This is a genomic window from Staphylococcus rostri, assembly GCF_002902145.1.
GTDB classification, from domain to species: domain Bacteria; phylum Bacillota; class Bacilli; order Staphylococcales; family Staphylococcaceae; genus Staphylococcus; species Staphylococcus rostri.
The window spans coordinates 1-57,671 of record NZ_PPRF01000036.1 but is presented as its reverse complement, the minus strand read 5'-3'; the positions used below and the strand labels follow the sequence as shown (position 1 = coordinate 57,671).

Annotated in this window: 65 protein-coding genes and 1 riboswitch (1 of these 66 running past the window's edge); of the genes, 45 read left to right on the top strand and 20 right to left on the bottom strand. The window is 38.2% G+C overall.

All coding sequences use genetic code 11. The features are described 5' to 3' along the window. The 7 genes in view from CD122_RS06320 to CD122_RS06290 are tightly spaced (each overlapping or abutting the next) and all read left to right on the top strand, a layout consistent with a single transcriptional unit that may run on beyond the window. Positions 1-657 carry the final stretch of a DUF4040 family protein gene (locus tag CD122_RS06320; RefSeq protein ID WP_103358150.1) on the top strand. Its footprint begins 1,725 nt before the window's first position, so only the last 657 of its 2,382 coding nucleotides appear in the window; its start codon lies off the left edge, out of view; it ends in the stop codon at positions 655-657. Continuing rightward, positions 644-1,069 (top strand): Na+/H+ antiporter Mnh2 subunit B, encoded by a 426-nt coding sequence (mnhB2, locus tag CD122_RS06315; protein WP_103358149.1) that lies wholly within the window; start codon positions 644-646, stop codon positions 1,067-1,069. The genes CD122_RS06320 and mnhB2 overlap by 14 nt, the downstream gene beginning before the upstream one ends. Further along, the gene (gene mnhC2 / locus CD122_RS06310) at positions 1,066-1,410 is read left to right on the top strand and encodes a Na+/H+ antiporter Mnh2 subunit C (RefSeq protein WP_103358148.1); all 345 of its coding nucleotides are present in this window, start codon (positions 1,066-1,068) and stop codon (positions 1,408-1,410) included. The genes mnhB2 and mnhC2 overlap by 4 nt, the downstream gene beginning before the upstream one ends. After that, positions 1,403-2,902, top strand: a complete 1,500-nt coding sequence (locus tag CD122_RS06305) for a Na+/H+ antiporter subunit D (RefSeq protein ID WP_103358147.1) — start codon at positions 1,403-1,405, stop codon at positions 2,900-2,902. The genes mnhC2 and CD122_RS06305 overlap by 8 nt, the downstream gene beginning before the upstream one ends. Next, positions 2,903-3,385 (top strand): Na+/H+ antiporter subunit E, encoded by a 483-nt coding sequence (locus tag CD122_RS06300; RefSeq protein ID WP_103358146.1) that lies wholly within the window; start codon positions 2,903-2,905, stop codon positions 3,383-3,385. After that, entirely contained in the window at positions 3,382-3,684 is a 303-nt protein-coding gene (locus CD122_RS06295) for a monovalent cation/H+ antiporter complex subunit F (protein ID WP_103358145.1), read from the top strand. Before CD122_RS06300 ends, CD122_RS06295 begins: the two co-directional genes overlap by 4 nt. After that, on the top strand, positions 3,659-4,093 hold the full coding sequence (locus tag CD122_RS06290) for a Na+/H+ antiporter subunit G (protein ID WP_103358144.1): 435 nt from the start codon (positions 3,659-3,661) through the stop codon (positions 4,091-4,093). Before CD122_RS06295 ends, CD122_RS06290 begins: the two co-directional genes overlap by 26 nt. A 116-nt stretch (positions 4,094-4,209) precedes the next feature. Here the strand turns inward: CD122_RS06290 and CD122_RS06285 are convergent, their stop codons facing one another. The 5 genes from CD122_RS06285 to CD122_RS06265 form a co-directional block, all read right to left on the bottom strand. Further along, complete coding sequence (locus CD122_RS06285; RefSeq protein ID WP_103358143.1) at positions 4,210-6,828, bottom strand: AAA family ATPase; 2,619 nt, start codon at positions 6,826-6,828, stop codon at positions 4,210-4,212. A gap of 12 nt (positions 6,829-6,840) precedes the next feature. Next, on the bottom strand, positions 6,841-7,506 hold the full coding sequence (locus CD122_RS06280) for a zinc ribbon domain-containing protein (protein WP_103358142.1): 666 nt from the start codon (positions 7,504-7,506) through the stop codon (positions 6,841-6,843). A gap of 284 nt (positions 7,507-7,790) precedes the next feature. Further along, on the bottom strand, positions 7,791-8,720 hold the full coding sequence (mntC, locus tag CD122_RS06275; protein WP_103358141.1) for a manganese ABC transporter substrate-binding lipoprotein MntC: 930 nt from the start codon (positions 8,718-8,720) through the stop codon (positions 7,791-7,793). Beyond that, positions 8,717-9,556: a metal ABC transporter permease gene (locus CD122_RS06270; protein WP_103358140.1), complete on the bottom strand. Its 840-nt coding sequence runs from the start codon at positions 9,554-9,556 to the stop codon at positions 8,717-8,719. The genes mntC and CD122_RS06270 overlap by 4 nt, the downstream gene beginning before the upstream one ends. Further along, complete coding sequence (locus CD122_RS06265; protein WP_103358139.1) at positions 9,531-10,310, bottom strand: metal ABC transporter ATP-binding protein; 780 nt, start codon at positions 10,308-10,310, stop codon at positions 9,531-9,533. Before CD122_RS06265 ends, CD122_RS06270 begins: the two co-directional genes overlap by 26 nt. Before the next feature lie 120 nt (positions 10,311-10,430). Between CD122_RS06265 and CD122_RS06260 the strand changes: the two genes are divergently transcribed. After that, on the top strand, positions 10,431-11,084 hold the full coding sequence (locus tag CD122_RS06260) for a metal-dependent transcriptional regulator (protein ID WP_103358138.1): 654 nt from the start codon (positions 10,431-10,433) through the stop codon (positions 11,082-11,084). A 54-nt stretch (positions 11,085-11,138) separates the two neighbouring features. Here CD122_RS06260 and CD122_RS06255 read toward each other — a convergent pair whose 3' ends face one another. Then, on the bottom strand, positions 11,139-11,933 hold the full coding sequence (locus CD122_RS06255; RefSeq protein ID WP_103358137.1) for a M50 family metallopeptidase: 795 nt from the start codon (positions 11,931-11,933) through the stop codon (positions 11,139-11,141). A 76-nt stretch (positions 11,934-12,009) separates the two neighbouring features. After that, positions 12,010-12,555 carry a sugar O-acetyltransferase gene (locus CD122_RS06250; protein WP_103358136.1) on the bottom strand — a complete coding sequence of 182 codons (546 nt, stop codon included), beginning with the start codon at positions 12,553-12,555 and terminating at the stop codon, positions 12,010-12,012. Between the two features lie 162 nt (positions 12,556-12,717). On the opposite strand from CD122_RS06250, the gene tarA reads away from it, so the two are divergent. Continuing rightward, complete coding sequence (tarA, locus tag CD122_RS06245) at positions 12,718-13,500, top strand: N-acetylglucosaminyldiphosphoundecaprenol N-acetyl-beta-D-mannosaminyltransferase TarA (RefSeq protein ID WP_169926473.1); 783 nt, start codon at positions 12,718-12,720, stop codon at positions 13,498-13,500. A gap of 186 nt (positions 13,501-13,686) precedes the next feature. Here the strand turns inward: tarA and CD122_RS06240 are convergent, their stop codons facing one another. Further along, positions 13,687-14,103 carry a VOC family protein gene (locus CD122_RS06240; RefSeq protein ID WP_103358134.1) on the bottom strand — a complete coding sequence of 139 codons (417 nt, stop codon included), beginning with the start codon at positions 14,101-14,103 and terminating at the stop codon, positions 13,687-13,689. A 64-nt stretch (positions 14,104-14,167) separates the two neighbouring features. Beyond that, a complete protein-coding gene (gene tagH / locus CD122_RS06235; RefSeq protein ID WP_103358133.1) occupies positions 14,168-14,962 on the bottom strand; it encodes a teichoic acids export ABC transporter ATP-binding subunit TagH in 795 nt (264 codons plus the stop codon). A gap of 264 nt (positions 14,963-15,226) precedes the next feature. Here tagH and CD122_RS06230 point away from each other — a divergent pair, with 264 nt between their 5' ends. The 3 genes from CD122_RS06230 to tagD all read left to right on the top strand — a co-directional run bounded on the left by CD122_RS06230 (position 15,227) and on the right by tagD (position 17,693). Then, entirely contained in the window at positions 15,227-16,030 is an 804-nt protein-coding gene (locus tag CD122_RS06230) for an ABC transporter permease (protein WP_103358132.1), read from the top strand. 83 nt (positions 16,031-16,113) lie between these two features. Further along, on the top strand, positions 16,114-17,211 hold the full coding sequence (tarB, locus tag CD122_RS06225; RefSeq protein ID WP_103358131.1) for a teichoic acid glycerol-phosphate primase TarB: 1,098 nt from the start codon (positions 16,114-16,116) through the stop codon (positions 17,209-17,211). A gap of 83 nt (positions 17,212-17,294) precedes the next feature. After that, positions 17,295-17,693, top strand: coding sequence for a glycerol-3-phosphate cytidylyltransferase (gene tagD / locus CD122_RS06220; RefSeq protein ID WP_103358130.1), 399 nt, complete (start codon positions 17,295-17,297; stop codon positions 17,691-17,693). A gap of 48 nt (positions 17,694-17,741) precedes the next feature. Here tagD and pbp4 read toward each other — a convergent pair whose 3' ends face one another. Next, complete coding sequence (gene pbp4 / locus CD122_RS06215; RefSeq protein ID WP_103358129.1) at positions 17,742-19,016, bottom strand: penicillin-binding protein PBP4; 1,275 nt, start codon at positions 19,014-19,016, stop codon at positions 17,742-17,744. Positions 19,017-19,222: 206 nt separating this feature from the next. On the opposite strand from pbp4, the gene CD122_RS06210 reads away from it, so the two are divergent. After that, complete coding sequence (locus CD122_RS06210) at positions 19,223-20,953, top strand: ABC transporter ATP-binding protein (RefSeq protein WP_103358128.1); 1,731 nt, start codon at positions 19,223-19,225, stop codon at positions 20,951-20,953. A gap of 56 nt (positions 20,954-21,009) precedes the next feature. Here CD122_RS06210 and CD122_RS06205 read toward each other — a convergent pair whose 3' ends face one another. From CD122_RS06205 to CD122_RS06195, 3 genes are read right to left on the bottom strand one after another with little or no spacing between them, the layout of a single operon-like run. Then, positions 21,010-21,168, bottom strand: a complete 159-nt coding sequence (locus tag CD122_RS06205; protein WP_103358127.1) for a FeoB-associated Cys-rich membrane protein — start codon at positions 21,166-21,168, stop codon at positions 21,010-21,012. A gap of 12 nt (positions 21,169-21,180) precedes the next feature. Beyond that, a complete protein-coding gene (gene feoB, locus CD122_RS06200; RefSeq protein WP_103358126.1) occupies positions 21,181-23,175 on the bottom strand; it encodes a ferrous iron transport protein B in 1,995 nt (664 codons plus the stop codon). After that, positions 23,168-23,404, bottom strand: a complete 237-nt coding sequence (locus CD122_RS06195) for a FeoA family protein (RefSeq protein ID WP_103358125.1) — start codon at positions 23,402-23,404, stop codon at positions 23,168-23,170. The genes feoB and CD122_RS06195 overlap by 8 nt, the downstream gene beginning before the upstream one ends. Before the next feature lie 365 nt (positions 23,405-23,769). Between CD122_RS06195 and CD122_RS06190 the strand changes: the two genes are divergently transcribed. From CD122_RS06190 to CD122_RS06105, 18 genes are all read left to right on the top strand, one after another. Next, the gene (locus CD122_RS06190) at positions 23,770-24,996 is read left to right on the top strand and encodes a NupC/NupG family nucleoside CNT transporter (protein ID WP_103358124.1); all 1,227 of its coding nucleotides are present in this window, start codon (positions 23,770-23,772) and stop codon (positions 24,994-24,996) included. 284 nt (positions 24,997-25,280) lie between these two features. Further along, entirely contained in the window at positions 25,281-25,913 is a 633-nt protein-coding gene (locus CD122_RS06185; protein ID WP_103358123.1) for a Panacea domain-containing protein, read from the top strand. A gap of 51 nt (positions 25,914-25,964) precedes the next feature. Next, a complete protein-coding gene (locus tag CD122_RS06180) occupies positions 25,965-26,324 on the top strand; it encodes a hypothetical protein (RefSeq protein WP_240624132.1) in 360 nt (119 codons plus the stop codon). Positions 26,325-26,715: 391 nt separating this feature from the next. After that, entirely contained in the window at positions 26,716-27,549 is an 834-nt protein-coding gene (locus tag CD122_RS06175; protein WP_103358122.1) for a YitT family protein, read from the top strand. Positions 27,550-27,751: 202 nt separating this feature from the next. Beyond that, complete coding sequence (locus tag CD122_RS06170) at positions 27,752-28,555, top strand: ABC transporter ATP-binding protein (protein WP_103358121.1); 804 nt, start codon at positions 27,752-27,754, stop codon at positions 28,553-28,555. Between the two features lie 18 nt (positions 28,556-28,573). Further along, positions 28,574-29,575: a FecCD family ABC transporter permease gene (locus CD122_RS06165; protein WP_103358120.1), complete on the top strand. Its 1,002-nt coding sequence runs from the start codon at positions 28,574-28,576 to the stop codon at positions 29,573-29,575. Next, the gene (locus CD122_RS06160; RefSeq protein WP_103358119.1) at positions 29,572-30,588 is read left to right on the top strand and encodes a FecCD family ABC transporter permease; all 1,017 of its coding nucleotides are present in this window, start codon (positions 29,572-29,574) and stop codon (positions 30,586-30,588) included. Before CD122_RS06165 ends, CD122_RS06160 begins: the two co-directional genes overlap by 4 nt. Positions 30,589-30,705: 117 nt before the next feature. Beyond that, positions 30,706-31,206 carry a hypothetical protein gene (locus tag CD122_RS06155; protein ID WP_103358118.1) on the top strand — a complete coding sequence of 167 codons (501 nt, stop codon included), beginning with the start codon at positions 30,706-30,708 and terminating at the stop codon, positions 31,204-31,206. Positions 31,207-31,576: 370 nt separating this feature from the next. Beyond that, positions 31,577-33,010, top strand: coding sequence for an MDR family MFS transporter (locus CD122_RS06150; protein WP_103358117.1), 1,434 nt, complete (start codon positions 31,577-31,579; stop codon positions 33,008-33,010). A gap of 384 nt (positions 33,011-33,394) precedes the next feature. Further along, positions 33,395-34,462 (top strand): YkvI family membrane protein, encoded by a 1,068-nt coding sequence (locus tag CD122_RS06145; RefSeq protein ID WP_103358116.1) that lies wholly within the window; start codon positions 33,395-33,397, stop codon positions 34,460-34,462. Positions 34,463-34,504: 42 nt separating this feature from the next. Continuing rightward, a complete protein-coding gene (locus tag CD122_RS06140; protein ID WP_103358115.1) occupies positions 34,505-35,533 on the top strand; it encodes an alpha/beta hydrolase in 1,029 nt (342 codons plus the stop codon). A 155-nt stretch (positions 35,534-35,688) separates the two neighbouring features. Beyond that, on the top strand, positions 35,689-36,369 hold the full coding sequence (locus CD122_RS06135; RefSeq protein ID WP_103358114.1) for a response regulator transcription factor: 681 nt from the start codon (positions 35,689-35,691) through the stop codon (positions 36,367-36,369). Further along, positions 36,356-37,378 (top strand): sensor histidine kinase, encoded by a 1,023-nt coding sequence (locus tag CD122_RS06130; protein ID WP_103358113.1) that lies wholly within the window; start codon positions 36,356-36,358, stop codon positions 37,376-37,378. Before CD122_RS06135 ends, CD122_RS06130 begins: the two co-directional genes overlap by 14 nt. Before the next feature lie 104 nt (positions 37,379-37,482). Then, a complete protein-coding gene (locus CD122_RS06125) occupies positions 37,483-38,244 on the top strand; it encodes an ABC transporter ATP-binding protein (RefSeq protein ID WP_103358112.1) in 762 nt (253 codons plus the stop codon). Continuing rightward, positions 38,234-40,141: an FtsX-like permease family protein gene (locus CD122_RS06120; protein ID WP_103358111.1), complete on the top strand. Its 1,908-nt coding sequence runs from the start codon at positions 38,234-38,236 to the stop codon at positions 40,139-40,141. Before CD122_RS06125 ends, CD122_RS06120 begins: the two co-directional genes overlap by 11 nt. 321 nt (positions 40,142-40,462) lie before the next feature. Continuing rightward, the gene (locus CD122_RS06115) at positions 40,463-41,080 is read left to right on the top strand and encodes a DUF47 domain-containing protein (RefSeq protein WP_103358110.1); all 618 of its coding nucleotides are present in this window, start codon (positions 40,463-40,465) and stop codon (positions 41,078-41,080) included. Between the two features lie 13 nt (positions 41,081-41,093). Next, positions 41,094-42,092 carry an inorganic phosphate transporter gene (locus CD122_RS06110; protein ID WP_103358109.1) on the top strand — a complete coding sequence of 333 codons (999 nt, stop codon included), beginning with the start codon at positions 41,094-41,096 and terminating at the stop codon, positions 42,090-42,092. A gap of 203 nt (positions 42,093-42,295) precedes the next feature. Next, positions 42,296-42,511, top strand: a complete 216-nt coding sequence (locus CD122_RS06105; protein WP_240624131.1) for a hypothetical protein — start codon at positions 42,296-42,298, stop codon at positions 42,509-42,511. Between the two features lie 70 nt (positions 42,512-42,581). On the opposite strand, the gene CD122_RS06100 is transcribed toward CD122_RS06105, so the two are convergent. Both CD122_RS06100 and CD122_RS06095 read right to left on the bottom strand, forming a co-directional pair. Next, a complete protein-coding gene (locus tag CD122_RS06100) occupies positions 42,582-42,812 on the bottom strand; it encodes an AbrB/MazE/SpoVT family DNA-binding domain-containing protein (protein ID WP_103358108.1) in 231 nt (76 codons plus the stop codon). An 83-nt stretch (positions 42,813-42,895) separates the two neighbouring features. After that, positions 42,896-43,741 (bottom strand): LysM peptidoglycan-binding domain-containing protein, encoded by an 846-nt coding sequence (locus CD122_RS06095; RefSeq protein WP_103358107.1) that lies wholly within the window; start codon positions 43,739-43,741, stop codon positions 42,896-42,898. A gap of 288 nt (positions 43,742-44,029) precedes the next feature. On the opposite strand from CD122_RS06095, the gene CD122_RS06090 reads away from it, so the two are divergent. From CD122_RS06090 to CD122_RS06040, 11 genes are all read left to right on the top strand, one after another. After that, a complete protein-coding gene (locus tag CD122_RS06090; protein WP_103358106.1) occupies positions 44,030-44,674 on the top strand; it encodes a Bax inhibitor-1/YccA family protein in 645 nt (214 codons plus the stop codon). Between the two features lie 80 nt (positions 44,675-44,754). Next, positions 44,755-44,865, top strand: a riboswitch (TPP riboswitch). 80 nt (positions 44,866-44,945) lie between these two features. After that, the gene (locus CD122_RS06085) at positions 44,946-45,539 is read left to right on the top strand and encodes a thiamine phosphate synthase (protein ID WP_103358105.1); all 594 of its coding nucleotides are present in this window, start codon (positions 44,946-44,948) and stop codon (positions 45,537-45,539) included. A gap of 4 nt (positions 45,540-45,543) precedes the next feature. After that, the gene (thiS, locus tag CD122_RS06080) at positions 45,544-45,744 is read left to right on the top strand and encodes a sulfur carrier protein ThiS (RefSeq protein ID WP_103358174.1); all 201 of its coding nucleotides are present in this window, start codon (positions 45,544-45,546) and stop codon (positions 45,742-45,744) included. Position 45,745: 1 nt separating this feature from the next. Continuing rightward, positions 45,746-46,513, top strand: coding sequence for a thiazole synthase (locus CD122_RS06075; RefSeq protein ID WP_103358104.1), 768 nt, complete (start codon positions 45,746-45,748; stop codon positions 46,511-46,513). Continuing rightward, entirely contained in the window at positions 46,513-47,514 is a 1,002-nt protein-coding gene (locus CD122_RS06070) for a ThiF family adenylyltransferase (RefSeq protein ID WP_103358103.1), read from the top strand. Before CD122_RS06075 ends, CD122_RS06070 begins: the two co-directional genes overlap by 1 nt. A 76-nt stretch (positions 47,515-47,590) precedes the next feature. After that, positions 47,591-48,304 carry a YebC/PmpR family DNA-binding transcriptional regulator gene (locus CD122_RS06065; RefSeq protein WP_103358102.1) on the top strand — a complete coding sequence of 238 codons (714 nt, stop codon included), beginning with the start codon at positions 47,591-47,593 and terminating at the stop codon, positions 48,302-48,304. A gap of 17 nt (positions 48,305-48,321) precedes the next feature. Continuing rightward, positions 48,322-48,804 (top strand): cupin domain-containing protein, encoded by a 483-nt coding sequence (locus CD122_RS06060; protein ID WP_103358101.1) that lies wholly within the window; start codon positions 48,322-48,324, stop codon positions 48,802-48,804. A gap of 144 nt (positions 48,805-48,948) precedes the next feature. Next, positions 48,949-49,515, top strand: coding sequence for a ribonuclease FAU-1 family protein (locus CD122_RS06055; RefSeq protein WP_103358100.1), 567 nt, complete (start codon positions 48,949-48,951; stop codon positions 49,513-49,515). 251 nt (positions 49,516-49,766) lie between these two features. After that, positions 49,767-50,681 carry a LysR family transcriptional regulator gene (locus tag CD122_RS06050; RefSeq protein ID WP_103358099.1) on the top strand — a complete coding sequence of 305 codons (915 nt, stop codon included), beginning with the start codon at positions 49,767-49,769 and terminating at the stop codon, positions 50,679-50,681. 190 nt (positions 50,682-50,871) lie between these two features. Continuing rightward, positions 50,872-52,056 (top strand): sugar efflux transporter, encoded by a 1,185-nt coding sequence (locus CD122_RS06045; RefSeq protein ID WP_103358098.1) that lies wholly within the window; start codon positions 50,872-50,874, stop codon positions 52,054-52,056. A 47-nt stretch (positions 52,057-52,103) separates the two neighbouring features. Then, entirely contained in the window at positions 52,104-52,598 is a 495-nt protein-coding gene (locus tag CD122_RS06040) for a DUF456 domain-containing protein (RefSeq protein ID WP_103358097.1), read from the top strand. Positions 52,599-52,660: 62 nt separating this feature from the next. Here the strand turns inward: CD122_RS06040 and CD122_RS06035 are convergent, their stop codons facing one another. After that, on the bottom strand, positions 52,661-53,344 hold the full coding sequence (locus CD122_RS06035; RefSeq protein WP_103358096.1) for a DUF1129 family protein: 684 nt from the start codon (positions 53,342-53,344) through the stop codon (positions 52,661-52,663). Between the two features lie 190 nt (positions 53,345-53,534). Here CD122_RS06035 and CD122_RS06030 point away from each other — a divergent pair, with 190 nt between their 5' ends. The 3 genes from CD122_RS06030 (at position 53,535) to CD122_RS06020 (ending at position 54,890) form a co-directional block, all read left to right on the top strand. Continuing rightward, positions 53,535-53,840: an SA0632 family lipoprotein gene (locus CD122_RS06030; protein WP_103358095.1), complete on the top strand. Its 306-nt coding sequence runs from the start codon at positions 53,535-53,537 to the stop codon at positions 53,838-53,840. A gap of 99 nt (positions 53,841-53,939) precedes the next feature. Beyond that, positions 53,940-54,239 carry a hypothetical protein gene (locus tag CD122_RS06025; protein WP_103358094.1) on the top strand — a complete coding sequence of 100 codons (300 nt, stop codon included), beginning with the start codon at positions 53,940-53,942 and terminating at the stop codon, positions 54,237-54,239. An 87-nt stretch (positions 54,240-54,326) separates the two neighbouring features. Further along, positions 54,327-54,890, top strand: coding sequence for a GNAT family N-acetyltransferase (locus CD122_RS06020; RefSeq protein WP_103358093.1), 564 nt, complete (start codon positions 54,327-54,329; stop codon positions 54,888-54,890). 48 nt (positions 54,891-54,938) lie between these two features. Here CD122_RS06020 and CD122_RS06015 read toward each other — a convergent pair whose 3' ends face one another. The 4 genes from CD122_RS06015 to CD122_RS06000 form a co-directional block, all read right to left on the bottom strand. Then, positions 54,939-55,505, bottom strand: coding sequence for an LOG family protein (locus tag CD122_RS06015; protein WP_103358173.1), 567 nt, complete (start codon positions 55,503-55,505; stop codon positions 54,939-54,941). A gap of 454 nt (positions 55,506-55,959) precedes the next feature. Further along, complete coding sequence (locus tag CD122_RS06010) at positions 55,960-56,442, bottom strand: YaiI/YqxD family protein (RefSeq protein ID WP_103358092.1); 483 nt, start codon at positions 56,440-56,442, stop codon at positions 55,960-55,962. 5 nt (positions 56,443-56,447) lie between these two features. Next, the gene (locus tag CD122_RS06005; protein WP_103358091.1) at positions 56,448-57,143 is read right to left on the bottom strand and encodes a hypothetical protein; all 696 of its coding nucleotides are present in this window, start codon (positions 57,141-57,143) and stop codon (positions 56,448-56,450) included. Positions 57,144-57,345: 202 nt separating this feature from the next. Continuing rightward, the coding region (locus CD122_RS06000; RefSeq protein ID WP_142381184.1) for a transposase at positions 57,346-57,671 on the bottom strand (326 nt) is incomplete at its 5' end.

The window sequence follows — 57,671 nt, the reverse complement described above, 5'->3', positions numbered from 1 at the left end:
TTACGTGCGTTAATGAATAATCGACTGAATTATTATATTATCGTGACGTTTTCAATTTACTTCCTGATTAATCTGTACGGGCTGTATCGTGTAGGTGTGCCTGAGCTTTACCGCATTGAAGTCACGGATTATCACATTTTCCACGTGTTATTACTTGTGACGATTGTTTTGATAGGGTTCGCCTTAATCTTTATTCGTCAACGCCTGACGATGGTTATTTTAACAGGTGGCATTGGCTATGCGGTGGCGTTGTTTTTCATTCTAATGCGTGCACCTGACTTAGCATTAACTCAGTTGGTGACGGAGACGATTACAACGGTACTCTTTATCGTAAGTTTCTCACGCTTACCAAACATTCCACGTGGACAATTTAACTTGAAGCGGGAGTCAGTGAAAATCATCGTATCACTCATGACGGCGGTTACGGTTGTCGGCTTAGTATTTATGATTCAACAAGCAGATGCTTTAGAAACGATTTCCGTGTATTATCATGATGCTTATGAAAAATCAGGCGGTAAAAATATCGTCAACGCCATTCTGGGTGACTTCCGTGCACTAGATACAATGGCAGAAGGACTTGTATTAATGATTGCCGGTTTCGGTATTTACACATTATTAAACTTTAAAGATAGGAGGGGTCAAGATGAAAGAGAATGATTTAGTATTAAAGACGGTCACACGTCTCGTTATGTTCATCATTTTAACGTTTGGCCTCTACCTATTCTTTGCCGGTCATAACAATCCCGGTGGTGGCTTTATTGCCGGACTAGTCATTAGCTCTGCATTTATATTAATGTTTTTAGCGTATGACGTTGGAAAAGTGTTAGAAGCCTTGCCGATTGATTTTCGTCAGTTGATGATTATCGGCGCACTTATTTCATTAGGAACAGCCATTGCGCCCGTTTTCTTTGGGCAAAACATCTTATATCAAACAGATTGGCACGTCGATCTGCCATATCTTGGAGAAGTACATCTATCGACAATTACACTGTTTGAATTCGGTATTTTACTCGTTGTTGTCGGCGTTGTCGTAACAACCATTTTATCACTAGGTGGAGGGCGATCATGAATATTATCTTACTTATTGTTATCGGCTTTTTAGTATTCATTGGAACGTATATGGTTTTATCTCGCAACTTAATACGTATCGTTATTGGTATCGCCATCTACACTTATGCGGGTAACTTAATTATTATGAGCATGGGCGAGTATACATTAGACAAGAAAGAGCCTTTAATTGTCTCAGGATATGAAAACTATGTCGATCCATTGTTGCAAGCCATCGTCCTGACAGCAATTGTTATCGGCTTTGCGATCACTGCGTTTTTACTCGTACTCATCTACCGTACATTCAAAGTAACAAAAGAACATGAAATTGATATGTTGACGAGAGGTGATGACGATGAATGATAACTTGCTCGCATTGCCACTGCTGTTACCACTTGTTGGCGCCTTACTCGTCGGTATATTCAATAAACAAGTGAAGCTCGCACGTCGCCTATCGCTATTTGTGTTGTTCATATCGTTCGTTGCGTCACTTTACATGCTCGTGTACGTCATGCGTCACAAACCGATCGTCCTAGATTTTTCAGGCTGGCCCGCACCATTCGGTATTCAATACGTAGGGGATGCCTTAAGCCTGTTACTCGTGACGACAACCTTCTTTATCGTATGGTCAATCGTCATGTTCGGTTTTGGTCGCGGTGAAAAACGTGCAAGTCGCTATTACTTACCATCATTTATTCTCTTCCTGACAACAGGTGTGATTGGTTCGTTCTTAACGTCCGACCTTTTCAACCTCTATGTCATGTTTGAGATTATGTTATTAGCGTCATTCGTGTTAGTCACACTTGGACAATCCGTTGAACAATTACGCGCGAGTATCGTCTATGTTGTCTTAAACGTCATCGGTTCGTGGATTTTTCTTGTCGGTATCAGTATGTTATATCGTCAAGTCGGTACGTTAAACTACACGCATATCGCCATTCGCATACAAGAAATGGAAGACCCAACAGCGATTCATCTTGTTGCGATGTCGTTCGTTGTCGCATTCGGTTCTAAGGCCGCGTTAGTGTTATTCATGTGGCTACCGAAAGCCTATGCCGTGCTCAATACTGAGCTTGCGGCTCTCTTCGCATCATTGATGACAAAAGTCGGGGCCTATGCGTTAATCCGTTTCTTTACACTGATCTTTAACCAAAGTGGGGATGTCGTTGAGCCACTGCTAGTCGTTATGGCTTGTATTACAATGGTTATCGGTGCGGTTGGAACGATTGCGTATAAAGACATTAAAAAAATTGCGGCATATCAAGTCATCTTATCTATCGGCTTTGTCGTTTTCGGATTAGGAACGAATACTGTCGATGGTATTAACGGTGCCATTTTCTACTTGATGAATGACATGATTGTGAAAGGCTTATTATTTTTAATTATCGGTATTATGGTCTATACGACAGGGTATCGTCAGTACCGTTATCTAAAAGGTTTAGCGAAAAAAGAACCTTGGCTAGGTGTTGCGTTTGTCGTTGTGACCTTAGCAATCGGTGGGGTACCGCCATTTAGTGGATTTCCCGGGAAATTATTGATTTTCCTTGGTGCAGTCGAACATCAACACTATATTGGCTTGAGTCTTATGATTGTGACAAGTCTTATCGGTATGTTCAGCTTGTTCCGTATTTTCTTCCATATGTACACAGGGAATGAAGCAAAAGGTGCGGTGATTGATTATAAGCCAATTAAACCAGTACGTAAGCATATTATTATGTTTTTAACGACAGTCACACTGCTAATCGGTTTGATGGCACCTATATTCATTCAAGTGACAGATCTTGCGACTAAAATGAATATGGACGTCAATATGTATGAAAAAATGGTAAACCCAGATTTGAGAGGTGATCATTAGATGAGACAAATCGGTTTGAATATGATGATTGCCATTCTATGGGTACTATTTCAAGATGAAGATGCCTTTCGCATTCCAACCTTTATTTCAGGGTATTTGATTGGTTTAATTATTATCTATTTATTGCATAAGTTTTTCGATCAAGAGTTTTATCCGAAAAAAATATGGGTCGCATTTAAGTTTTTAATGATTTATTTGTATCAGTTGATGACCGCAACGATTTCCATTGCCAACTATGTCTTGTTCCGTACACATAAAATGGCACCAGGCCTTGTGCGTTATGAGACAAAGTTGGAGTCGGATTGGGCTATCACCTTTTTAACAATTATGGTTATTATTACGCCAGGTTCCACAGTGATCAGAGTGAACAGAGACCCTAACATCTTTTTAATTCATGCGATTGATTTAACAGAGAAAGAACGGAAAAGCTTATTGAAGAGTATCAAACAATATGAGGCACTTATTTTGGAGGTGACGAAATGATTTCAGTATGGACACAACTTTTCTTATCAGGGGCACTCGTGTTATTTGCGGTGTCTTTAGTCGTCGCGTTGTTTCGTCTTATTAAAGGACCTACTACTGCAGATCGAGTCGTCGCCTTCGATGCGATCAGTGCAATTGTTATGTGTATCGTAGGTGTACTGAGTTTGTTATTCGGAACGTTCTCATTCTTGGACTCAGTCTTATTAATTGCGATTATCTCGTTTCTCAGTTCCATAACGATTTCTCGCTTTATTGAAGGAGGGAATGTGTTCAATGGCAACAATAAACGAAATTATTAAACTCATCGCAGCTATCATGGTCTTTGCAGGCGGTATTATCGCGCTAATTAGTGCCATCGGTGTTGTGCGATTTCGAGACGTCTTTTTACGCATTCATGCCGCGACGAAAGCATCGACAGCAGCCGTTATGTTAACACTTGTCGGCGTATTTATTTACTTTATCTTTGCGCAAGGATATGTGAGTGTTCGTACACTGTTAGCGTTAGTGTTTATTAACATTACTGCACCAGTGGGGGGACATCTCGTCTCACGTGCAGCATATCGTACAGGGGCGTATATGTATCAAAAAGATGCGAATACAGGTGATGCGGACTTAAACAAAGATGATATTGATGAAGAACAAAAACGTCAAATGCGCATTGAAAAACGTGCGAAACGTCGTAAAAAAATATATGCACGATTGGATTAAAATACAACAGAAAAGCAGCACACGTCACGCGAATATGACATGTGCTGCTTTTGTCTAGACAGAAAAATTTTATAATCTAAATTAAAGAAATATAATAACTATTAAGCTAATTGAAACTAGTTGATTTCTAATTCTTTAATCGTACTATCCAAAATAACAGTTATATCAAGGTTTTTAAGGTCTTGTTCAATGATATTATTTTTATGTCTTACTAATAAATCTTGAACAAAATTTCGTGCCCATCTACCATTAGATTGCTTTGATTTTTCTTCATTTCGATATTTGTTTTCTACAATTTCTCGTAGTAAATGTTCATTGAATTTCCACGATTCACTTTGCAGTTTCATTACGACAATATCAGCAACCTCTGAAGGTAGATAGTCATCGAAATGTATTGTATAAGGAATACGTGATTTTAATCCTTCATTAGCATTAAGAAAATGTTCCATATCATTTTCATACCCAGCAAAAATAGCAATGAATTGGCCGCGTTTATTTTCTAGATGAGTAATAAGCGTCTCAACAGCCAATACTCCAAAATCATTAGAACTGGCATCTTTTGGTGTTAACTGATAAGCTTCATCGATAAACAACACACCACCCATAGATTGTTCTATCTTTTCTTTTGTATTTTTCTCCGTATGTCCTATATAACTTCCTATCAATTCACTGCGATTTGTTTCAATTAGATGTCCTTTTGTCAGTAGGCCTAAAGATTTAAAAATCTCTGATAATAATCTTGCAACTGTTGTTTTACCCGTACCAGGAGAACCGGTAAACACCATGTGATAGTTACTTTTAGACACGTGATGGCCTTGTTCTTCTAACAATTGATTAATCTTTACTTCATTAACAATTGCATTTACACGTTCTTTCACTCTAGTTAGACCAATTAATGCATTGAGCTCATCTAATAGATTTTGAAGACTTTTATCAGATGTATCATTTTTAGGATCAAAAATAGCTAAATCTTCATCAGTTATAGTTAGCAAAGTATCATTCGAAAGATTATTGTTCTGATAAACTCTTTGCATTTGCTGAGATGTTAACTGTTCATTAAAGTTGCGGACCCATCGCGCGTTACTATTGTCAAACCCATTTCGATATGCTTTTCTTAAGATTTCACTGTATGTTTCTGTATTAAACTTATAATTTTGAGATATTAAATCAGCGTTTCCGATTTCTACTAATTGATCAATTGTGTAGTCTTCAAAGTCAAATGTATAAGGAATTCTTGAAGCCAATCCTGGATTAGAATTTTTAAATGACATCATTTCATTGGTGTAACCAGCAAAAATAATCATAATTTCTTCTCTATGGTCTTCCATATATTTTAGTATTGTATCTATAGCTTCCTGACCTAGTCCTTTGTCCTGGTCTCCGTATGTTAATGTATAAGCCTCATCAATAAAAAGTACACCATTTCTTGCACTCTCTAGAATTTCTAATGTTTGTGATGCAGTTTTACCAATATATTCAGAAACTAAATCTTGACGTGAAACTTCTACAAAGTTATTTTCTGAAATGACTCCTTCTTCATATAGTGCACGAGCAATTAATCTTGCTACAGTAGTTTTTCCTGTACCAGGGTTACCAATGAACATAGAGTGCATTGCAGGCTTTTTAGTCAGAAGGCCTTTTTCCTGTTTAATTTTATTTGTGTTGGCTATCGCAATGAATTTTCTGGTTACTTCTTTAACAGAATTTAAACCAATTAGACTATTTAATTCATCCAATGCTTTTAACTGTGATACTTCATTACTTTTTGGTGTATACTCATGATTGTTAGTGTTATTTATCATTTCATTTTCAGTCGCATATTCATTACTTTTTGGCGCATACTCATGATTGTTAGTACTATTTATCGTTTCAACTTCAGTCGGATATTCATTATTGGGGGAGTAGAACTCAAGACCTTCTTGAATTGTCTCATTGTGATTAATTACTTCAAAGCCATCTCCAACAACATCTGAATAATCATCTTTAAAAATTAAAAATTGTTTTGAATGATTGGTATTAATATTGTTAATAGATAAATAGCTTTCATTCACCTCTGCTTTATATAAACCGTTTATAATATTTAATGAATTTAAAAAAACTTCACTTTGCTTTGATAGTTGGATATCCATATAATGATTCTCATTATTAATATGGATATTAGTTGCTTCAAGCTTACTATTATCACGAATTTCGATACTACCATTTATTAAATTATTATGTAACTGCACGGTAGCATTATCTATTATATTTATACTGTTTAATAAGGAATTATGAATAGACGCTTGTGATCTTTTTCTAATTACTAATGAAAAAATATTATCATTTTGTGTTATTGATGTTGTATTGTGAATTGTAACAGTGCTGTACTCATCAATATAGATTGTTGGAAAGTCTTTATGACCTTTTGCAATGATATTTTCTAGAGTGACAGTACTATTTTTAATAAAAATTGCATTATTTCGATGAGATGTTACGTCGATTGTTAAATTTTTTAAAGTAACTTTAGAGTTGGATATTGACAAAGGTGTAGCTATAACGACATTTTCAGGTGGGCCGTCCCCTTTAAATGTAAGAGAAGTGTTTGTAAATGCTATACCATTTCCAGAAAGTGTATATTTGTGATCGGGTATAGCATCAAATAGTACTACTGTGTCGCTTGGAACATGAGTTTCATCAATAAGTTTTTGCAAACTGATTTTTCTAAACCCCTTTCCAACACTTATGGGTTTTTTCATGTTCAATCCCTCCTAGTTTAATTTTTGGGCTAATAAGTATAAATAAATAAGAGCAGGTATACCTAGTAAAAATGAGAAAGTCCAGACAAATGATAAAAAGAAAAATTTAATCATTAATTTTACAGTAGCAAATCCTCCTCCTATATTTTTAACATCTTCAAAATAGTTGGTTTTTTTAAAAAGTTTTCGTGCAAAATGGTCATAAATGCACAATATTAACGGGAATAATAAGGCATTAACAATGAAAAATGATAATAATGTAACCCCTGGATGGTCTACGAAGGATATCATACTAAACATAAAATAACATACTGAAATAATATAACGCTTCATCCATTCATTTTTGTCATCTAGAGAAAAAATACTCTTAATGTTATCTACAACACCTTTGTTGTTGGAGGATTTGGATACAGAAGCCCCAAATTTTTGATTTACTGTACTATTTCTTTGTTGGAAATTGGATTCTTGTTTATGACTAGCTGACTTACTACTTTTTACTTTACTAGCTGAAGCCCCAAATTGGCTTGTGAAATCATTTTGCAAAGTATTATCACTGTTAACCTGATTTGTAGAAGTTTGGTTATTTTGCTGGGTATGATGCTTTTCTGTTTTTGTTCCACATTTGCTGCAGAATAATTCTGTATTTGTGATTGTATTACCGCATTTTTTACAATTCATAATGAATAACGCACGTCCTTCAATTTTATGTTAGGAGTTAAGAATCTAGATAAATCAAAACTCTTTTTTTAGTGTATAACATACTATCATTCATTTCAATAATATTTTAATGAATCAATCGATTAGTATTAGATTTAATCATAACTTAAATAAATATTGTTTACATATGACAGAATAAAGTTTAAGGAGTCATTTAAATCGTTTGAACCGAGATATAAATGTTATGGATTAACAGAAAAGCAGCACACGTCACGCGAATATGACATGTGCTGCTTTTGTCTATCTTATTGATTGTTTTTAACCATACTTTGATGAATGGTATCAATGTTACTTTCCATCATTTTGTAGTATGAGTCGCCATCGCTGCCTTTTTTACCGATAGAGTCTGTGTAAACCGTACCATAAATTTTGGCACCTGTTTCTTCTCCTAGACTCTTCATACTCTTATCACTGACACTTGTTTCAAGAAGCAAGTTTTTAATGTGATGTTGTTTCACGAAGTCAATCGCTTGTTTCATTTGTTGTGGTGTACCTTGGTTTTCTGTATTAATCTCCCAAATATATCCAGGTGTAATGTCATATTGTTGTGCGAAGTATTTAAAAGCACCTTCACTTGTAATCATCGCACGTTGTTCTTTAGGAATATCTTGGAATTTATTTTGACTCTTTTCACTCAGTTGTTCTAATTTTTGAATATATGCATCACCTTGTTTTTGGTAATCTTTTTTGTGTGCGTCGTCTGCTTTAATTAAAGCTGCTTGAATGTTTTTCGCATATTGCACACCGTTTTTAATACTTAACCACGCGTGTGGGTCAATCATATCCTCAGACTTGCCACCGTGTTTCAAGTAGATTGGTTTCACGGATTGTGTTGCACGTACGACAGATTTATCATCTAATGATTTGTCTGCTTGTTTCAACGCTTTCTCGAACCAGCCGTTACCACTTTCCAAGTTGAAGCCATTATAGACAACAACGTCAGCATCTGTTAGTGCTTGAACGTCCTTTGGTTTAATTTCGTATTCGTGTGGGTCTTGACCAACTGGGACAATGCTGTGAACATCTGCTTTGTCACCTGCAATATTTTTAACCATGTCGCCAAGAATAGAGTTTGTTGTGACAACTTTTACCTTTTCATGAGAGTTGTCGTTGTTAAAACTACATGCTGTTAATACAAGCATTAAGACACATAATGTAAGTATACGTTTGATCATGTTGTTTGATACGCTCCTTTATGATTAGATTGAATAATTTTTGAAATGATGAAAGTGACGGCATATAACAATGTTGCGATAAGCACAATCACTGCACCACTTGGTAAGTTGAATTTAAAGCTTAAATAAATGCCGAATGTCGCACTGATGACGCTGAAAATACTAGAAGTCAGCATCATTGTTGAGAGTTTATTAGTAATTAAATACGCGGTTGAGGCTGGCGTAATCAGTAATGCAACCACTAGAATGACACCAACTGTTTGAACACTTGCGACAATAACGAGTGCTAACAATAACATGACAAAATAGTGGATGACCGTTGTATTTAAGCCACTCATGCGACTAAATACAGGATCAAGTGTTGATATTTTGAGTGGACGATACAAAACAATGATCAGCGCAACGACAATCGTGCTGACAACCAAAGTCGTATAGAAGGCAGATTGTGTAATCGCCAAAATATTACCAAATAAAATATGGTAAAGGTCGGTTGCACTGTGAATAACACTAATTAGAATAATCCCAGACGCTAAAAATGCGGTAAATGTAATGCCGATTGCAGCGTCTTTTTTAGTTTTAGAAGCATCTGAAATATAGCCAATCAGAATGCTGCTTAACATACCGGTAATCAGTGCCCCGATAAACATTGGAATATGAAATAGAAACGACAATGCAACACCTGGTAATACGGCATGACTCATCGCATCACCCATGAGTGACAAGCCGCGAAGTATGATGATACAACCGACGACACCACATACAATACCGACGAGTACAGCTGTAAGCATCGCACGTGATAGAAACTGATACTCAAAAAGATGTTGGATGAACGGCATGATGTACTGACTCCTTTCTCTGCTGATTACTTTCGTCAGACCGTGGCATTGTATGTCTGCTTAAAAAGACAGACTCGATATGTTCCGGTTTGAGTGCTTCGGCGCTATCCCCGAAAAACTGCACAGACTGATTGAGTAGTAAAATACGATCAAAGTATTGATCAGCTGTTGCTAAGTCATGATGCACAATTAAAATAAGTTTGCCATTTGCTTTCAATTCTTCTAGCTTTTTAAGAATAATGGCTTCACTTTTAAAATCTATGCCGACAAATGGTTCGTCGAGTAGATAGACTTCACTTTCCGACATGAGCGCGCGAGCAATATAAACACGTTGCAATTGACCGCCACTCAAGGCATTAAGAGAACGTTTACGCAATTCATAAAGTGACAGTTCGTGGAGGAGTTCGTCTCGACGTTGTTTCATCTTTTTAGGAATACGTTTGAACCATCCAGCATCTTGATAACAACCGGATAACACTAAATCTTCCACGCTAATAGGGAATTCCAAGTCGAGAAGTGACTTTTGTGGGATATATGTGATATCTGTTAAGCATTGCTTAATAGGTTGTTCGTTAAGTGTGATTGTTCCGTTGGCAGGTAATTCTCCAATCAGTGATTTGATAAGTGAAGATTTACCGCTACCATTAGGTCCCATAATGCCAATCATTTCTCCATGTAGTGGCAGTTGCAATGTAATCTCTTTTAATACATGCTTACGACCTAAATATAAATTCAAATCTTTGATGGAGAGCATTTTAACACCTTCTTACTTTTAATTTAGGTAATCCTAACTAATTTATATTATATACTTAAAATATCTGATGTCAATGTATTTTATGATACAATGGATGTAATCTGTTCAAGAGGTGAAGGTATGTTAACGGAAGAAAAGGAAGATTATCTCAAGGCGATTTTGAGTCATGATGGTATCAATACATACGTATCTAACAAAACACTCTCTCAGGCTTTGAATATCAAACCACCGTCTGTCACTGAGATGGTAGGCCGACTAGAAAAAGAAGGATATGTTGAAACGAAGCCTTATAAAGGGACGAAGTTATCAGCAATTGGCTTGCAATATACATTAGATATTATTAAGCGTCATCGTTTGATTGAGTTGTTTTTAATAGAGGTTTTAGGCTATACATGGGAAGAAGTGCATGCGGAAGCGGAAGTGTTAGAGCATCGTGTGTCTCAGTTGTTTGTCGATCGACTTGACGCATTATTAGAATACCCAGAGACGTGTCCACATGGTGGTGTCATTCCAAGAGATGGCGCGTTTGAAGAGCGTTACCGCACATCGTTACAATCATTTAATGAAGGCGATACGGTTGTGATTCGACGTGTGCGTGATAAAACAGATTTGCTCGTATATTTATCAAGCAGAGCGATGTCTATCGGTGACGTTGTGACGATTAAGCGCAAAGATGATATTAACCAAATGCTCGAGTTAGAAAGCAAGAAAGAAACAGTTATTTTAAGCTACAGTAATGCAGCAGTTATTTTTGCAGAGAAGCAAGAAGATTAAAAAATGCGTACATCAACAGTGAAGTGAGATTTCATTGTTGTGTACGCATTTTAATTATGTGAAAGGAAGCAATGGTAATAAAGAAAGGATCGGGCGTGTACTCGGCTCTAAGAAAAGTTGTTGGCATAAATAATAAACGCTCGTGCCGTTGAGTAAAATCCATAATGCTGAAAAAACAATGGTTGGCACGTGTGTTAAGTCACGTAATGCTGTACCGTCCCAACTAGGTTGCGGTCGTGCAAAGGTAAGTTGTGCTATGGTAATCGAGGATTGTATCACTTCGCCAAATAATGTTCCGAGTAACCAGTGATAAACCAGCATATAGATTAATGAATAATTCTGTAGATTTTCTGATTGTAGACCTAGATAGATAATGCCGCATAGTAACACAATGATAATGATAGGTGCGACCTTTCTAGAAGTCACGATTGTAAAGTACAAAAAGATACCGATGTATAATAAGATGAAAATAACGCCTTGTCCCTTACTTTGCATAATTAAGCCGATACTAAGCATGAGTGGCGGCATAATGTAGCCACCGATTGTCGTAAAGATTTGACCAATACGACTCTTACTTTGCGTTACCGCGTAGCCTTGTTGGCCAGTCGCTTGACGTTCGCGTCGTGTCATCACGACAACAAAATCTACCACACGTCCACCGCTCAGACGATTAAAGAGCACGTGCCCAAACTCATGCGTCAGAACGGGCAAGTAGTTCATCGCAATACTAAGCATAGACAAGATAGGGTGGCTGCGATAATAGTAACTCAGCAAATACATGCCAGTAATCGCCAACAATAGCAAGACCGAGATAGGGATAGGCGAGACAAGCCATGTGTGTTCATTCATAAATAGTAATCCTTTCTAAATGCATATTTATGTAGAGTATACCGTCAATCGGCTTTGTATGCTACAGACTTAGGACTTATAAATGTTTAAGGATTTTTGCAGGATTACCTCCAACAACTGTGTGAGCAGGTACATCTTTTGTAACAACAGACCCAGCTGCAATGGTTGCCCCCTGTCCAATTGTGATCCCTGGTAAAATGATAACACCCGCACCAATCCAAACATCATCTTCAATAGCAATAGGTGCTGCATACTCGATACCGGTACGTCTCTCGTCAGGATTAAGCGGATGGTTAATTGTAATCAATTGAACGTTCGGACCAATTTTTACATTGTCACCAACTGTAATTGTTGCAGCATCTAGCCATGTCGAATTGGCATTAACATAAAAGTTGTCACCGATAGAAATATTGGTACCATAATCGAAATAAATGGTCGGTTCGATATAAAAAGAATCCGTTGTACGTGCAAAGACTTCTTTAACAATAGCGTGGCGTTCGTCCAAGCTTTCAGCATTGTTAATTTGTGTACGCCAACTATGAGCTTGTCGTCTCGCTGCTGTGAGTTCATCATCTTGTGGGAAATAGTAAAAGCCGTTTGGTAAATTGAATGCATTTGTCATATAATTCACACCTTATTTTATATTTTTTGGAGTATAACATGAAAAATTAGAAGTATAGAAATTTTATACAAGTGATAACTATTAGTATTGGGATGAATTTTCTGCTGCGACATGGTAAAGTGAAAGCAATACAAAAGAAAATAGATGAGAGGAGGTTTGTTGATGAATACGTCAACACCTTCAGAACATACGAGATACCAACCATATCAACCTGAGCGTCAAGTGAATGTCTTAGGTATTCTATTTGATGATGTGACGCTATCAAATATGCATCAAGCGATTTTAACATATAGTCGTACGAAAACACCACATAATTTATTTATTGTGACAGCCAATCCTGAAATCGTACACTATGCTTCAGAAACACCGGCATATCAACGTTTAATTGAACAAGCAGACTACATCATACCGGACGGCACCGGTATTGTGAAAGCTGCACGATTACTTGGAACGCCGCTACAAGAACGTGTACCAGGTATTGAAGTGATGGAAACGTGCTTGAAGATTGCACATCAAGAAGGCAAGCGCGTATTTTTATTAGGTGCAACGGATAAGGTAGTCGCCAAAGCAGTGCACAAGATTCAACAACAATATCCAAACAGTGTTGTCGCAGGTCATCACGGCTTTGCGTCCCTTGATGATATGAATGTTGTCGATGAGATACGTGCATTTAACCCAGACTTTATTTTTGTCGGCATGGGTTATCCGAAACAAGAACAGTGGATTCAACATCATCGTCAGTATTTTGAGCATACATGTATGATGGGGGTCGGTGGTGCGATAGATGTCTTTAGTGGAGAAGTGAAACGTGCGCCGTTAATTTGGCGTAAGTTGAACTTAGAGTGGCTCTACCGCAGTCTTAAGGATTTAAAACGAATCAAACGACTTCAAAGAATACCAAAATTTCTTTGGGCGGTCGTAAAACAGAAAATCAAGCGTAAATAGTAGCAGAAAGGGGAGTGGGACAGGAATCTCATTTTTCTAAAAAGATTCCTGTCCCACCCCGGCAAGGCTGACTAGGAATGAAAAAGCTTGTAAAAGCGTATTTTCATACCAGTCAGCTACTGCCATATACATAAAATCTCAAGTTTAATTTGAATGTTTGTATTAATGTCCCAACCGCCTGTTACTTTAATATGTTTTAGATACTTGTTTCATGAGTTGGTCAAATTCAGCATCAGTGATGTTGGATTGTGTGAGGGTAATTAAATGACCATCAGGATCTTTAATCGTCATCTCTTTTGCGTTCCAAGGTTGTTCTTCAAGTTCAGATACAACAAATTTTGGTGAGATGTTTTGTGCTTTTACTTCAATATCTTTTATCGCGATATTTAAATAAACACTGTTGCCGACTTCGAAATGATCGCTCGCAATCAACATAATATCTTGATACTTGTCTAATCTTAAATGATCCATAAGTACATGGTTGTTTGAATCTCTAAATTTGAAGACGCTTTTAAATCCGAGAGTCTTTTCATACCACTTTGCTGACTTTTCAATGTCATGTACGAGTAGTTTGTTAAACATTGGCATAGGATAAAAGTCCATTCTAATAGCCCCCTTATAAATAAAGCGCAATTACAGTAAAAGAAACCATAATTGCGCGCATTGTTTATTTTATTACAAAACGATTTTCATCTAATTGTTGTCTAAATGCTTTTTGTTCTTTAACTGATTTCTTTTTAAAGTCTTTGAGGAATGCTTCATATTGTGGTAGCACCTCATCGACAGTGCCGATTGCTTTCAGACGTCCTGCTTCGATCCATGCAATTTTAGTACAGAATTCGCGGACTTGTCGTAAGTTGTGACTGACAAAGAAAATGGTTTTTTCAGCTTCTTTAAATTCATATATTTTATTTAAACTTTTTTGTGTGAATGTTTGGTCGCCGACAGATAGCGCTTCGTCAATGACAAGAATTTCAGGGTCTACTGTAACACTAATAGAGAATCCGAGCTTTGAGCGCATCCCGCTTGAATATTTTTTAACAGGTTGATAGATGAACTCGCCTAGTTCGCTGAATTCGATGATTTTTGGTGTGAGTTCTTTAATTTGTTTCTTTGTGAACCCCATACATAACATTTTAAATTCAATATTTTCCATACCTGTTAAGTTGCCGTTAAGCCCAGCATTAATGGCGATAACACTAACGTCACCATTGCGTGTGATTTTCCCTTTCGTTGCTGAGAGAGAGCCCCCGATAATATTACTCAAGGTTGATTTACCAGAGCCATTGATACCTACAAGCCCGATAACATCACCTGCATATGCATTAAATGAAATATCATTCAGCGCATAGAAAGTCTTGTTTTTATTTTTAGGCAACAAAGCATCTTTAATACGTTCTTTGTTGTTACGATATATGCGATATTCTTTTGTAACGTGATCAATCTTAACGGTTGGATTCATGTTATTACAGTCCTTACTTTAATTTTATATCAAAATTCATGAGTTTTACTTTCACTAATCTACGTATATAGATTATAATATATTACTAAGTGGATGTTAAATAAGTAAAGTTATTGAAATGCTTCGGTTCTAGTGTATGAACCAATCAGTTGAAAAGCTTATATTTCAATATCAAGAATACATGAGGTTGCGATGTTTGTACAGTTGTTTGAGCAACACACACATTTGCATAATCGTACGTACGAAACGAAAGCGTGGTAAATAATGAATTCTGTAGCGATAGTGTTAAAAGAGCATTTTAAAAGCTTTTATTTAATTCAAAGATTAGCGCAATTCCAGTTGAAACTTTCAAATCACAGTAACTATTTAGGTTTGGCTTGGGAGATGATCAACCCAACGATTCAAATCTTGGTATACTGGTTTGTCTTTGGTCTAGGAATCCGCAGTAATAGTGCTATTGAAGGGACGCCTTTTATATATTGGCTCTTAGTGGGTATTAGTATGTGGTTTTTTATTAACCAAGGCGTGCTGGAAGGAACAAAGTCTATTACAAATAAATACAACCATGTGGCGAAGATGAACTTTCCACTGTCGATTATCCCAACTTACATTATTACAAGTAAATTGTATGGGCATTTGGCTTTAGTGGGCGGTATTATCATTTTATGTGCGATTGCAGGTATTATGCCATCAATATATATTATTCAACTATTTATATATATTCCGTTTGCATTTTTATTTGCATCATCTATAACGCTTTTAACATCTACGTTATCGGTATTAGTGCGAGATACACAGATGGCGATGCAAGCGTTACTTCGCGTACTTTTCTATGCATCACCGATTTTGTGGGTGCCTAAAACAGGTTCAATCGTTGAAAAGATTATGATGTTAAATCCTATTTATTTTATTGCGGAAAGTTATCGTGCCGCGATTCTCTTTAAAGAATGGTATTTCATCACGCATTGGGAACTAGCACTTTACAATGTCTTTGTTGTACTTTTCTTCTTTGTAGTAGGTTCCATGATGCATGTGCGTTATAGAGATTACTTTGCTGATTTTATGTAATAACAAGAAACGCCTTCAATGCAGTATTCTGTGTTGGAGGCGCTTTTCAATATGAAGCGACTAAATATAAAGAGGTGGGATGAATGGTGCGCTATATCATTAAAGAACTGTATTTGATATTCGTATCGCTAATACAGATGTTATGTGCCAAGCAATGTGTACAACGTGATCATATTGTCGTTATGATGACGTTCAAGGAAGATATGTTACCTATTATTGATCAATTGATAGAACGTGGTTATCGCGTAACTGTATTTACTAAGGAAACGCATTTTCAAGCGTTGACAAATAAGAAGAATGTAGCGTGTCAATCACTTGCACAGCGTAATTTATATCGTCAATTACGTGCGTTATCAACAGCCAAAGTCATATTTATCGACACGTATTATCACTTATTTGGTGCCTTTAAGAAACAAGCTAATCAGACAGTGATACAGACGTGGCATGCGGCGGGGGCTTTGAAAAACTTTGGATTGGAAGATCACGCGGTAAACGAGCATGATCGAAAAAGTGTCGCACAGTATCAAGCAGTATATGATGCAACGGATAAATATCTAGTAGGGTGTTCACAGATGGCCCATTGTTTTGAACGGTCATTTGGCGTTGCAGAGCATCAATTTTTAAACTTTGGTATTCCGCGTTTAGCCTATTATTTAGAAATAGATGTTTCACAGCAACAACGTGAACTCAAGCAACAATTAGGGATTCAAAATAAGGTGGCAGTGTATCTTCCAACATATCGTGAAGGTGGACAGGCTAACAGAGTGATAGACCAACAAGCATTTGAACGTACGTTACCCGACTATACGCTGTTAAGTAAGTATCATCCAGCCATTCAGCCACCGGACACGGAACAACGGGTGACTTTGAGTACGTATGAGTTATTAATCCTTGCTGATGTGATTATAACGGATTACAGTTCACTCGCCATTGAAGCAAGCTTGATTGGTAAGCCAGCCATTTTCTATGTGTATGATGCACAAGACTATGAACGGGTACGCGGATTGAATGCGTATTATGAGGCAATACCGAATACGTATAAAGTCTATACAGAAACAGCGTTGTATCAGCGACTTGCGCAGGGGAATCTTGAACCGTTATTTGAAGATTGGCATACATTTAATACGAAGGAAAGTGTACATCAGCTGATGAATTACGTGGACAAAGTCGTCCGAATATAACGAACGAAATTTGAGCTGCATGTGTACATGTGCTATAATTTTGTAGATGTTATAGAAATGAATAGATTGAAGGAGTTGTAGAGATGAAACGTGTAATTACATATGGAACGTATGATCTTTTACACTATGGTCACATTGAATTGTTACGCCGTGCACGTGAGCTAGGCGACTATTTAGTTGTGGCACTATCTAGTGATGAGTTTAACCAAATCAAGAACAAAAAATCGTATTATGATTATGAGCAACGCAAGATGATGTTAGAGTCTATCCGCTATGTCGATCTAGTCATTCCGGAGCATGATTGGGAACAAAAAATGACGGATGTTGAGAAGTACGATATTGATACGTTTGTGATGGGGCACGATTGGGAAGGCGAATTCGACTTCTTAAAAGATAAGTGTGAAGTTATTTACTTAAAACGTACAGAAGGTATTTCAACAACACAAATTAAACAAGAACTATACGGCAAAGATGCCAAATAAAAAACAAGCGTTCTTTTCTAGTTTATAGAGAAGAGCGCTTGTTTTTGGTTATTTGTGGAAACGCAATAAAATATAGTAGATGATGATACTAAAGAACATAACTAAGAAGAATAGACCGATTGTCGTCAAGACAGGGTGTGCTTCCCAGCTTGATGTGACAACGGATTTAGAGCCGTGAATAAAAGGTCTTTCTACTTTGACGCTTGGTGGACCATACGCTTTTGAAATAAAATCACGTTGGTAATCAATGTGAACTTTCCCGTCTTTAACGACGAAATTGTAAGTGTTTTTCATATCGCTAGGGACAACATCGTAAAGGTCTTCCAAGACGTAATACTGTGTGCCGTTAATCGTATGATACCCTTTTGAAAGGATTTTGCGGTACTCGTATTGATCGAACATTGCATTAATCACGCTCGCACTCATCATATCACGTTGCTTTTCGCCACCGAGATTGACATAATCGCCAGCACCTAGAATGACGCTGTAAATACGGAAATTATCACGCTTTGTTGTGACAGTACTATTATAGTCTGCAACGTCACTAGAACCTGTTTTTAAACCATCCGTACCAGGTACGCTCATATCAGCACCTTCTAATAGATTGTTAAACGTATAATACGTTACACCATGTTGTGTCGGTGCGACCTCTTTCGTGAATTGCAAAATATCAGGCGTGTCAGCCACAGTGTGCTGTGCGAGAATGGCATAGTCGTGTGCTGACGTAACAGTGGATCCCTCATTACTGTATCGTTCCGGCGCAAAGTCTTGTAACAAGTCATTTTCAGCGCCTGTTGGGTTCACATAGTGCGTATCATTCATCTCTAAATCTTTGGCCGTCTGATTCATCAAGTCAACGAAGTCGGAAGTGTTCTTGGATACTTCATTGGCAAGAATAATAGATGCCGCATTACTTGATGCAGATACCGTAATCTGTAGTAACTCAGCAATCGTATAGGTTTCGCCTGGATACAATTTCGTATTACTTAACTCCGGTAATGTCGACATACGATAGTGCTCGTCTGTAATTTTAACGGTGTCTGTTAAAGAGAGCTTACCTTCATTCACCGCTTTCAATGTCAAATACATTGTCATCAGTTTTGTCATTGAAGCAGGATTCCATTGCTGATGTGCGTCATAGCTATAAAGCACTTGTCCCGTATGACTAATACTCACAAGTCCTTCAGGTTGATAACGTTCATCAACACCATAACCCGCTTGTTGCGCCATCTCAACCGGCGTCAGTGTGTATGCTTTTGTAAAAGGTGTTATAATAGTCGTAGCGAAGAATACAACGACAATAGCATATATTATTTTTTTCATAATGTACTCCCTTAATATGCATCGGATTTAATGCAAAATAACATATCAATTCTAGCACAAACGGTTTAGAAGATAAAACGTACCGTCTCGATATGCAATGACATAGCATTCAAGATTAGCGTGTTGCAGGTCAGACAACCCGCACTCTGCTGTAAGCGTGAAGGGAGTCTTAAATTTAGAATTTAGTCAAACGAGGTATGCTACTTATGAAGTCGAACAATCCACTCATTTATTTATTGAAGAAAATCACTTGGCCTGTCGGATTGATTATCGTAGCCGTCATCATTTCGTCATTAGGAAGCCTAAGTGGTCTTTTAGTGCCATTATTTACCGGACAAATGGTCGATAAGTTTACGCTATCATCCATTAATCCTTGGTTTATCGGCGCACTTATTGCTGTCTTCTTATTGAATGCAATATTGAGCGGCGTGGGCTACTACTTACTCAACAAAATTGGAGAAAAGATGATCTACTCAATTCGTTCCGTTTTATGGCAACATATCATCCATTTGAAAATGCCATTTTTCGACAAAAACGAAAGTGGTCAACTGATGAGTCGTTTAACAGATGATACGAAGGTCATTAACGACTTTATCTCTCAAAAACTACCAAACATATTTCCGTCTATTATTACGTTAATCGGCTCATTTATTATGCTGTTTATTTTAGATTGGCAAATGACATTAATGACGTTTATTACGATTCCACTTTTTGTCATTGTGATGATGCCACTCGGTAAAGTTATGCAGAAAATATCTAAAAATACACAAAGTGAAATTGCGGAGTTTAGCGGTTTATTAGGGCGTGTGTTAACGGAAATGCGTCTTGTGAAAGTATCCAATACAGAGAAACTAGAACTGGATAAAGCACATAAAAACCTATCTGAGATTTATCGTCTAGGTTTGAAACAAGCGAAAATCGCGGCAGTCATTCAACCGATATCAGGTATTATTATGCTGGCAACGATTGGGATTATTTTAGGTTTTGGCGGTTTACGCATCGCATCAGGTGCTATTTCAGCGGGTACGTTAGTCGCAATGATTTTTTACGTATTGAACTTGTCGATGCCGCTCATCAACTTGTCGACACTGGTGACGGATTATAAAAAAGCGGTCGGGGCGAGTAGTCGAATTGATGAAATCTTACATGAACCTTTGGAAAGTATTACCGCACCAGATACGGCACATACCATTCCTTCAGGCGACTTGGCATTTAATCATGTGACATTTGGCTATGAATCACAACCGGTGTTGGAAGATGTATCGTTTCGTATTGCACCGGGCGAAGTAACCGCATTTGTTGGGCCGTCTGGTTCAGGTAAAAGTACGATATTCAGCTTGATTGAACGGATGTACGATGTGTCACAAGGAGACATTACGTACCATGATGCGTCGATATATCAGCTATCACTCACAGACTGGCGTCGTAAAATTGGCTATGTCATGCAAAGTAACGCAATGATGAATGGGACGATTCGCGACAATATTTTATATGGTATTGATCGAGAAGTGTCTGATGACGAATTAATGCATTACGCACGTTTGGCACATTGTCACGACTTTATTATGGCGTTTGAACAAGGCTACGATACGATCGTTGGTGAACGTGGCTTGAAGTTATCAGGTGGGCAAAGACAGCGTATTGATATTGCGCGAAGTTTTGTTAAAAATCCGGATATCTTATTATTGGATGAAGCGACAGCCAACTTAGATAGTGAAAGTGAACGTAAAATTCAAGAGGCACTAGATACCTTAATGACGAATCGTACAACGGTGGTTATTGCGCACCGACTGTCTACGATTAAGAAAGCGGGCCAAATTATTTTCCTTGATCAAGGGAAAGTTACGGGTGTTGGACGTCATGAAGAATTGATGCAGACACATGAGAAGTATCAACAATTTGTGGAGACACAAAGCTTAACACAACGAAATATGTAAATAGAGAAATCCCCCTTATACAGTTTTCGAGCTGCATAAGGGGGATTGTTACGATGTCACTGCAAATGCTTCGGAAGGTTTTCAGTTGGACACTGTTTACTGCTACCACACGCACTACATTTTCCTTGCTTAGAACGTTTGATATAGCGAACTAATACAAAGACGGAATAGCCGACAATCAGTGCAATTAGTAGTAAGTTAATCAATAATGTCATCATGTAACCTCCTTATATAAATAGCGAGCCAATTTGGTAGATTGCCATTGAGATAACGTATGCAATGACAAATGGGTACGTTCCTGCGAATAATGTCCATTTCCATGATGTTGTTTCTTTGCGAATTGCGGCAATCGTTGCTAAACATGGGACATATAATAGGATGAAGACCATGAATGAATACGCTGATAATGCTGTGAAATGTGTTGATACCATTGATACGAGTGCATCGTCATTCACGGCATAGATAATCGCCATGGCGCTGACAATGACTTCTTTTGCTAAAAAGCCAGGGATGAGCGTTGCTGCTGCTTGCCATGAACTAAAGCCGAGCGGTACTAAAATAGGTGCAATGGCTGCTCCAATCATATGCAAGAAGCTTTCTTCAATTGGTACATCAACACCACTTGGTCCAGCATAGTTGAGCAACCAAATAATGACAGAACCGGCGAAAATAAATGTACCTGCTTTTTTAACGAATCCTTTTCCTTTTTCCCATGTACTACGCCATAATGTCTTAATTGACGGTAAGCGGTAAGGTGGTAATTCTACGACAAAAATCGATGTATCTTTTTTCAGAACGGTTTTTGATAAAATCCAACTCACGATTAATGCAATAACGATACCAAGTACGTATAAGCTTAAAACGATGAGTGCTTGATTTTGCGCGAAGAAAATACCAACGAATAATGCGTAAACAGGTAAACGCGCAGAACACGACATGAATGGTGCAATGAGAATCGTTGTGAGTCGTTCTTTTTCTTCCTCAATACTACGTGCGGCCATAATGCCGGGTACGTTACAGCCAAAACCGATAATCATTGGGATAAATGACTTTCCGTTAAGTCCAAAGCCTTCCATAATACGATCCATTATAACTGCGATACGTGCCATATACCCAGAGTCTTCCAACAATGAAATGAAGAAGAATAGCACAAGGATTTGTGGGACGAACACTAGAACACCACCAACACCGGCGATAATACCATCAGTTACAAGGTCTTGTAGTGCTAGATAGATGCCTAACGATGTCATCGCTTGTTTGGCAAAATCCGTTAATGGCCCACCGAAAAATTCATCTAGCTTGTCGGAAAGCGGTGTTCCTATCCATGTGAAGGTCGTTTGGAAAATCAACCACATAATACCAAGGAAAATTGGAATACCTAAGATTTTGTGTGTTAATAATGCATCGACACGTTCCGTGACATGGTGTTTACGTGCATCTGGATATGTCACCGTGTCAGCCAATAATTGATTGATATATGCTTGACGTTGTTGCTGAATGTGCTGTGCAATGTCAACGTCTGCAAGGCTTGTATGTGATGCGATCGTTTCATCTAATACTTTACATAAATCTGCACCGAAATATTGTTGAACGGCAGGATTGCCTAACAAATATTGAATGGCTAAAAAGCGATAATGCTTAGATGCCAATGATAATGTTTCAGGTAAGTGTGTAATCAGCGATGTAATGAGCGCTTCCACATCTTCGCCATAATCAATCACAAGGGGACGTCTTGATGATACATGATGATCACTTAACGCTTTTAAGACATCACTGCTCCCTTTGCCTGTTCTTGCAATTACTGGAATAATCGGTGTGCGCAATTGCGTCATTAGTTTTTGATGGTCAATACGAATGCCGCGTTTACTTGCGACATCGACCATGTTTAATCCGATAAGAAGTGGTGCGCCAAACTCCATTAATTGAATGGTTAAGTTAAAGTTACGTTCGATTTGTGCGGCATCAATAATGTTAACCATGCCATCAAATTGTTCGTTAAGTAAATAATTCGTTACGACTGTTTCATCTCGGGAAATCGGTACAAGGTCATAAATACCAGGTAAATCGACTAACTGACCGGACTTTTGTTTGAGTTGACCAATCTTTTTCTCTACTGTTACACCGCTCCAGTTGCCCACGTATTCATAAGAGCCAGTGAGTGCATTGAACAAAGATGTTTTACCAACGTTAGGATTTCCTAAGATACAGTATGTACTACTCATATTTGTGCTCCAGGCGAATATCGCAGGCATCACAGTTACGGACACAGATTTGTTGACCGTTGACGTTAAGTGTGCAAGGGCCTTTGAAAAGTCCTTTTTGATGTATTGAAACTTCACAACCTTCAATACAACCGAGTGCACGTAATCGGTGCTTTAATTGCATATTATTTGTATTTAGAGATTTGATACGGTATGGCGTGCCTACTTCAGCATTTGCTACGTGAATCATACAATCACCTACTTCTTAAACATTAATGATAATCATTTTCATTTATAGAATACCTTTATTTAAAAGGTGTGGCAATAGCTTTTCAGTGCCAAATGTGTAAAATTATCGAAAAATGAAAGGGAATTCATGACATTATCTTAGAAAAATAAGGATAAGTAGAATATGACAGTGCATGATTGAATTGTGCATATGCCATACATAGTTGTTAAATAGCCAAGTGTTATTACATTAAAGTTGTGGCAGCATTTTTATTATTATTTAGTGTAATGTTGCATGACACACAAATTGCATTTTCACAACTAATAGCACGTGTTATAATAACTTTGATTTCATTTAAAATATTTGAAAGGTTAGAGGTAGGGGTTATGTTCTTATTAATTAATATCATAGGTTTACTGGTATTTTTAGGTGTTGCTGTTATTTTCTCACGCGATCGTAAAAATATTCAGTGGGGTTCTGTGGCAGTTTTAGTTGTGCTTAACTTAATCTTGGCATGGTTTTTCGTATATTTCCCAGCAGGTACATTTGTTGTTGAAAAAGCAGCAGCAGGTATTTCCTGGGTAATTAATGCAGCATTTGCAGGTATTGGCTTTGCGTTTAGTAGTTTTACGGCAGGCAAACAAATGGATATGGCAGTATCTGCTTTATTGCCAATCTTGTTAGTCGTACCACTTTTTGATATTTTAATGTATTTACGCATTTTACCATGGATGATTCGTGGTATCGGTTGGGTACTTGCTAAAGTAACACGTCAACCAAAGTTTGAGTCTTTCTTCGGTATTGAGATGATGTTCTTGGGGAATACTGAAGCATTGGCGGTTTCAAGTGAACAATTGAAACGTATGAACGAAGCACGTGTACTTACACTTGCGATGATGTCTATGAGTTCAGTCTCTGGTGCCATTGTCGGTGCCTATGTGACAATGATTCCAGGAGAGCTCGTTTTAACAGCGATTCCATTAAACATTGTCAATGCGATGATTGTCGCATCTATTTTAAATCCAGTGAAGATTGAAGCGGATGAAGATATTATTTACGACATACGTTCTAATGAAGCACGTCAACCGTTCTTCTCATTCTTAGGAGATTCTGTATTAAATGCCGGAAAGCTTGTATTAATCATTATTGCGTTTGTTATCAGCTTTGTTGCATTAGCTGAATTGGCAGATCGCTTAATCCACTTAATTACAGGTGGCATCGCATCATTAATGCATCTTAAAGGTGGTTTTGGCTTGAACCAAATCTTAGGTGTATTCATGTATCCATTCGCATTGTTACTTGGTTTGCCTTTTGATGATGCATGGATCGTTGCACAACAAATGGCGAAGAAGATTGTAACGAATGAATTTGTCGTGATGGGTGAAATCGCGGGTGAAGTGAACAGCTATGATCCACATCGTCGTGCAGTCATTTCAACATTCTTAATTTCATTTGCTAACTTCTCAACAATCGGTATGATTATTGGTACATTGAAAGGGATTGTTAATGAGAAAACGTCTGACTTTGTATCTAAATATGTGCCGATGATGTTATTAGCAGGGATTTTAGTATCACTCTTAACAGCAGGATTTGTAGGCTTATTTGCATGGTAAGTTAATAAAAGGAGAAACACGTTCGTTATCGATGGAGAAGCGGGCGTGTTTTTTTTATGGTTATCAGTAAATAATTGTGCGTATATACAATTGACATAGCGTACTTGTAGTTTTATATAATATATATAAGCAATGTAGCACCTGCAATAAGATACTCTTCACACTGCACATAGATGAAATTTTACGATGAGGTTGGGATACTATTTATAGGTTTCCCAGCCCTTTTAAACCTATTTTTAGCGATAAAAGATGTGAAAAATAGGTTTGAACGAGGAGGGGATCATATGACTTATCGAGTTAATACTATTGCTAAATGGTTTGTAGAAAATACCATGACTAGTGGAGAAAACAGCTATGATGGTAATTTGACATTAAACAAATTAATTTATTTTGCAGATATGATGAATTACACAATTAACCACGAAAAACTAGTAGATGAACAGCCAATAGGTTATACAAATGGACCTGTATACCAATCTATTTATATCGATCACAAATACGGTTCATTGTCATCCATTAAATCTGATAATGGAAAAATATCAAGTGAAACGTTGAACTTATTGAAAATTATTAAGTTTGCTTTTGGCACTTACTCATCTCAGTACTTAACAGATTTAACTCACGAACAATCACCTTGGAAGAATAGAAAAGAGGATTGTGAAAAAAGCGACTATAATCCACGGCTCAACTTTGAAGATTTAACCGAGATAGAAAAAGCGAGAGTGAGAGATATATACGATATATATCGTCAAATTGATCTAGATAAATACATTGTGAGTAGAATTGGCGACAATGTTTTTGTCTATGATGAAAGTATGGTGTTGGACGAAGGGGACTATAAAGAGTTAGAAGGACTTGAAGGAGAAGAAGACAGCATTTTTGTTGAGAAAATTGATGGGAGATTGATTTATGCATGACGGCTCAGTATTTATTGCTAAAGTAAAGTTCGAGCGGGACAATTTATAGTTATGAATAAAGATAATCATAACTTGTATTTTTTTGAAACTGAAAATGTAGTTAACAAAGCAAAATTCAATATATCAAACATAGAAATTTCAAAGTCACTCTATCACATTTTAACTTATGAACAAAGCAAAGCATGTGGTTTTAGAATTACGACTGCAATCAATTGCTATGAAATGTTTTATTGTGAGTATTTTCCTGAAATGATGCGATTAAAGCACAGGAACTTACCTAACGACATATTCAATGAAATTAAAGAGAAAAGATTATCAATTGAAGCGTCTAACTTACACATTCAAAATTGTAAAATAAGCAAAGCTGAACTATTTCAGCATAATCCAAAACTGATTCAATCTAATTACTAATATCACCACAATAATATATACACAAAACCGTGTCTTTAATGGATGCGGTTTTTTTATTAAAAGAAGGACGAACACACAGTACCATCACTGCAGGTTCGTCCTTCACGGGAAATAAATCATAAAGGTAGGTACTCGAGCCAATACCTACCTATGAGCAAAACTATTCTCACTATAAACAACACAAAGGAGATATCCTATTTGTTGTATTAAACAACCAATAAGGTAATTCTAATTATACAGAAGGTCGAACGATAAGTAAACTAAAAAGTCAGAAAACTTACGAATTATTTTGAGTGCTTTATGAAAATTGATGTTGCGCAGTTTCGTTATGTGACAATTTTGTGATAGTATGACTTATGATAAGGTAATTTCAGCAGAAGGGTGTGATTGGGTGAAACGAACAGTTAGGGATTTAATATTAGTATTTGTAGGTTCATTAATCTTTGCGGTAGGCGTCAATGCTTTCATCATCGCTGGTGACTTAGGTGAAGGTGGCGTAACTGGTTTGGCTATTATTTTATATTATGCATTCCATGTTTCTCCAGCTGTGACGAACTTTGTGGTCAACGCAGTGCTTATTGTGATTGGTTATAAGTTCCTAAGTAAACGCAGTATGTATTTAACAATCGTTGCGACAGTGCTCATTTCACTATTTTTGAGCTTGACTGAGTCATGGCAAGTCCACACAGATAATATTATGATTAATGCGGTGTTCGGTGGTTCAGCCGTTGGACTCGGCATAGGGATTATTGTGTTGGCAGGTGGTACAACAGCAGGCACGACGATTTTAGCACGCATTGCCAATAAATACTTAGATGTGAGTACGCCATATGCGTTGTTATTTTTTGACTTAATCGTCGTACTCATCTCACTTACGGTTATTCCGTTAGATCGCGCATTAGTGACAGTCATCAGTTTATATATCGGCACGAAAGTAATGGACTTTGTAATTGAAGGTTTAAATCCTAAAAAAGCTGTGACGATTATTTCTAAGTCACCCGATCGCATTGCGAAAATGATTGATGAAGACATCGGTCGCGGTATTACGATATTAAATGGCCGCGGCTACTTTTCAAAACGAGAAACGGATGTCTTATACGCTGTAATTAGTAAGACACAGTTATCACGAACTAAGCGCATGATTCGCAAAATAGACGCCGATGCATTTGTCGTTGTCCATGATGTTCGTGATGTTTATGGTAATGGTTTCTGGGTAGAAGACTAATAATATAAATGAATGAAAGTGGTATGCATTTCCATAGTGCGTACCGCTTTTTTGTTTATGTAAACGTAATGTAAGCGTAACACAAAACAGTTAGTCATCTGCCTAAAAAAATGGTATAATACGTCAAGCATGATAATCATTCTCAATAAGATGGAACGATTGATATAAATGAGAGGTATTATATAGAGAAAGAGGGAGACAAATGAGCAGATTAACGGGGAAAGAGGTAACAATTGGTTACGGCGATCGCGTGATTGTGAACAACTTAGACGTCACAATACCCGAAGGTCAGATCACTTCCATTATTGGACCGAATGGTTGTGGTAAATCAACGTTACTCAAGGCACTATCACGATTATTAAATACGAAGAGCGGTGAAATCTGCTTAGACGGTAAAAATATTCAAACGCAACCGACGAAAGAAGTCGCGAAAAAAATCGCCATTTTACCACAATCACCTGATGTGGCAGATGGGCTCACTGCAGGCGAACTTGTATCGTACGGACGCTTTCCACATCAAAAAGGTTTTGGGAGATTGAGTGAGAAGGATAAAGAAGAAATTGATTGGGCGATGCGTGTGACAGGCACGATTGATTTTAAACACCGTGCAGTGAATGACTTGAGTGGGGGTCAACGTCAGCGTGTGTGGATTGCGATGGCATTGGCACAAAAAACAGATATTATCTTTTTAGACGAACCGACAACGTACTTAGACATTTCACATCAACTTGAAATTTTAGAGCTCGTTCAAGAACTAAATGCTGAACACGGCACAACAATTATCATGGTATTACACGATATTAACCAAGCGATTCGTTTTTCAGATCATTTAATCGCGATGAAAAAGGGCGAAATCATTAAACAAGGTACGACACATGAAGTACTTAATAACGAAATATTAGAAGAAGTGTTTAACATTGATGCAGAATTGAGCACAGACCCAAGAACGGGCAAACCGATGCTCATCACATACAATCTATTATGTAAGCATTATGACAAACTATAGACATAGAGGAAGTTTTGAATGAAAAGAAAACAAGTGAGCAATCTTAATTTTTCATTGCAATTTTTGCTGGGATTGATTGTATTATGTGCAGTGTTTATCTTGTCTGTTGTCTTGGGAGAGGCACGTGTCCATGTTGCGACTATTATAGAGGCAATCATTCACTATGATCCGACCAATCAAGCACATAATGTCATTTCAGAAATTCGGATTCCACGAAATATTGGTGCTGTGTTAGTTGGCGTATCGCTTGCGACAGCGGGTGCCGTTATTCAAGGTGTCACGAAAAATGGCTTGGCAGACCCAAGTTTAATCGGTCTAAACTCAGGCGCGGCATTTGCTTTAGCGACGACATTCGCATTTTATCCAGGCGCACCATTTTTAGTATTGATTATGGCAGGTTTTGCCGGTGCCGTATTTGGAGGCATGATTGTATTGATGATAGGTTCATCGCGTCGTGACGGTTTTAACCCAATGCGCCTCATTCTTGCCGGTGCAGCAGTCAGTGCGTTGTTAACTGCGCTGAGCCAGGGTATCGCCTTAATTTTCCGTCTCAATCAATCCATTAACTTTTGGAGTGCCGGTGGTGTCTCAGGAACGAACTGGCAACAGGTGTTAATTGGTGCACCGATTATTTTATTAGCGATTATATGCTTAATATTGATGAGCAGACAGCTGACAATATTAAGCCTTGGGGATACACTCGCCTCTGGACTCGGTCAAAATGTGCGGATGATTCGACGTGTTAGCTTACTAGTGACGATGTTGCTTGCTGGGATTTCAGTGGCAATGGTTGGGCAAATTGCTTTTGTAGGCTTAATCGTACCGCACATTGTTCGTTTTCTTGTAGGGACCGATTATGTTAAGGTGCTCCCAATGGCTGCCGTGTTAGGTGGTATTCTCGTATTATCAGCAGATTTATTGGCACGTATGCTCGGTGAAGCGCCAATGAGTGCCATTATTTCATTTATCGGCGTTCCGTACTTCCTATACCTCATTCGTAAAGGGGGGCGTACGATATGATTCATCCAAAGCATAAACTTAAACAACGCATAACTTTAACAGCCTCTGTAGTATTACTCGCTGCAGCAATTGTGTGGAGTATGACTACAGGCGAATATTCAATGTCTTTTAACCAAATTTTGCAGACATTAATCGGTAACGGTGAATATGCGGATGAACTGATTCTGATTGATTTCCGCTTGCCACGTGTAATGATTACACTGCTTGCTGGTATGGCATTAAGCATGAGTGGTGCTGTGCTACAAAGCGTAACGAAAAACCCATTAGCGGAGCCAGGTATTCTAGGCATCAATGCGGGAAGCGGCTTTGCGATTGCATTATTCATTGCAATTGGACAAATTAATGCAGATTCCTTCGTATACGTCTTACCTTTCATTAGTATGGTTGGCGGTTTGTTAACAGCACTCTTTATTTTTACCTTTAGTTACAGTGGTGAAAAAGGGCTGTCTCCAGCAAGTATGGTACTTGTGGGCGTTGGTGTGTCTACCGCATTATCAGGTGGCGCATTGACCATTATGTCCACTTTTGATCGTGACCAGTCAGAATTTATCGCAACATGGTTTGCCGGTAATATTTGGGGCGATAGTTGGCCATTTGTCTGGTGTTTCCTACCATGGTTGATTATATTGATTCCGTATCTCTTTTATAAAGCAGAAGCACTCAATATTTTGAACACGAATGAAAACATTGCCGTTGCGCTCGGCGTTTCATTAAATAAAGAACGTTTAGTACTTGTCTTGATTGCGGTTATGTTATCATCAGCAGCGGTATCCGTAGCCGGTGCCATTGGTTTTATCGGGTTGATGGGACCACATATTGCGAAATCTATTGTTGGACCACGCCATCAACTTTTCTTACCGATTGCGTTAATGGTAGGGGCGTTGTTACTCGTCGTGTCAGATACGATTGGTAAAGTCGTCTTGCAACCAACAGGTGTCCCAGCCGGTGTTGTCGTAGCAATTATAGGTGCACCGTACTTCTTATACTTGATGTATCGCACACGTGCACTTTAGCGATTAAAGATGTGTATGAATTCGTCAAATTTTTACCTTCTGTACAAGCGTTGAATGTCATTTTGTGGTACACTAGAGATACTGAAATTTAGACAGGATTTGTTCGGGAGGAGAGCCATGAAAGATTTAATTAAAAACCATGTGTTAAACGGTGAATTTGAATCAGTTAAAAATTTAATGGCTGCAACGGATTTTCTAGCATTTGAAGAGGCATTTATCTCAAGTGCACACGAACAAGAGAGTGTCATGTACTATACGTGCCTTCTCGATATGATCAAAGGAAATGAAACGTCTGAAATTCACGACCTTGCTTTCTTATTACTCGTTTATCCATTAAGCGATGTACCAGGTGCGATGGACGCAGCATATTATCATGCAGAAGCGTCTATTGAGCTGACAGAAGGACAAGAAGTGAAAAGTTTACTACAGATGTTACTGTTACATGCGATTCCTGAACCAGTTATTTCTGACAAGCAGGCCTTCAATACGGCGAAACAAATATTGAAGTTAGATCCAAACAACAAGGTAGCACGTAATGTGTTAAAAGAAACAGCGAAGCGAATGGATCAAGTCGTTGTAGACTTTGATCAGTTAAATGCGTATAAAGATGCTAAATAGATTGCATAATATAAACCATTAAATCTCGTAAATAGCTAAGTAGCATTCATGCTCATACAATTGTGTGAGTAAGATATGTTGCTTAGCTATTTAATTACCATCGTTTATCATTTCTTGATTGCTCGCTTACCAAGGCGCTCACTTATATTCTCACACTGATTATTGCTCCTTCCAATACACACAAAAAAACAGTCGTTATCTAGGTTGTATTAAATCAAGATAACGGCTGTTCAATTATTTTGGGAATAAGGGATAATTGCAAATTGCACGATTTAATTAAAATTTATATAAATGTGAGTAGAACATTTTGATTTAAAAGCGCAAGTGTGTATAATGGCAAAGTTACTTTATTATGAAGGAGTTTGATTGGATGGCAGAAAAGCAACACACCAAAATCATTATGACCGTTTTTCTAATTGGTGCGTTTTTTATGATTTTGAATGAAACTTTGCTCAATATCGCATTACAAGAGTTGATGGAGCAATTTAATATATCTCGAACAACAGTGCAATGGATGGCAAGTGGCTTTATGATGGTCACGGCAATTATATCTCCTTTGTCAGCACTGATTATTCAATGGTTTACGACAAGACGCCTATTCTTAGGAATTATTGCTGTGTTTACATTAGGAACGTTCATCTCTGGTATGGCAGTTAACTTCCCAATGCTTTTAACCGGGCGTATGATTCAAGCAGTTGGAACAGGTTTAATGATTCCGTTAATTATGAACGCCATGTTACTGATGTTTGATGTGTCCGTACGTGGTCGTGTCATGGGATTTTTCGGCTTAATCATTATGTTCGCTCCAGCTATTGGACCAACATTATCTGGTGTAATTGTTGACTATTTAGGTTGGCGTTGGTTGTTCTTCAGCGTAATACCATTTATGATTTTCGCATTTATTTTTGCGATGCGTTATTTACAAAACGTTGGAGAAGTCACACGTCCTAAAATTGATTTTCTATCGGTGATTTTATCAACAGTAGGGATTACGGGTGTTGTTTACAGTGTGTCATCTGTAAGTTCAGCAGAAGGCGGTATCATGAGTGCTCAAATACTAATACCTTTCATTGTAGGGCTTATCTGTGTTATCGCATTTATTCGTCGTCAATTAACACTGGAAACACCTATTTTAGATTTCCGTATTTTAAGTATCCGCAATTATAGACGCGGTATGTTAATTTTTATTATTGTCGTGATGAGTTTATTCGCTTCAGAAATTGTCATGCCAATGTACCTTCAAGGACCTATGGGCTTTTCTGCTAAGTTAGCGGGACTCATCTTATTGCCAGGTGCGTTGCTTAACGGTTTACTTTCACCCGTAATGGGGCGTTTATTTGACCGAGTAGGGCCACGAAAAATGATTTTACCGGGCTTGGTGACATTGTTAGTCGTACTGATTTTCTATACAACGATTCACCCAGGTGTGCCTGTATGGCAATTTATCGTAGCGTATATGTTATTGATGGTAGCGGTGGCAGCGATTATGATGCCAGCAAGTACAAATGGCTTGAACGCATTGCCAAAAGACAAATATCCACATGGAACAGCAATTTTTAATGTGTTGCAGCCACTTGCTGGGGCAGCAGGGATTTCTGTGTTTGTCGGCATTTTAACAGGTGTGCAAAACAATGAAATGAGTAAGCATGAACAAGTGACACAAGCAGTTACAGACCAAGCGATGACGGCAGGAATGCACGCAGCGTATTTATTTGCGATTGCGCTGATTATTATCGGTATTGCTATTGCGATGACATTGACAAATGCATCGCGTGAAACACAAACAGATACAGTTGAATCTTAAATGATGAGAGTACGTCGACTAACTTAATTGATAAAAAAATCAAGGTTGTCGACGTACTTTTTCTTTGTATTGGCGTTGTAATTTTGCTGCTTTAAGATACAAAATCACTGTAATACGCATTTCTCACAATTAATATAGAAGGAATTTAATGGCAAATAGTTAATTTTACCATTTTTGTTGTATATTCATGCGGTTTAACGCTATTTATATGTATTGATATACAGTTTGACGTATGAATAAAGTGCTAAAAATTGATTGAATATCGTTGTAATCCCTTTGCTATCAAGGGTTCTGAGATTTTCGCGTACAGAAAGAAATTTGAAATAAATCGTATATTATGGTTTAATGTGTAACGTGTTTTGCAAATTGAGGAGGTCAAAACAGATGCAAAAATATAGAGAAGCAATTAAGATTGCTTTCGCATATGTCGGAGTTGTAGTAGGTGCCGGTTTTTCAACAGGTCAAGAAGTGCTACAATTCTTCAGTAAACATGGTATTTATTCATATATTGGTGTCATTATTTCGGGGATTATTTTAACATTTATCGGACGCCAAGTTGCAAAGATTGGGACTGCATTTGACGCAGATAACCATGAAACAACACTCGAGTATTTATTTGGTAAGAAATTTGGTTTAATTATTGACTACGTGCTGATTTTATCATTATTCGCCGTAACAATTACAATGATTGCCGGTGCAGGTTCAACATTTGAAGAAAGTTTTGGCGTACCTGTATGGCTGGGTGCTTTAATCATGTGTGCACTTGTGTATCTGACATTACTCATGGACTTTAATAAAATCGTCGGTGCACTTGGTCTCGTAACGCCCGTATTAATCGTACTAGTAGTGATTATTGCGGCAACATACTTATTTAAAGGTTCTATTTCATTTTCACAAATCAACGGTGTTGTTGAAGAACCAAGCTTATTAGCAGGTATTTGGAAAGGATTCAACTACGGTGGTCTTGCATTTGCTGTTGGATTTAGTACGCTCGTTGCCATCGGTGGAGACGCGTCTAAACGTATGGTTTCAGGTATGGGCGGCCTAATGGGTGGTATCGTATACCTAGTGCTATTAGGATTAATCAACTTTGCACTACAATCTGAATATCCAAGTATTCAAGATTCAGCGATTCCAACACTTGTTCTAGCAAATAATATTTCACCAATTTTAACGTTCGTACTTTCAATCGTAATGCTTGCAGTTATGTATAACACAATTTTAGGATTGTCATATTCATTTGCTGCACGTTTTACAACACCTTATACGAAAAAATACTATATTATGATTTCTATTATCGTACCACTTGCATATGCGTTAAGCTTCGCAGGTTTCGAAGTGTTAATCGAGTATGTATACCCAATCATGGGGGCAATCGGTTTAATTATCGTTGCAGGTGTTATCGTGAAGTATGCTTATAGAAAATCACAAGATAAGAAATTTATTGCTTAATCATTAAGGTATGTTACAATTTCCGAGAAAGGAAAGATTGTGATGACATACTTTAACAAGAGATGGCTTATAATTTCTTCAATTGTTTTACTCGTGATAGCCGGTCTTGTTGCCGGCTATTTTTTTACGCACACAAAGCAACAAAGTAAACATAAAGCAGCCGTACAAAATAAAAATGTTGCGGTATATACGGATATTACGTATATGGAAGGTTTGCCTAACAGTCAATTAGACATCTTGATGCCAAATCACGTGAATGCGAATGATAAGTTACCAGTTATTTTTTGGGCGCACGGTGGCGGTTTTATTGCGGGAGACAAGCAGTATAAAAACGCATTGCTCTCACATATTGTCGAACGAGGCTATGTTGTCGTCAATGTCAATTATGCCTTGGCACCGGAATATCAATACCCAACACCATTGATTCAAATGCGTCACGCGGTAGACTTTATTAAAGCGAATGAACAGAATCTACCAGTTGATTTGAATCAAGTGATTATCGGTGGCGATTCGGCAGGTGCACAGATTAACAGTCAATTTGCTGCGATTCAGACGAATGAAACGTTGCGCCGCCAAATGGACTTTCCACAGCAGTTCACGCCTTCACAAATCAAAGGGGCGATATTTTTAGGTGGCTTTTACGATATGCAAACAGTCCGTGAGACAGAGTTTCCAAGAATCGACTTATTTATGCGCAGTTACACAGGTGTGAAAGATTGGGAACATCAATTCAAAAATATTACGGAAATGTCAACGGCGGAACAAGTGACAAAACAATATCCAGCAACTTATCTTTCTGTTGGCGATGCTGATCCATTCACGACACAAAACGCAACTTTTGAGAAAGCATTGCGCGCCCATGATGTACAGGTGGATACACACTTTTATGACGGTTCGCATCATTTGAGACATCAGTATCAATTTCATTTAGAAAAGCCGGAGTCTAAAGAGAATCTCAAGCGGATATTGAGCTTTTTAAGTCGACATACGAAACAAACAAAACGGGATACACAAGTCGATACAACAGTGCATACGGAAATTAACTTGAACCCGTATGATGACAAAAAATAATAAGTACTCGGGAGTCGGACAGAAATCATATTGTCTAACCCCGAGTTTTTTATGGTTGTTTATCTTGGAAAGCGACAACTTTTATAAAAAACGCTATATTATATATAAGCTATTAAAATGTGATATGAACATCAGAGCGTAAAGGATGATAGGCGATGAAGATACTCTTAGTTGAAGATGATCAAACATTATGTCAGCAAATTACGGAGTCACTTGCACAATGGGACTTTGAAGTAACGGCGATCACAGACTTTAGTACGATATTACAAACATACATAGACGTTGAACCGCAAATTGTGATTATGGATGTGACGTTGCCGAAATATGATGGTTTCTATTGGACGCGCCAAATTAGAAGTCAATCCAACGTGCCTATCGTGTTCCTTTCTTCTCGTGACAACCCGATGGATCAAGTGATGAGTATGGAGTTAGGGGCAGATGACTACATGCAGAAACCATTTCATATGCCTGTACTTGTCGCAAAGTTACAAGCGATTTATCGTCGTGTGTATCAATACAATCAAGAAGCTAAGCGAACAATTATGTGGCAAGGCTGTTTGGTAGATTTAGCGAAAGACAGTATTGAACGTGATGATGAAAGTATCATGCTCTCAAAAACGGAGATGTTGATATTAGAAGTACTGCTCTCGAAAAAGAATCAGATTGTCTCACGTGATGAATTGATGACGGCGTTATGGGATGATGAAGCGTTTGTGAGTGATAATACACTGACAGTCAATGTGAATCGTTTGCGTAAAAAGTTACGTGTATTTGATATGCAAACGGCAATTGAGACGAAGGTTGGAAAGGGATATATGGCACATGAAACACTTTAAATGGTTGAAGTTATGGATGCTAGAGCGTCGTTCATGGCTGCTTTTGATTATACTATTGGAAGCAGTGTTAATTGGCATCGGTTACCTAGATGACCGCATGGCTGTAGACAGTATGTGGTTTGTCGTTGGCTTACAAGGTGTGGTATTCATTTTCTACTTGGTGTTCAGTTATTATAATGAAACAAAATTTTATGAGAAGTTAGCCAAGAGTGCCACAATTCGAGAAATACGTCATCGCGACTATGCAGAGAGCCCTTTTGAAAAGATTATACTCGACTATCTGGAAGAGAAATTAACGACGCAACAAGGTATATTAGAGGAACAGCGCCACTGGTTGAATATGAATGAACAGTCTGTAACGGAATTCGTACATGATATTAAAACGCCTGTGACAGCGTTGAAGTTATTGATTGAACAGGAACCTGACTTTGCGAGACGACAACAGTTAATGTATGAGTGGTCACGTATTGCGTATATGTTAGATCAACAATTGTTTTTAGCACGATTGAACCATCAGGCGCATGATATGTTTTTTGAAGTCGCACAATTACGTCAATTGGTCGTTGAAGAAGTCCGTGAGACACGACATATCAGTATGCGCAAAGGGATTGGTTTTGAGATACAAGTTGCAGAGGATATTGAAGTGTATACGGATAAACGCTGGCTGAAAATGGTGTTACGCCAAATTATCTCGAATGCGGTCAAATATTCAACGACAGGGGATGTTGTGATTACCGGTGCTATTGATCATGACCATGTGTCACTTTCTATAGAAGATCAAGGGTGTGGCATTCCCGCACATGATTTGCCAAGAATCTTTTTGCGTGGCTTTACAGGAACGACACCGGATACAGAAGTGAACGCATCAGGCATGGGCTTGTATCTTGTTGATAGTGTAAAAGAAGCATTGGGATTAACGATAGATGTGCAGTCGGAAGTCGGACATGGTACAACAGTGACATTGTACTTTTCAAAACAGAACAAGCATACGCAACGCATGTCGAAGTGACAACATTGTCACATGAGAGATGCGTTTTGTTATATGATTCAAACGCAATCAATCAAAGAACTCGGTATGATAAATGTAACAAAGAGAAAAGGAAGTGGCACAACATGTCTATCTTAAATGCCAAACATGTGACAAAAGTATATGGGAATCGCAAAAATTCGTTTGAAGTATTGAAAGATATTAACTTTGAAGTGAAACGCGGTGGGTTCGTATCGATTATGGGGCCTTCAGGTTCGGGTAAAACTACATTACTCAACGTGTTAAGCTCGATTGATTATGTAACGAATGGTCATATTGAAGTGAATGGTCAAGATATTACACGCATGTCTAATAAGCAATTATCAAACTTCCGCAAACAAGAAGTTGGATTTATTTTCCAAGATTATAATGTCTTGAACACACTCACAGTCCGTGAAAATATTATGTTACCGCTCTCTATTATGAATGTGAATAAAGCAGAAAAAGAACGCCGCTATGAAGAAGTGACGACAGCGCTAGGCATTCAAGAGATTAGTGACAAATACCCAAATGAAATCTCTGGTGGTCAAAAGCAAAGAACGGCAGCAGCGCGTGCATTGATTGGTAAGCCAGCGATTATATTTGCCGATGAGCCAACAGGTGCCCTTGATTCTAAGAGTGCCCAAGATTTACTGACACGTTTAGAACAAATCAATCGTGACATGGGAACAACCATCGTGATGGTAACGCATGACCCAGTGGCGGCGAGTTATTCAGACCGTGTGATTATGCTGAAAGACGGAGAAATTCATACGGAACTTTTCCAAGGAGACAAGCCAACTTCACACTTTTATCAAGAAATTATTCATAATCAAAGTGTTTTAGGTGGTGTGACTTATGAACTTTAATCAAATCGTCATCAAAAACCTAGTACAAAACCTTAAGCATTATGCCATCTATCTCATTTCATTAATCATTAGTATTACGATGTATTTTAGCTTTGTGACATTGAAATATACAGACGAAGTGACGTCAAAAGGGCATGCATTAATATTAACAAAAGGCGCTAATATCGGAGAGAAATTCTTATTTGTGATTATTTTATTCTTTTTGATGTATGCGAATCGTCTCTTTATAAAAAGACGGGCGAAGAGCTTTGCGCTATTCCAATTAGTCGGCTTATCACGTCGAGATTTGATGCGCATGCTAGCGGTTGAGCAACTTATGATTTTTCTATCAACAACGGTTGTAAGTGTTGTAATAGGTATTTTTGGTTCAAGCTTATTACAATTAATTGTTAAGAAAACACTTGATATCCCAATCAATATTAAAATGGGCATTCAGACTGAAGCGGTTATTGTAACATTAATTCTCGTTGCAGCTGCATGGGTGTTAATTATGTTACAAAGTCTCTTCTTTGTGAAACGTCGCTCTATCGTACAATTAATGAATGATACCCAACAATCAGAAGTAGCCGTTCCGCGTATTACAATGGCAGAAGTCATTTTTGGGGTATTGGGCATTTTTATGATTGGTTCAGGTTACTATTTATCAACCATCATGTTTGAAAATGAATACTTATTAGGTGCGCTCTTTTTCATAGCACTTGCTATTTTGTTTCTTACAATTGTAGGCGCATACCTTTTCTTCAGAAGTTCCGTGTCACTCATCTTCAAAACACTTAAAAAGCGTAAAAAAGGGAATGTCACTGTGACAGATGTTGTGTTTACATCATCGATTATGCACCGCATGAAGAAAAATGCATTTTCATTAACGATGATTGGAATTATTTCCGCGATTACAATCAGTATTTTATCGTTGGCTGGGCTAGGTTATACAAGTGTCCAAAAAAATGTGAATTTAACGTCACCATATGAATACACATATTTTGAACAACAAAAGGCCGATACATTTGAAACAGCATTGAAAGAAAAGGGTATTTCATATAAAAAGTATACGCAGCATCTTGTTACCGTACCAGCTAAAGGAAAAAATAAACCATTAAATAAATTTTTTGAAGCGATCCAAATTGTACGTGATTCAGAATTAGAAGGTTTTCACGTTAAACCTGGTGAAGTGCAATTCATTAATATGTTTTCTATTACACAGAAAGCGATAAAGATTGATGAAGATATGACACTCGTATTAGGATCAGGGACACATAAAAAAACGCTTGAAGTTGGAACTATTACTAGAGAAAATTTTATTGCAAATGATCTTGTTGCCGGTAGCCCAGTTGCGGTTGTCAATGATAAGACATTTGAACAATTAGAGCCAAGTGGTATCAATACGACAGAAGAAGCGAATAGAACACAGATTGGTTTTGAATTGAAAAATGACAAAGACCATAAAGTAGCAGATCCATTGAATAAACAAATTAACAAATTCAATCCCGAACCACGTTCAGCTGTTGAAAAAGAAACATTGAGATTTACAGGTATGTTCTTATTCGTCAGCAGTTTCCTAGGTGTGGCATTCCTTATCGCAGCCGGATGTATCATTTACATTAAACAAATGGATGAAACAGAAGACGAGATGCACAACTATCAAATATTACGCAAAATCGGTTATACACATCAAGATATGACCAAAGGGTTGGCACAGAAAACAATTTTCAACTTTGGCTTACCATTAATTGTAGGTCTAGGCCATGCTTATTTTGCAGCGAGAGCATTCAATGTCATTAATGATAGTCCAAGTTTGATGCCAGCATATATCATGATGGGCATTTATTCACTTATCTACGCAGTGTTTGCGATGATCGCATTTATTCATACTAAAAGAATTATTAAGTTTACAATTTAAGAGATAGACACCTCAAACATAGTCACCAAATGTTTGGGGTGTTTATTTATTTTCGCTTTTATAGTGATTTTACAATGATAAGTAAATAAAATGTTAAGGTTTTGTAAATTTAATTGTCGGTTGTCAGAATATGTGATACTTTCAAATAGGTATTATGAAATCTGCATGAAAACAAGTGACATCAAGTCATTTGAATAAATAAACGGCAATTTGGCGACAATCCATAGTTATAAGTTAACAATGAATTCACGGTGTTTTATAATAAAGTTAACAAAACATTTATCAAAGTGATTGTACCAATCGCTGATCGGAGGATTTAACATGATTAGGAAAAAAAAGGATAAGTTCATGGAGCGCCTAGAGGATATGATCTTCAACTTAGATCGAGCTGCAGTTGAGTTCGGTAAGATGGATTTTAAAACACATCTAGATTTGAGAACTTATGCTGAAAACATTAAGACGTATGAATCTCACGGTGATGATTTAATGCACCAAGTTATTACAGACTTGAACCAAACATTTATCACACCAATTGAGCGTGAAGACATCATGTCATTATGTAATGCGATTGATGACGTGCTTGACGCAATGGAAGAAACGTCAGCAATGTTTGAAATGTACTCAATTGAATATTCAGATGAGTATATGTTGGAATTTGTGGATAATATCCAAAAAGCCATTGGTGAAATGAAGTTAGCTATTGGTTTGATGACTGAGAAGAAATTGTCACATATGCGTGTACATTCAATCAACATTAAAGAATATGAAACAAATTGTGATGGTATTTTACGTCAATCAATTAAACATATCTTCAATAGTGAAACGGATCCGATTACATTAATCAAAATTAAAGATATTTATGAAAGCTTAGAAAATATCGCGGACCGTTGCCAAACAGTCGCAAACAATTTTGAAACAATTATCATGAAAAATAGCTAAGGAGTCCTCACTTATGGAGTATTTGATGTTTATAACAGTAGCTATTATTATATTCTCGTTAGTTTTTGACTTTATTAATGGATTTCATGACACAGCAAACGCAGTAGCTACAGCCGTTTCAACACGTGCATTGTCGCCACGACATGCCATCTTTTTAGCGGCAATTATGAACTTTATCGGTGCGTTAACTTTCACAGGTGTTGCATCGACAATCACGAAAGAAATCGTCAATCCGTTCCATCTTGAAAATGGTTTAACTGTTGTGCTTGCAGCGATTCTTGCCGCAATCATTTGGAACTTAGTGACGTGGTATTATGGTATTCCGAGTTCGTCATCACATGCGTTAATCGGTGCGATTGCGGGTGCTGCAATTGCGTCTGCAGGATTTGGTGTATTACATTATCAAGGTTTTACTAAAATTGTCCTTGTATTGTTATTATCACCAGTCATTGCATTTACAGTCGGTTATATTATGTATTCAATCGTGAAGCACGTCTTCAAGAATGCAAACTTAGCACGTACGAATCGTAACTTCCGTTATTTCCAAATTTTTACAGCGTCGTTACAATCGTTCTCACACGGTACGAATGATGCGCAAAAATCAATGGGGATTATTACAATGGCACTTATCGTCTCAGGTATGCAAACAAGTGTTGAACCTGCATTGTGGGTAAAAATTTCTTGTGCGGCAGCGATGGGCTTAGGGACAGCTGTTGGTGGTTGGAAGATTATTAAAACAGTTGGTGGTAACATCATGAAAATCCGTCCAGCAAATGGTGCGGCAGCGGACTTATCATCAGCATTAACAATCTTCGTGGCATCATCATTACATTTCCCACTGTCTACAACACACGTTGTATCGTCTTCTATCCTCGGGGTAGGGTCAGCCAATCGTATTAAAGGTGTACATTGGAACACTGCGAAACGTATGATTGTGACATGGGTCATTACATTACCAATTTCTGCGGTACTTGCAGGATTGATTTACTTTATATTAAATCTTTTCATATAGCATAAAATAAAGGATTGAGGCGCGTAAAAGTGGTCTCGATCCTTTTGTTGTAATGTTTAAATAAAAATGGATGGAGCAATCAAAGAAGATGATTCTATTTGAAAATACAAGTGAAGTAGAAAAGTTTGCATTAATAACACTAAGTGAATAGAGGATTAATTAGTATCGATAATGCTGAACATATATTTCTGACGCCTTATATCATGTCTGAGTTAGAAAGACTAGGCGTTAACGCGTCAATTATCGACTTAATACAGCAGGGGATAGAACTTGAAAACTTAGAAGACTTCAATATTTCAGTTAAAGATGAAACTGAGAAACTAATCATAGAAATTGAACGACTGTTAAGAGAATATCGTGATGTAGCATTCACAGAAAAAATCTTAACAGAATTAACGATTACACGAAAGAACCCTTAATGGAGGGAGACTGCCATCTCATATACAATTTCTTACCTGAGTTAAACGATCTATTGGTGTCCGATCTCCTTTACCATTTTTCATTACCAATACTTTCAAATATTAATGGTGATGTGTTAACAGGTTCTCCTACATAATTTTCAAATAACGTTTCAATAGTGAGTTCAGAAACGACTTTAATTTTTTCATCAACCATTTTGTAATCTAAAGTATCATTATGATTGAGTTGCTGATCCTTGATGCTATGTTTTGGTAATTGTATGGCGGAATGGTTCTCCAATTTGTTTACTTTTCTGTTCATCTTGAGCACCTCGCAACTTAAATAATTGCTGTGTGACCTAAAAAACGGACGTATGCCAATTGTGTGCACACGTCCGTTGTCTATTAATGAATGTAGTTATATGAGCTTGTAAGTGAACCTGGAACTGTACGGTATCCTACTTGACCTGGAGGTGTGTTGTAGTTCATTTCTGATACTAAGACACTACCGTCTGGATTAACACGTTCAACATATGCAACGTGACCAACTGGCCCTTCGTATGATTGCATGATAGCACCTGCTTGAGGGCTATTGTTGACAGTGTAACCATCAGCTACTGCACGATTTGCCCAGTGATCTGCGTTCCACCAGTATGTGCTAATTGGTTGACCTGTTTCAGCACGACGATTGAATGCATGCCATGTACATTGTCCCCATGTATATAAGTTTTGGTGATTGAATGTTGGTGAGTTGTAACCACCGTTTGCTTGTGTTGTACCTGTTGCGCCACCCGCTGCTGCAGTATTAGTTGCTGTTGTTGGTGCATAACCAGATTGTCCTGGAATTTGTAATGTTTGGTTTGGGTGGATTAAGTAGCCGTTTAAGTCGTTTGCGTTCATTAAATCTTGAACAGATACACCATATTGTGCAGCAATGATGTTTAAAGATTCTCCTGCTATCACTGTATGACCGCCGCCAGATGTAGTAGTTGTTGCTACATTATTATACTGTGTTGTGTCTTGAACAGCGTTACCCCCGCCGATTGATAGTGTTTGACCAGGGAAAATCATATTGCTTGTTAGGCCATTCGCTTGCTTAATTGCATCAACTGTTGTTCCGTACTGTGCTGCGACTGTCCATAACGAATCACCTGCTTGTACTGCGTGCTGTGTTGAAGCTTGTGCGTCTTGATGTGCAAGAACGGCTGCCGCTCCAGATGTTACCGTAAGTGCAAATGCGAACTTTTTCAATGTATTGCCTCCTTATGTATCTATATCCGTATATTTTATATGCTTATTCTGTTATTCTTGTATATATTATCAAATATTAATTCATTTGTGGGAGATGTTACGAATCTGTAATGAATTTAAAATGTTTGCGTGACGTGTTCATTTTTGAGGAAAACAATTCGTCATGTATTCATGCGATGTATGACGGGGGTGGGACAACGAAATCTTTTCGACAAATGAGATTCCTGTCCCACGCTCATTCATTATTTTTGTAACATTTTTCATGAATATTTATTAAAGGAGATTTTTATGAACGCAAGAATAGAAACAGGATCGTCTCAGTCTGCTTATAACAGACGATACGGTCAAGTTTGGTTATTTTTCATGTATTATTGGTTGATCTTCGGGATTTCCGTTTACTTCGGTCAATTTTTACCAGCAGCATGGCGTCAACCGATGTCTGTTGGTTTAGGATTACTCGTACTTGTGACGATGGTCGTACAACGTGCGCGTTTTAGTGGCCCAATTATTTCACATATTTACACAATTGTAGCGGGCCTATTGTCTTATGCGACGTTTATGTATTCGCTCGCAGACCTTGGCGCACAAACATTTTTAATGATCGTCTTACTCGCGATTACAGGTTTTGTCGCATTTGGCGTCCTTGGCTTTTTCGTTATTCGTGATGCCTCTAGTATGGGAAAATACTTATTCGTGACATTAATCGCTTTAATCTGTATGAGCATTGTCGCATGGATTTTCCACATTCCGATGTTGTATACCGTCATCTCAGTTGTAGGCTTGTTACTTTTCCTACTCTACACATTGTATGACTTCAACAGATTAAAACGCGGTGCCTTTGCGCCAAGAGAAATGGGCTTCAACCTTTTTCTAAACTTATTCCGTATCATTCGTCACGCATTGAACCTAGCTCAAACAATGCGACGTCAATAATGACTTTTCATTGATTCATGGGCAACTTTTTACTATGATGATATTAGAAAGACGAATAATATTAATCAATTGAATAAAAAACGATCCACTGGAAGTGCCACGAGATGCGATGGCTGAGATTGAATGCTTAATTCAAAATTCCTGAACCTGATCCAGTTAGTACTGGCGTAGGAAAGTGGTTTTGCTTAAGTATAGATGTGAAGCTACTTTTCTACTGTTATGTAGGGAGGTAGCTTTTTTATTTGGGGTATTTTTAATAAGGAGGCGTCATATGATTATTGCAGTGACACCGTTTGAGCCACTGACTGCGACACATATTGAACGGTTGTTGGCGATTGAATCACGTCTGTCTGGTGTGATATTACGAACACCGATGCAGACAGCCGCCTTGGCAGATTGGCTTCAGACATTGTTAGATAAAGGGTTTCCGAAGTCTAAGGTGATTGTACATACCGATATTGCGCTGGCGGAACGTTTTGACATTCATCGTCTGCATTTTCGAGAAGGCGATATAACAGCATACGACTTAAAAGCACAACAGCCGTCATATGTCATTAGTATGTCTGTACATCAAATGGCAACGATAATTGACGCACAACAACATCATTTAGATTTCGGTGTTTACGGTCATGTATTTCCATCAGCGTCAAAGCCGGGACGTGCGCCACGGACAGATGAAGAAGTTCAACAAGTATTATCGAAAAAGTGGCCGCTTGTCGCAATTGGTGGCATTGATGTAGACACCGTGTCAGATGTACCGCCACAGTTTGCAGGAATTGCTTGTATACGCAGCGCATTTGCGACATCGACGGAAACGTTTGCGTCAATGATACAACAGTGGCAAACACTAAAAGGGAGGGAATGACATGATAGAAATTCACGTGAATGGTGAACGTCAACAGTTCGAGTCTGAAACAACGATTCAAGATGTGTTGGATCATTTTGGTATTGAAGCGAAACGTATGGCTGTAGAACATAATGAAACGGTTGTGAAACGTTCAGCATGGGCGACGACATATTTACGTCCTGATGATCGTTTAGAGTTATTAGAATTTGTAGGAGGCGGATAGGATGTTTAACATTGGTAAATTAACATTTCAATCAAGATTATTTTTAGGGACAGGGAAGTTTGACAATGAGCAAGTACAAAGTGAGGCAATTGCGGCGTCAGGGACAGAAGTTTTAACTTTTGCGGTACGCCGTATGCATTTGTATGATCGTGACTTACCGAATCCACTTGCGAATGTCGATTTGGATCAGTTTGTGACTTTTCCAAATACAGCGGGCGCTAAGACGGCGGAAGAAGCGGTACGTATTGCAGAGTTGGCGAATGAAGCGGGCGTGTGCGATATGATTAAAGTGGAAGTGATTGGGGACGATGATACGTTATTACCGGACCCATTTGAAACGTATAAAGCGTGTGAGATTTTGTTGGAAAAAGGTTATATTGTCTGTCCGTACATTTCGGATGACGTTGTGTTGGCACGTCGTTTGGAAGCACTAGGCGTCCATGCGATTATGCCATTGGCGTCACCGATTGGCACAGGCCGTGGTATCAGCAATCCGCTGAATTTACGTTATATTATCGAAAAAAGTAATGTGCCTGTCATTGTGGATGCGGGTATCGGTTCGGCGAAAGATTGTGCGGAAGCTATGGAACTGGGTGCGGATGCGATTTTATTAAATTCTGCAGTGTCACGTGCGAAAGACCCTGTTAAGATGGCAGAAGCGATGAAGAAAGGGATTGAAGCAGGTCGATTGAGTTATGAAGCGGGACGTATTCCAATTAAATATAACGCTGTTCAATCTAGCCCATCAGAAGGACTCGGCTTTTTATAATGGAACGCTACGATAGACAGATTAAATATGCCCATTTTGGTATGGATGGTCAGCGACAATTACAACAGTTGCGTGTGATTGTTATGGGTGTTGGTGCACTTGGCAGTGGTGTTGCAGAACAACTGGTACGTAGTGGTGTTGGACATATTACTATTGTCGACAAAGATATTGTGACGTTATCGAACTTGCATCGGCAAAGTGGTTACGTAGAGGCGGATGCGGAAGAAATGCTCCCGAAAGTTGTGGCGCTACAACGTCATTTACAAGCGATGAATCACGATGTAGAAGTCATTGCACGTAATCAGGAAATAACCGCCCAAAATATTATACCGATATTGGAACAAGCTAAGCCTGATATCGTATTAGATGGCATGGATACGTTCGATATGCGTTATTTGTTGAATGAAGCGACAAGGAAGTTGCAGATTCCTTACATTTATGGGGCAGTCGTTGGTAGTCAAGTGAGCGTGTTGCCGATTCATCACGAGGGTCCTTGTTTACAATGTATTATGCCAGAAGTACCAGAAACGATGGAGCGTTGTGAAATCAATGGTGTGCTACCACCTGCTGTTCATATGGCTTGTAGTCTGATCGTTGCGGAAGTCTTTCGTTATATTATGCACGGAACGCTGACAAGTCGTATGACGTCAGTTGACATATATAGTGGCAAAATGCGTACAGTGGATGTCTCAGCGTTGAAAGAACCAGACTGCCCGGTTTGTGCACATCAACATTATGAGCGTTTAGACCACATGCCTATTGAACGTGTACGTGCGTTGTGCGGTGGTGCATTTCAATTGCGCTTGGCCCCCAAATACTTTCAAGCAACGTTGCAACCGCACGTGATGATAGGTATCGAAAACCCTTATGTAAAGCGATTGATGACGCAAGGTTATGAGATGACGTTGTATCAAGATGGGCGACTCCTTATTTATGGTGCGACGCGTATTGATGAGGCAGAACGATTGAGTCAGCAGTTGTTTGTAGACGTTCCCGATTGACACGTGTTGCTTTCAGTTAAAAATACCATGTATAATAAAGGGTAATCTAAAAAGCAATTGAAAGCGAGATGGAAGAATGGGACGTAAATGGAATAACATTAAGGAGAAAAAAGCACAGAAGGATAAGAATACAAGCCGTATCTACGCGAAGTTTGGTAAAGAGATTTATGTTGCGGCGAAGTCAGGTGAACCCGATCCAGAATCTAACCAAGCGTTGAAACTTGTTTTAGAGCGTGCAAAAACGTATTCTGTACCGAACCATATTATTGATAGAGCGATTGACAAAGCAAAAGGTGGCGGCGATGAGAACTTTGATGCGTTACGCTATGAAGGATTTGGACCAAGCGGCTCTATGTTAATCGTTGATGCATTGACGAACAACGTAAACCGTACAGCTTCAGACGTGCGTGCGGCATTTGGTAAAAATGGCGGTAACATGGGTGTATCAGGTTCAGTTGCATATATGTTCGATCACACAGCAACATTTGCATTTGAAGGCTATGATGTAGATACAGTATTAGAACAATTGATGGAACAAGATATTGATGTACGCGATGTTATTGAAGAAGGTGGCTTAACAATCGTTTACGCTGAACCAGATCAATTTGCAGCGGTACAACAAACATTACGTACATTAGGTGTTCAAGAGTTTGAAGTAGCAGAATTAGAAATGTTACCACAATCAGAAGTGCAATTATCAGACGATGATTTAGCGACTTTTGAAAAACTCATCGATGTATTAGAAGATCTTGAAGACGTACAACACGTTTATCATAACGTAGCACTATAATGGTTGGAGGTCAGTCCATGGAAGCGAAAGAATGGGTTCAACATTTGAATTTAACGCCGCATCCTGAAGGGGGTTATTATCGTCAGACGATTTTAAGCTCAGATAAGACAGGTGCACGTCCAAACTATTCAAGTATTTACTTTTTGTTGGAAGATACGAATATTTCACATTTTCATCAAATCGATGCCGATGAAATTTGGTATTTCCATGCCGGCGAAACATTAACCATTCATATGATTCACCCAGATCATACATATGAAGCGGTGAAACTTGGCCCTAATGTCGCACAAGGTGAGGTACTTCAATATGTTGTGCCTAAGCATACAATCTTTGCTTCTTCAATTGAGACACCGAATACATTTGCAGTGGTAGGCTGCATGGTACAACCAGCATTTCAATTTGAACATTTTAAATTATTTACGCAAGCAGAATTGTTACAAACATATCCTGAGCACGAAACCATTATTCGTCGCTATGCGAAACAATCGCTTGAGTCATAAAGGTAAGTACACCCTTTCTTATCATACACATTTGGTAAGAACAGGGTGTCTTATTATTGGCATACATATTTTTGAATGACCATGCTCGAACGAGTGACAGGGTTCTGTTAATTTTATATAATAAACGAAAGGAGGATGGTTGCTGTGAAAGTAAAATATATAGATAAGCGTCACTGGCGTCGCCTCTTAGACCGTGATTATATAGAAGTGAAGGTAAATAACAATAAGTTCAAAGGGATTATTGGTTTGATTACGATTAATAAAGTGCGAGAACCGTTAGAAGTGACGGTTTTAGACAAGAAAATGGTCGTTGCTGATGAACACTATCAATGGTTACAAATCGTACCAGAGAAGAAACGTTACAGCCTTACTGTGATGTTTAATCCACAAGGTCAACCATTGCAATATTATTTTGATATTAACCTGAAAAATATTACGCAAAGGGGTAAAGCACGTACGGTAGACTTATGTTTAGATGTGTTAGTCTTACCAGATGGTCGCTACGAATTGGTAGACCAAGACGACTTAGAGCGAGCCTTACGCGCTAAACAGATTACACGCAAGCAGTATCATGAAGCTTATATTATTGCACATCAATTGATGATACAAATAGATGAAGATTTCAAGAGTATCCAAGAACGAGTGATGTATTGTTTCAACAAGATTCGTCATAAGTATCATAGACGTGAACAATCAGGGTTGATACATTAATAGAAACATTCAATTTTATGTGGCTGGCAGGCATGATACAAGCTTTTTGCAGGCTGACTCAGCATTGCCGGTATGGGACCACAGAGCTAGGACGCAATAAATGTACTAGGAAATCTATAAACGGTGTCCCACTTCCCTAGAATGTTTTGAATGCTTAATACTTTTTACACGCTGGGCGAAGTGTCGTCTAGTGTTTCTTTATGCCACTCATAGACAATTAGACAATGCCAACTTGTAGAGGAGGAACCGTGATGAAGATGGATGACTATCGTTTGCTCATCACATTAGATGAAACAAGAACTTTGCGCAAGGCAGCGGAACAACTATATATTTCACAACCGGCTGTAACACAACGCTTGAAGTCGATTGAGCGTTATTTTGGTGTGGAAATATTTATCCGTACGAAGAAGCAATTAATTACAACAACAGAAGGCGCGATGGTAATTGCACATGCTAAGGAGATGTTGAATCAGGAGCATCTCTTTAAAGATAAGATTAAGGCACATATCGGTGCGATTAACGGGAATCTATCAATTGGTTGTTCATCATTAGTGGGACAAACATTGTTGCCAGAAGTGTTGAGCCGTTACACAGCGGAATATCCGAATGTAGAAGTGAAGTTGCACGTCGGTTCAAGTGATCATATTAAGAAACATTACAACGATTATCATATTATGATTGTACGTGGGAATCAGTTGTTAAATAAACATAACGATCATTTAATGGATGATCAGCATTATTTTATTTACCCTAAAACTAAAACGGCAGAATTACATAAGTTGCCATTTATTGAATTTCAGGCAGATCCAGTGTACATCAACCAGATTAAATCATGGTATTACCAGCATATGTCACAAGATTACCATGCGCGTATTAAGGTTGACCAAGTTGCAACGTGTAAGGCATTGTTGTTGAGTGGTGTCGGTGTGACGATTTTGCCGGAAATTATGACGAAAGACTTGGATCCAAACCAATTTGCGATGATTAAGGTGGATATTGAGGAGCGTCCGCTCGTGCGTGCGACGTATTTGAGTTATGACATGAGTATGATGCAACTGCCACAAGTGAGCGCGTTTATTGGTGTGTTAAAAAGCTATATTAAAGAAACGAACGCATTGCATAGCATGATTGATGAGAGTGGGACATTAAAACAAACAATTAAATAAAGCTTGAGATTTTATGTATATGGCAGTAGCTGACTGGCATGAAAATACGCTTTTACAAGCTTTTTCCATGCCTAGTCAGCCTTGCCGGGGTGGGACAACGGAATCTTTAAAAAAATGAGATTCCTGTCCCACTCCCAATCGGACGACAGAGAAGTTGATCCTGAAGATATATTAGAAAAAGGAGATTATTATGTTTCGTGAGTTATTAACGATCAAAAACTATAAATTATTTGTCGTCAATATGATGTTAATCGGTATGGGCATTGCGGTGACCGTACCATTTTTCGTCTTATTTGCAACGAACCAACTAGGGATGACGACGAATCAATTTGGCTTGTTACTTGCATTAGCAGCGATTAGTCAGTTTACAATGAATACGATTGTAGCGCGCTTTTCCGACACGCGTGCGATTAACCGAAAAGTGATTATTATTGTTGCCTTATTGATGGGGGCTATTAGCTTTTCATTGCCATTCTTTGTAGACAATATTATTTTATTTATTATTTTATATGCGATTTTCCAAGGGTTGTTTGCGCCAGCGATGCCACAGCTCTACGCTTCAGCACGTGAGTCTATTAATCAGTCGACGTCAAGCAGTCGTGCGATTTTTGCCAACTCTGTATTACGTTCTATGTTCTCATTTGGTTTTCTATTCGGACCGTTAGTAGGGAATATTCTCAATCAATCAATGGGCTATGATGGATTATTCGGCGGAACGGTTGCGATTATTTTAACGACACTCGTGTTACAAGTGTTCTTTTTCAAAGATGTCAAAACTACCAAACCTGTGAGTAACAGTGCGCATACTGAACAAAATGCACCATCTATGTTGACGCACACATACTTAATCGTGCCGTTTTTAGCGTTCATCTTGTTACATATTGGTCAGTGGATGTATACGTTGAATATGCCATTGTACGTAACGAATTATTTACATGAAGATGAAAAATACGTCGGGCATTTAGCGAGCTTATGTGCCGGTTTAGAAGTGCCGTTTATGATTATTTTAGGTATTGTCGCAAGCAGAGTATCGACACGTACTTTACTCGCTATCGCAGCGGTTTGTGGTAGTTGCTTCTTCGCGAGTATTGGTCTCTTTGAAAGTGTCCAAATGATGCTCGTCGGTCAAGTATTATTGGCATCATTTTTAGCGGTATTATTAGGTATCGGTATTAGTTATTTCCAAGACATTTTGCCACAATTCCCTGGTTATGCGTCAACACTGTTCGCCAATGCGATGGTCATCGGTCAATTACTCGGGAACTTGCTCGGTGGTGCGATGAGTAACTGGGTTGGCTTAGGTAATGTCTTTTATGTCTCTGCCTTCTCGCTCGCGTGTGGCTTTGTTTTAATCTTATTTACGAAAAAGAAGTGACAGCACGCGTTCAAGCGTAAACGATTTGAAGGGAAGGAGATAAAGCAATGGATTGGTTACAAGTGATATTATGGCTATTAATTATACTGGCATTTGCCTTAGGGTTTATCAGTCTGATCAAGCCTGTAATTCCAGGTGTACTCATGTTATGGATTGGCTTTTTTATCTATCAATGGGGCATTAATAGCGACACACTGTCATGGTGGTTCTGGAGTGCAGCAATTGTATGGACATTACTGATTTTCGTGTCAGATTTACTACTCAGCCGTTATTTTGTCACGCGCTTTGGCGGTTCTAAAAAGGCTGAATGGGCAGCTTTAATAGGTGTTATTGTCGGGGCATTTGTCTTGCCACCGTTCGGCATTATTATCGTACCATTTATAGCGGTACTTATTGTAGAGCTTATACAAGGGATTGACGTACAGTCTGCAATGAAAGCGAGCGTCGGTGCACTTGCTGCAATATTAACAAGTTCCGTTGTCCAAGCGATTATTATGTTCGTGATGATTGTGTGGTTTTTAATCGACGCATTATTGATTTAATCACATATTGACTATAAAGGGATAGCAACAGACAATGCACAGTCTGGGCTATCCCTTTACTATTAACGCCATGAGGCACGATTATTTTGTTGTTGCTTACTATTTAAATAAAGTCCAATCGGCAAAATAACGAGTGAGATAATGACAAAAGTCCAGTTGCTCACATGAATATACGGCCCGAACTGAAACATTTGTTGTGGGAAGAAGAAAATCTGGAACATTAAGACGACGAGACTGATAAGTATTACATAGCCTAAAAGCCAAGCAAACCTTGAATATTGAAAGGCTTGAAGTTGGACCATTTTAAAGCAAGACCAGACAAAGAGAAAGGTCACAAACAATCCCGAAAGCAATGTTAATGGGAACGTATGGATAAATAGTCGTGTATCGTTAATAAAGAAACCGAGAAATCCCTTTAAGAAGCAAAACAAGCCAAGCAAAAAGACGCTATGTTGAAAAATATAATGAAAAATATTAATAAATGTATGATTCGGTAATGCTTTAATCGTCTGGTTCGCGTGATGTTTTGGGTCATGATTGAAAAAGTCCATCGCATGCATACCCTTATTTTCAGCTTTGAGCAGATGTGTCAAAATAGTTTGCAGTACTTTTTCAGAGTCATACGCATTCACACGCATATCCGCACGCACATACGTCATATAGCTTTCAAAAATTTGGCGATCTGTATTATTCAAGCGCAATGCTTTCACGTTATTTTCTTTCATCAGTTCATTCGTAGTTTTCATAGTTGGCACATCCCTTAATTGGTAGAGCTTTGTTAAACAGATACTATTATGACGGCTTTGCTGCGATAAATCAATATATAGTCATTCGTCAAAAGGAGAAAGTCGTTTTAACGATGTCATGATTCTATACGTGCAAGTGAGAGTCATGTTAAAATAGAAAAATAGTAATACATATATTGGAGAGAAAATCATGAAAAAATTAGTAGCAACCATGTTGATGGGCATGCTGGTATTGACCGGTTGTGGTCAGAGTGAAAAAGCGAAGTTACAGAATGAAATCCAATCATTAGAAAAAGAACAAAAGCTGTTGAAAGAAGAAAACAAAAAGCTCAAAGATCAGCGCAGTAAGTTGGATGATCAAATACGTGCAGCAGAAGATAAAATCCAACAAGCATCGAGTCGTAATGAAGAAACGACAGATGATAAACCAGCGAAAGATGAGACTGATAAAACAGATAAGAAGGAAGACGCATCTACACAAACAAACGGACAGTAATACCCTTATGGTGTGTAGCGCTATAAGCGTTTGATAGTATAACGCTCAGGGTATTGAACAATATATGATAATCGATTGAAGAGAAAAGAGGAACAGCGTATGTATGAAAAAGAATTTGCACTTTTAGAAGGTCGTGAAATGTCACTTGTCACACTTGGAAGAGAGCTTGAAAATATTACAGGTTATGAATTGTACGATTCAACAGGAGAACTTGATCGTGTCATTGCATTAAAGCCGAACTTCTCTCATGATTGGGAGACGTATAGAGCAACATATCGTTTGAAACACCGCAATGACTATATTGATGCAGTTTTTACAATTGTGAAAGACTATAACAAAGAACGTTTGAAAGAAGTTCCAGTGAAAATCCAACTCATCAGTTATATTTCAAAAGCATAAAACAATTATCTCAAGCGTTCTACAGCACTTTATAGGCTGGGACGCTTTTAATTTATGCAATTGGTGTATAGAAAGGGGAGCGAAAGCATGACGGTATACATTGAAACGGCACGGTTGCGTTTGCGTAGTTGGCAACCTTCTGATTTAACGTTATTACAACGACTCAATGCCAATCGACAAGTGCGTCAATTCTTCCCAAGTATTTTGAGCTACCAACGAACTGAAAAAGTATTCGAACCTATGAAGCGTTATTTAGAGACACATCATATCGGGCTATTTGCGGTAGAGCTCAAGGCAACAAAAGAATGGATTGGGATGATTGGACTGAACTATATACCGCAGACGACGGATTATCCATTTCGTAACTTACCTTTTTATGAGATTGGTTGGCGTTTAATGCCGGATGTGTGGAATAATGGTATTGCTACGGAAGGTGCGATGGCTGTGTTAGATTATGCGCGTCAGCAAGGAATTGAAGACGTCTATGCAATCGCTGCTGAACAGAATCGTGCGTCTATTCGTGTCATGGAGAAGTTAGGGATGACACGTTATGATAAATTTGAAAATAGGCAGTTAGGTATGCAGCATCCGTTAAAAAGGCAAGTGCGTTATCATATTGATTTAACAAAATGGGACGAATACCATAAGTAAAGACCGAGTCGCTGAATGGGTAGGACTCGGTCTTTATGTATTGATATATTAATCATATGTACGTGTTGAGATAGGCTCTGCTTGAGATAAACCAAATAGCAGTGCATCAGGTGTCTCAAATAGCTGTGCAAGATTTTGATATTTCGCATCAATAAAGCCTTCATCAATCATATGCTGAATGAGTCGTTGTAACGGATCGTAAAAATGATTGATGTTGTAGATACCGATTGGCTTTTGGTGTAGGCCGATTTGAGCCCAACTGTACACTTCGAAAAATTCTTCGAGTGAGCCAGCACCACCTGGCGCAATCACAAAGGCGTCTGCAAGTTCAGACATTTTTTGTTTGCGTTCGTGCATCGAATCAACGAGAATGAGTTCTGATACTTTTTGACTCGTAATTTCACGTTCATCGAGTAGCTTTGGCATGACACCGATTGCTTTACCACCATGATCAAGGACACCATCTTGAATGGCCCCCATAATGCCGACAGAACCAGCACCGAAGACTAATTCAATCTCTTGTTCGGCAAAATACTTACCGAGTTCATAAGCGGCTTTAACATATTCAGGATTATTCCCTTTACTTGCGCCACAATAGACAGCAATACGTTTAATTGGCATGAAATCCTCTCCTTCATTCATCATTTCATCTATAGCATAACATGTATTGTTAAGTTTATGCTTTCGTTCCATTTTTTGTTGATACGCCTCAACAGGCAAGACTTTTGAGTGCTTTCTAATGCCATAGTTTTCTATATAAATGCCGTGCCGCTTTTTAACATAAGGTGTGATAATGGCACGAAATTTAACTTCTTCGTATAACAATGATTGAAAATATTCGAAATGTTTCTTGCGTTCATAAAGCCATAGATGGTCTAATTCTACACCGCCAATCTTAACTTTCTTCAAAAGCACACGTACAACACGTCGATGCGGCTCATCTACATCCAGTTTGTGCTTAAGAAAAACCTCTGTAATAACCCCTTGAATGGTCATCTTTCTGTTTAAAAAAGGCCTCAATTCATGTCGCATAACGTCATCACCTATCTTTGTTGTCCCTATATAACTATCATGCCTTATGATTGGATGACTTATCAAGTCCGAGGTGTCCCAAAGTCTGAAGTAACTTGTCTTTGAATGCCTGACGCTGTACTGCTGTAAATGGCTTAGGTCCTTTGCCGTAGCGTTTCGTTGCTTGGCGCTCTTGTTGATGATAAAAACGCTGTAACAGTAACTGTTCAATATTTTGTGTCGTATAGCGATACCCTTTGTGATGTAGAACGTAGGCTGCTTTATTAAGTGCTAAGCTGGCTAAACCATAGTCTTGTGTGATGATAATATCTGCGCTTTGTGTTTCACGTAAAAGTGCAAAGTCGACAGCATCACGGCCACCGTCAATATATTTGATATGCACATGTTCCGGATACGATTGATAGGAAAAATGATCATAACTGCGAAATAATAAAACAGAGACGCCTACCTGTGCTGATACTTCTACAATTGTGTCAACAACAGGACAGGCATCTCCATCAATTAAAATACGTGTCGTCATTTGTCTTATAAATCTGGTGACTGATTATGGATTTGATCATTTCGGTATGTCGCATCTTTTGTGTCATGACGGTCAGACAAAGTTTTAATACGTTGTGCATCATGTTTCAGTTGTGTAGATGATGCTTGTTCGTGTTTGGCATCATGTTTTTGAATCGCATGAAGTTGTTTCTTCATCACTTTTTGACGTTTTTCACCGTGCGCTTCTACCTCTGGATCCACAGTACCTGGAACGAAACCGACTTGTTTCGAATATTTCTGCATACGTGTCATATCTTTTTTCATCGCTTTTTGACGATGTGCTTGTGCTTTTTCTTCAGCTTTATGACGTTTATCAATGGCTTTTTGCAGTTTTTTATCAAGTTTGTTGACGTTTTTACTGTTTTGTTTCGCGAGTTTATCGCCACGCGCATGTACATTATCAGGGTGCATTGCACGTTGTTCAGCTTCTGCTTGCTTCACAGCCTTTTTATAATCATGGCGTACTTTTTTAGCTTTGATATGTGTTTTTAATTGATCTTTGTGATGGACGACACGCGTTTTGACGTGTTTTGCAGCATGACCTGTTTGTTTTGCGACAGTTTTTGAAGTGGCAACTGTCTTTTGAACTTCAGGATGCTTTTTAAATTTTTGACGCTCTAAAATAAGCGGTACGAGAAAAATAGGGAGTACATTGATAATGGTTCTAATTGTTTTATTCATGCGGGTTGCCTCCAATTCAATTGATTGATTACTGTATACCCAATGTAGCATATTTTCAAACGAGATGTGTGCTGGATAAAGGTAAACAGCCAAAAAAAGGTGCTGGGACATAAGCACTCAGATTCCCTAAGAAAAAGCCGTTAAAATTCTCTAAAATGAATTTTAACGGCTTTTTTAACATATATACGACAAAAACTAGCACTTATCTGGCTAGTTTTCTTATATTTACTGCCATAAGTGCGATTCCTAATTCGCATTCAACCTTTGATTGTGTGCGAACCGATAATCTTTGGAAACCCAAATTAGCCTTCAGATTTCCAAAAGTTGATTCAACATCTATCTTTCTTTTTTGATAGATACTTTTCGTTTTTGGATCTGAAAGCTGTTTATTTGTGAAAGCTTTAAAATAATCCCAAGTTAGATTTTTACGCATCATCTTATTCGAGTCAGGTTTTTTGGCTCTTTTCATACATTCACTTCGTAATAGACAATCCGCACAACCTTCACATTGATATTGTTTGAAGTCTT

Coding starts and splice junctions, on each gene's coding strand:
- CD122_RS06290 (WP_103358144.1), top strand. CDS start 3,659: ATGGCAACAATAAACGAAATTATTAAACTCATCGCAGCTATCATGGTC.
- mnhB2 (WP_103358149.1), top strand. CDS start 644: ATGAAAGAGAATGATTTAGTATTAAAGACGGTCACACGTCTCGTTATG.
- CD122_RS06010 (WP_103358092.1), bottom strand. CDS start 56,442: ATGACGACACGTATTTTAATTGATGGAGATGCCTGTCCTGTTGTTGAC.
- CD122_RS06150 (WP_103358117.1), top strand. CDS start 31,577: ATGGCAGAAAAGCAACACACCAAAATCATTATGACCGTTTTTCTAATT.
- CD122_RS06180 (WP_240624132.1), top strand. CDS start 25,965: ATGAATAAAGATAATCATAACTTGTATTTTTTTGAAACTGAAAATGTA.
- CD122_RS06120 (WP_103358111.1), top strand. CDS start 38,234: ATGAACTTTAATCAAATCGTCATCAAAAACCTAGTACAAAACCTTAAG.
- CD122_RS06030 (WP_103358095.1), top strand. CDS start 53,535: ATGAAAAAATTAGTAGCAACCATGTTGATGGGCATGCTGGTATTGACC.
- CD122_RS06005 (WP_103358091.1), bottom strand. CDS start 57,143: ATGAATAAAACAATTAGAACCATTATCAATGTACTCCCTATTTTTCTC.
- CD122_RS06170 (WP_103358121.1), top strand. CDS start 27,752: ATGAGCAGATTAACGGGGAAAGAGGTAACAATTGGTTACGGCGATCGC.
- CD122_RS06025 (WP_103358094.1), top strand. CDS start 53,940: ATGTATGAAAAAGAATTTGCACTTTTAGAAGGTCGTGAAATGTCACTT.
- CD122_RS06100 (WP_103358108.1), bottom strand. CDS start 42,812: ATGAACAGAAAAGTAAACAAATTGGAGAACCATTCCGCCATACAATTA.
- CD122_RS06065 (WP_103358102.1), top strand. CDS start 47,591: ATGGGACGTAAATGGAATAACATTAAGGAGAAAAAAGCACAGAAGGAT.
- CD122_RS06050 (WP_103358099.1), top strand. CDS start 49,767: ATGAAGATGGATGACTATCGTTTGCTCATCACATTAGATGAAACAAGA.
- CD122_RS06280 (WP_103358142.1), bottom strand. CDS start 7,506: ATGAATTGTAAAAAATGCGGTAATACAATCACAAATACAGAATTATTC.
- CD122_RS06165 (WP_103358120.1), top strand. CDS start 28,574: ATGAAAAGAAAACAAGTGAGCAATCTTAATTTTTCATTGCAATTTTTG.
- CD122_RS06060 (WP_103358101.1), top strand. CDS start 48,322: ATGGAAGCGAAAGAATGGGTTCAACATTTGAATTTAACGCCGCATCCT.
- CD122_RS06205 (WP_103358127.1), bottom strand. CDS start 21,168: ATGACATTATTGATTAACTTACTACTAATTGCACTGATTGTCGGCTAT.
- CD122_RS06295 (WP_103358145.1), top strand. CDS start 3,382: ATGATTTCAGTATGGACACAACTTTTCTTATCAGGGGCACTCGTGTTA.
- tarA (WP_169926473.1), top strand. CDS start 12,718: ATGAATACGTCAACACCTTCAGAACATACGAGATACCAACCATATCAA.
- CD122_RS06135 (WP_103358114.1), top strand. CDS start 35,689: ATGAAGATACTCTTAGTTGAAGATGATCAAACATTATGTCAGCAAATT.
- CD122_RS06125 (WP_103358112.1), top strand. CDS start 37,483: ATGTCTATCTTAAATGCCAAACATGTGACAAAAGTATATGGGAATCGC.
- feoB (WP_103358126.1), bottom strand. CDS start 23,175: ATGAGTAGTACATACTGTATCTTAGGAAATCCTAACGTTGGTAAAACA.
- CD122_RS06115 (WP_103358110.1), top strand. CDS start 40,463: ATGATTAGGAAAAAAAAGGATAAGTTCATGGAGCGCCTAGAGGATATG.
- CD122_RS06185 (WP_103358123.1), top strand. CDS start 25,281: ATGACTTATCGAGTTAATACTATTGCTAAATGGTTTGTAGAAAATACC.
- mntC (WP_103358141.1), bottom strand. CDS start 8,720: ATGATCAAACGTATACTTACATTATGTGTCTTAATGCTTGTATTAACA.
- CD122_RS06090 (WP_103358106.1), top strand. CDS start 44,030: ATGAACGCAAGAATAGAAACAGGATCGTCTCAGTCTGCTTATAACAGA.
- CD122_RS06110 (WP_103358109.1), top strand. CDS start 41,094: ATGGAGTATTTGATGTTTATAACAGTAGCTATTATTATATTCTCGTTA.
- CD122_RS06040 (WP_103358097.1), top strand. CDS start 52,104: ATGGATTGGTTACAAGTGATATTATGGCTATTAATTATACTGGCATTT.
- CD122_RS06190 (WP_103358124.1), top strand. CDS start 23,770: ATGTTCTTATTAATTAATATCATAGGTTTACTGGTATTTTTAGGTGTT.
- CD122_RS06270 (WP_103358140.1), bottom strand. CDS start 9,556: ATGCCGTTCATCCAACATCTTTTTGAGTATCAGTTTCTATCACGTGCG.
- CD122_RS06155 (WP_103358118.1), top strand. CDS start 30,706: ATGAAAGATTTAATTAAAAACCATGTGTTAAACGGTGAATTTGAATCA.
- CD122_RS06240 (WP_103358134.1), bottom strand. CDS start 14,103: ATGGACTTTTATCCTATGCCAATGTTTAACAAACTACTCGTACATGAC.
- tarB (WP_103358131.1), top strand. CDS start 16,114: ATGGTGCGCTATATCATTAAAGAACTGTATTTGATATTCGTATCGCTA.
- CD122_RS06230 (WP_103358132.1), top strand. CDS start 15,227: ATGAATTCTGTAGCGATAGTGTTAAAAGAGCATTTTAAAAGCTTTTAT.
- CD122_RS06255 (WP_103358137.1), bottom strand. CDS start 11,933: ATGAATGAACACACATGGCTTGTCTCGCCTATCCCTATCTCGGTCTTG.
- CD122_RS06145 (WP_103358116.1), top strand. CDS start 33,395: ATGCAAAAATATAGAGAAGCAATTAAGATTGCTTTCGCATATGTCGGA.
- mnhC2 (WP_103358148.1), top strand. CDS start 1,066: ATGAATATTATCTTACTTATTGTTATCGGCTTTTTAGTATTCATTGGA.
- CD122_RS06130 (WP_103358113.1), top strand. CDS start 36,356: ATGAAACACTTTAAATGGTTGAAGTTATGGATGCTAGAGCGTCGTTCA.
- CD122_RS06070 (WP_103358103.1), top strand. CDS start 46,513: ATGGAACGCTACGATAGACAGATTAAATATGCCCATTTTGGTATGGAT.
- CD122_RS06105 (WP_240624131.1), top strand. CDS start 42,296: ATGTCTGAGTTAGAAAGACTAGGCGTTAACGCGTCAATTATCGACTTA.
- CD122_RS06300 (WP_103358146.1), top strand. CDS start 2,903: ATGAGACAAATCGGTTTGAATATGATGATTGCCATTCTATGGGTACTA.
- CD122_RS06265 (WP_103358139.1), bottom strand. CDS start 10,310: ATGCTCTCCATCAAAGATTTGAATTTATATTTAGGTCGTAAGCATGTA.
- tagH (WP_103358133.1), bottom strand. CDS start 14,962: ATGAATCCAACCGTTAAGATTGATCACGTTACAAAAGAATATCGCATA.
- CD122_RS06260 (WP_103358138.1), top strand. CDS start 10,431: ATGTTAACGGAAGAAAAGGAAGATTATCTCAAGGCGATTTTGAGTCAT.
- CD122_RS06195 (WP_103358125.1), bottom strand. CDS start 23,404: ATGATTCACGTAGCAAATGCTGAAGTAGGCACGCCATACCGTATCAAA.
- CD122_RS06035 (WP_103358096.1), bottom strand. CDS start 53,344: ATGAAAACTACGAATGAACTGATGAAAGAAAATAACGTGAAAGCATTG.
- CD122_RS06045 (WP_103358098.1), top strand. CDS start 50,872: ATGTTTCGTGAGTTATTAACGATCAAAAACTATAAATTATTTGTCGTC.
- CD122_RS06160 (WP_103358119.1), top strand. CDS start 29,572: ATGATTCATCCAAAGCATAAACTTAAACAACGCATAACTTTAACAGCC.
- CD122_RS06085 (WP_103358105.1), top strand. CDS start 44,946: ATGATTATTGCAGTGACACCGTTTGAGCCACTGACTGCGACACATATT.
- pbp4 (WP_103358129.1), bottom strand. CDS start 19,016: ATGAAAAAAATAATATATGCTATTGTCGTTGTATTCTTCGCTACGACT.
- CD122_RS06210 (WP_103358128.1), top strand. CDS start 19,223: ATGAAGTCGAACAATCCACTCATTTATTTATTGAAGAAAATCACTTGG.
- CD122_RS06075 (WP_103358104.1), top strand. CDS start 45,746: ATGTTTAACATTGGTAAATTAACATTTCAATCAAGATTATTTTTAGGG.
- CD122_RS06020 (WP_103358093.1), top strand. CDS start 54,327: ATGACGGTATACATTGAAACGGCACGGTTGCGTTTGCGTAGTTGGCAA.
- CD122_RS06140 (WP_103358115.1), top strand. CDS start 34,505: ATGACATACTTTAACAAGAGATGGCTTATAATTTCTTCAATTGTTTTA.
- CD122_RS06305 (WP_103358147.1), top strand. CDS start 1,403: ATGAATGATAACTTGCTCGCATTGCCACTGCTGTTACCACTTGTTGGC.
- CD122_RS06285 (WP_103358143.1), bottom strand. CDS start 6,828: ATGAAAAAACCCATAAGTGTTGGAAAGGGGTTTAGAAAAATCAGTTTG.
- tagD (WP_103358130.1), top strand. CDS start 17,295: ATGAAACGTGTAATTACATATGGAACGTATGATCTTTTACACTATGGT.
- CD122_RS06250 (WP_103358136.1), bottom strand. CDS start 12,555: ATGACAAATGCATTCAATTTACCAAACGGCTTTTACTATTTCCCACAA.